Origin of the sequence: Acidovorax sp. SUPP3434 (assembly GCF_030159015.1) — a bacterium.
GTDB lineage: Bacteria > Pseudomonadota > Gammaproteobacteria > Burkholderiales > Burkholderiaceae_C > Paracidovorax.
The window spans coordinates 1-54,786 of the sequence record NZ_BQXL01000021.1; the positions used below are offsets into that span (position 1 = coordinate 1).

At 64.0% G+C, this 54,786-nt stretch carries 57 protein-coding genes (1 of these 57 only partly in view); 20 read left to right on the top strand and 37 right to left on the bottom strand.

The annotated features are described in order from the left end of the window. Positions 1–190 precede the first annotated feature (190 nt). The gene (locus AVKW3434_RS21650; RefSeq protein WP_284407472.1) at positions 191–2,080 is read left to right on the top strand and encodes an ATP-binding cassette domain-containing protein; all 1,890 of its coding nucleotides are present in this window, start codon (positions 191–193) and stop codon (positions 2,078–2,080) included. A gap of 26 nt (positions 2,081–2,106) precedes the next feature. Here the strand turns inward: AVKW3434_RS21650 and AVKW3434_RS21655 are convergent, their stop codons facing one another. The 7 genes from AVKW3434_RS21655 to AVKW3434_RS21685 all read right to left on the bottom strand — a co-directional run bounded on the left by AVKW3434_RS21655 (position 2,107) and on the right by AVKW3434_RS21685 (position 8,609). Continuing rightward, positions 2,107–3,219: a protein-glutamate methylesterase/protein-glutamine glutaminase gene (locus AVKW3434_RS21655; RefSeq protein ID WP_284407473.1), complete on the bottom strand. Its 1,113-nt coding sequence runs from the start codon at positions 3,217–3,219 to the stop codon at positions 2,107–2,109. 23 nt (positions 3,220–3,242) lie between these two features. Continuing rightward, a complete protein-coding gene (gene cheD / locus AVKW3434_RS21660) occupies positions 3,243–4,004 on the bottom strand; it encodes a chemoreceptor glutamine deamidase CheD (protein ID WP_284402665.1) in 762 nt (253 codons plus the stop codon). 25 nt (positions 4,005–4,029) lie between these two features. After that, the gene (locus AVKW3434_RS21665) at positions 4,030–4,920 is read right to left on the bottom strand and encodes a CheR family methyltransferase (protein ID WP_272569819.1); all 891 of its coding nucleotides are present in this window, start codon (positions 4,918–4,920) and stop codon (positions 4,030–4,032) included. 103 nt (positions 4,921–5,023) lie between these two features. Then, positions 5,024–5,515: a chemotaxis protein CheW gene (locus AVKW3434_RS21670; RefSeq protein WP_272550831.1), complete on the bottom strand. Its 492-nt coding sequence runs from the start codon at positions 5,513–5,515 to the stop codon at positions 5,024–5,026. Between the two features lie 31 nt (positions 5,516–5,546). After that, a complete protein-coding gene (locus AVKW3434_RS21675) occupies positions 5,547–7,709 on the bottom strand; it encodes a chemotaxis protein CheW (RefSeq protein WP_284407474.1) in 2,163 nt (720 codons plus the stop codon). A gap of 39 nt (positions 7,710–7,748) precedes the next feature. Next, a complete protein-coding gene (locus AVKW3434_RS21680) occupies positions 7,749–8,111 on the bottom strand; it encodes a response regulator (RefSeq protein WP_092745705.1) in 363 nt (120 codons plus the stop codon). Positions 8,112–8,162: 51 nt separating this feature from the next. Then, entirely contained in the window at positions 8,163–8,609 is a 447-nt protein-coding gene (locus AVKW3434_RS21685) for a hypothetical protein (protein WP_272565370.1), read from the bottom strand. Positions 8,610–8,775: 166 nt separating this feature from the next. On the opposite strand from AVKW3434_RS21685, the gene AVKW3434_RS21690 reads away from it, so the two are divergent. Beyond that, complete coding sequence (locus AVKW3434_RS21690; protein ID WP_442867335.1) at positions 8,776–9,897, top strand: hybrid sensor histidine kinase/response regulator; 1,122 nt, start codon at positions 8,776–8,778, stop codon at positions 9,895–9,897. Further along, on the top strand, positions 9,894–10,523 hold the full coding sequence (locus AVKW3434_RS21695) for a response regulator (RefSeq protein ID WP_272565372.1): 630 nt from the start codon (positions 9,894–9,896) through the stop codon (positions 10,521–10,523). The genes AVKW3434_RS21690 and AVKW3434_RS21695 overlap by 4 nt, the downstream gene beginning before the upstream one ends. A gap of 12 nt (positions 10,524–10,535) precedes the next feature. On the opposite strand, the gene fliR is transcribed toward AVKW3434_RS21695, so the two are convergent. The 13 genes from fliR to fliF all read right to left on the bottom strand — a co-directional run bounded on the left by fliR (position 10,536) and on the right by fliF (position 21,781). Continuing rightward, positions 10,536–11,306 (bottom strand): flagellar biosynthetic protein FliR, encoded by a 771-nt coding sequence (gene fliR / locus AVKW3434_RS21700; RefSeq protein WP_272565373.1) that lies wholly within the window; start codon positions 11,304–11,306, stop codon positions 10,536–10,538. Then, positions 11,303–11,572: a flagellar biosynthesis protein FliQ gene (gene fliQ / locus AVKW3434_RS21705; RefSeq protein WP_272565375.1), complete on the bottom strand. Its 270-nt coding sequence runs from the start codon at positions 11,570–11,572 to the stop codon at positions 11,303–11,305. The genes fliR and fliQ overlap by 4 nt, the downstream gene beginning before the upstream one ends. Before the next feature lie 9 nt (positions 11,573–11,581). After that, positions 11,582–12,343 carry a flagellar type III secretion system pore protein FliP gene (gene fliP, locus AVKW3434_RS21710; RefSeq protein ID WP_284407475.1) on the bottom strand — a complete coding sequence of 254 codons (762 nt, stop codon included), beginning with the start codon at positions 12,341–12,343 and terminating at the stop codon, positions 11,582–11,584. After that, positions 12,336–12,695, bottom strand: coding sequence for a FliO/MopB family protein (locus AVKW3434_RS21715; protein WP_284407476.1), 360 nt, complete (start codon positions 12,693–12,695; stop codon positions 12,336–12,338). Before AVKW3434_RS21715 ends, fliP begins: the two co-directional genes overlap by 8 nt. Before the next feature lie 13 nt (positions 12,696–12,708). Then, on the bottom strand, positions 12,709–13,146 hold the full coding sequence (gene fliN, locus AVKW3434_RS21720) for a flagellar motor switch protein FliN (RefSeq protein ID WP_284407477.1): 438 nt from the start codon (positions 13,144–13,146) through the stop codon (positions 12,709–12,711). Beyond that, entirely contained in the window at positions 13,136–14,140 is a 1,005-nt protein-coding gene (gene fliM, locus AVKW3434_RS21725) for a flagellar motor switch protein FliM (protein ID WP_272565382.1), read from the bottom strand. Before fliM ends, fliN begins: the two co-directional genes overlap by 11 nt. An 18-nt stretch (positions 14,141–14,158) precedes the next feature. Beyond that, the gene (locus AVKW3434_RS21730; protein WP_272565383.1) at positions 14,159–14,740 is read right to left on the bottom strand and encodes a flagellar basal body-associated FliL family protein; all 582 of its coding nucleotides are present in this window, start codon (positions 14,738–14,740) and stop codon (positions 14,159–14,161) included. A 254-nt stretch (positions 14,741–14,994) separates the two neighbouring features. After that, positions 14,995–16,398: a flagellar hook-length control protein FliK gene (gene fliK / locus AVKW3434_RS21735; protein WP_284407478.1), complete on the bottom strand. Its 1,404-nt coding sequence runs from the start codon at positions 16,396–16,398 to the stop codon at positions 14,995–14,997. A gap of 2 nt (positions 16,399–16,400) precedes the next feature. After that, complete coding sequence (fliJ, locus tag AVKW3434_RS21740; protein WP_284407479.1) at positions 16,401–16,874, bottom strand: flagellar export protein FliJ; 474 nt, start codon at positions 16,872–16,874, stop codon at positions 16,401–16,403. 21 nt (positions 16,875–16,895) lie between these two features. Continuing rightward, the gene (gene fliI, locus AVKW3434_RS21745) at positions 16,896–18,254 is read right to left on the bottom strand and encodes a flagellar protein export ATPase FliI (protein ID WP_284407507.1); all 1,359 of its coding nucleotides are present in this window, start codon (positions 18,252–18,254) and stop codon (positions 16,896–16,898) included. Positions 18,255–18,339: 85 nt separating this feature from the next. Beyond that, positions 18,340–19,068 (bottom strand): FliH/SctL family protein, encoded by a 729-nt coding sequence (locus AVKW3434_RS21750; RefSeq protein WP_284407480.1) that lies wholly within the window; start codon positions 19,066–19,068, stop codon positions 18,340–18,342. Then, positions 19,052–20,047, bottom strand: a complete 996-nt coding sequence (gene fliG, locus AVKW3434_RS21755) for a flagellar motor switch protein FliG (RefSeq protein WP_272565391.1) — start codon at positions 20,045–20,047, stop codon at positions 19,052–19,054. Before fliG ends, AVKW3434_RS21750 begins: the two co-directional genes overlap by 17 nt. A gap of 51 nt (positions 20,048–20,098) precedes the next feature. Continuing rightward, entirely contained in the window at positions 20,099–21,781 is a 1,683-nt protein-coding gene (gene fliF, locus AVKW3434_RS21760; RefSeq protein ID WP_284402654.1) for a flagellar basal-body MS-ring/collar protein FliF, read from the bottom strand. A 171-nt stretch (positions 21,782–21,952) separates the two neighbouring features. On the opposite strand from fliF, the gene fliE reads away from it, so the two are divergent. After that, positions 21,953–22,252 carry a flagellar hook-basal body complex protein FliE gene (gene fliE, locus AVKW3434_RS21765; RefSeq protein WP_284407481.1) on the top strand — a complete coding sequence of 100 codons (300 nt, stop codon included), beginning with the start codon at positions 21,953–21,955 and terminating at the stop codon, positions 22,250–22,252. Positions 22,253–22,570: 318 nt separating this feature from the next. On the opposite strand, the gene AVKW3434_RS21770 is transcribed toward fliE, so the two are convergent. From AVKW3434_RS21770 to AVKW3434_RS21785, 4 genes are all read right to left on the bottom strand, one after another. Continuing rightward, entirely contained in the window at positions 22,571–22,870 is a 300-nt protein-coding gene (locus AVKW3434_RS21770) for a flagellar protein FliT (RefSeq protein WP_092745692.1), read from the bottom strand. A gap of 2 nt (positions 22,871–22,872) precedes the next feature. Continuing rightward, positions 22,873–23,298, bottom strand: coding sequence for a flagellar export chaperone FliS (gene fliS / locus AVKW3434_RS21775; RefSeq protein WP_284407508.1), 426 nt, complete (start codon positions 23,296–23,298; stop codon positions 22,873–22,875). Between the two features lie 159 nt (positions 23,299–23,457). Beyond that, entirely contained in the window at positions 23,458–24,882 is a 1,425-nt protein-coding gene (gene fliD, locus AVKW3434_RS21780; protein WP_284407482.1) for a flagellar filament capping protein FliD, read from the bottom strand. Positions 24,883–25,038: 156 nt separating this feature from the next. Beyond that, entirely contained in the window at positions 25,039–26,265 is a 1,227-nt protein-coding gene (locus tag AVKW3434_RS21785; RefSeq protein ID WP_284407483.1) for a flagellin, read from the bottom strand. A 385-nt stretch (positions 26,266–26,650) separates the two neighbouring features. Between AVKW3434_RS21785 and AVKW3434_RS21790 the strand changes: the two genes are divergently transcribed. The 7 genes from AVKW3434_RS21790 (at position 26,651) to AVKW3434_RS21820 (ending at position 33,266) form a co-directional block, all read left to right on the top strand. Continuing rightward, positions 26,651–27,880 (top strand): flagellin, encoded by a 1,230-nt coding sequence (locus tag AVKW3434_RS21790; RefSeq protein WP_284402651.1) that lies wholly within the window; start codon positions 26,651–26,653, stop codon positions 27,878–27,880. Positions 27,881–27,963: 83 nt separating this feature from the next. Continuing rightward, a complete protein-coding gene (locus tag AVKW3434_RS21795; protein WP_284407484.1) occupies positions 27,964–28,194 on the top strand; it encodes an acyl carrier protein in 231 nt (76 codons plus the stop codon). Positions 28,195–28,200: 6 nt separating this feature from the next. Next, positions 28,201–29,238, top strand: coding sequence for a ketoacyl-ACP synthase III (locus tag AVKW3434_RS21800; RefSeq protein WP_284407485.1), 1,038 nt, complete (start codon positions 28,201–28,203; stop codon positions 29,236–29,238). 4 nt (positions 29,239–29,242) lie between these two features. Next, on the top strand, positions 29,243–30,010 hold the full coding sequence (locus tag AVKW3434_RS21805) for an SDR family NAD(P)-dependent oxidoreductase (protein WP_284407486.1): 768 nt from the start codon (positions 29,243–29,245) through the stop codon (positions 30,008–30,010). A 9-nt stretch (positions 30,011–30,019) separates the two neighbouring features. Next, positions 30,020–30,685: a NeuD/PglB/VioB family sugar acetyltransferase gene (locus tag AVKW3434_RS21810; protein ID WP_284402647.1), complete on the top strand. Its 666-nt coding sequence runs from the start codon at positions 30,020–30,022 to the stop codon at positions 30,683–30,685. Positions 30,686–30,731: 46 nt separating this feature from the next. Next, entirely contained in the window at positions 30,732–31,970 is a 1,239-nt protein-coding gene (locus tag AVKW3434_RS21815) for an FkbM family methyltransferase (protein WP_284407487.1), read from the top strand. Between the two features lie 48 nt (positions 31,971–32,018). Further along, on the top strand, positions 32,019–33,266 hold the full coding sequence (locus AVKW3434_RS21820; protein WP_284407488.1) for a WavE lipopolysaccharide synthesis family protein: 1,248 nt from the start codon (positions 32,019–32,021) through the stop codon (positions 33,264–33,266). A gap of 15 nt (positions 33,267–33,281) precedes the next feature. Here the strand turns inward: AVKW3434_RS21820 and AVKW3434_RS21825 are convergent, their stop codons facing one another. The 10 genes from AVKW3434_RS21825 to AVKW3434_RS21870 form a co-directional block, all read right to left on the bottom strand. Beyond that, positions 33,282–34,328: an oxidoreductase gene (locus AVKW3434_RS21825; protein WP_284407489.1), complete on the bottom strand. Its 1,047-nt coding sequence runs from the start codon at positions 34,326–34,328 to the stop codon at positions 33,282–33,284. Next, positions 34,325–35,266, bottom strand: coding sequence for an SDR family oxidoreductase (locus tag AVKW3434_RS21830; RefSeq protein WP_284407490.1), 942 nt, complete (start codon positions 35,264–35,266; stop codon positions 34,325–34,327). Before AVKW3434_RS21830 ends, AVKW3434_RS21825 begins: the two co-directional genes overlap by 4 nt. After that, positions 35,244–36,134 (bottom strand): NAD-dependent epimerase/dehydratase family protein, encoded by an 891-nt coding sequence (locus AVKW3434_RS21835; protein WP_284407491.1) that lies wholly within the window; start codon positions 36,132–36,134, stop codon positions 35,244–35,246. Before AVKW3434_RS21835 ends, AVKW3434_RS21830 begins: the two co-directional genes overlap by 23 nt. Then, entirely contained in the window at positions 36,124–36,690 is a 567-nt protein-coding gene (gene rfbC / locus AVKW3434_RS21840; RefSeq protein ID WP_284407492.1) for a dTDP-4-dehydrorhamnose 3,5-epimerase, read from the bottom strand. Before rfbC ends, AVKW3434_RS21835 begins: the two co-directional genes overlap by 11 nt. 8 nt (positions 36,691–36,698) lie before the next feature. After that, positions 36,699–38,015: a lipopolysaccharide biosynthesis protein RfbH gene (gene rfbH, locus AVKW3434_RS21845; protein ID WP_284407493.1), complete on the bottom strand. Its 1,317-nt coding sequence runs from the start codon at positions 38,013–38,015 to the stop codon at positions 36,699–36,701. 6 nt (positions 38,016–38,021) lie between these two features. Next, entirely contained in the window at positions 38,022–39,110 is a 1,089-nt protein-coding gene (rfbG, locus tag AVKW3434_RS21850) for a CDP-glucose 4,6-dehydratase (protein ID WP_284407494.1), read from the bottom strand. Beyond that, positions 39,104–39,874 (bottom strand): glucose-1-phosphate cytidylyltransferase, encoded by a 771-nt coding sequence (gene rfbF / locus AVKW3434_RS21855; protein WP_284407495.1) that lies wholly within the window; start codon positions 39,872–39,874, stop codon positions 39,104–39,106. The genes rfbG and rfbF overlap by 7 nt, the downstream gene beginning before the upstream one ends. Continuing rightward, positions 39,871–41,001 carry an aromatic ring-hydroxylating oxygenase subunit alpha gene (locus AVKW3434_RS21860; protein WP_284407496.1) on the bottom strand — a complete coding sequence of 377 codons (1,131 nt, stop codon included), beginning with the start codon at positions 40,999–41,001 and terminating at the stop codon, positions 39,871–39,873. Before AVKW3434_RS21860 ends, rfbF begins: the two co-directional genes overlap by 4 nt. Before the next feature lie 128 nt (positions 41,002–41,129). Further along, a complete protein-coding gene (locus AVKW3434_RS21865; protein WP_284407497.1) occupies positions 41,130–42,281 on the bottom strand; it encodes a DegT/DnrJ/EryC1/StrS family aminotransferase in 1,152 nt (383 codons plus the stop codon). Further along, a complete protein-coding gene (locus AVKW3434_RS21870; protein ID WP_284407498.1) occupies positions 42,278–43,954 on the bottom strand; it encodes an O-linked N-acetylglucosamine transferase, SPINDLY family protein in 1,677 nt (558 codons plus the stop codon). Before AVKW3434_RS21870 ends, AVKW3434_RS21865 begins: the two co-directional genes overlap by 4 nt. A 249-nt stretch (positions 43,955–44,203) precedes the next feature. Between AVKW3434_RS21870 and motA the strand changes: the two genes are divergently transcribed. The 9 genes from motA (at position 44,204) to AVKW3434_RS21915 (ending at position 53,634) form a co-directional block, all read left to right on the top strand. Then, positions 44,204–45,064: a flagellar motor stator protein MotA gene (motA, locus tag AVKW3434_RS21875; RefSeq protein ID WP_272565425.1), complete on the top strand. Its 861-nt coding sequence runs from the start codon at positions 44,204–44,206 to the stop codon at positions 45,062–45,064. Positions 45,065–45,079: 15 nt separating this feature from the next. Next, the gene (gene motB, locus AVKW3434_RS21880) at positions 45,080–46,018 is read left to right on the top strand and encodes a flagellar motor protein MotB (protein WP_284402630.1); all 939 of its coding nucleotides are present in this window, start codon (positions 45,080–45,082) and stop codon (positions 46,016–46,018) included. A gap of 66 nt (positions 46,019–46,084) precedes the next feature. Continuing rightward, positions 46,085–46,471: a chemotaxis response regulator CheY gene (cheY, locus tag AVKW3434_RS21885; protein WP_092745669.1), complete on the top strand. Its 387-nt coding sequence runs from the start codon at positions 46,085–46,087 to the stop codon at positions 46,469–46,471. Between the two features lie 2 nt (positions 46,472–46,473). After that, positions 46,474–47,103, top strand: a complete 630-nt coding sequence (locus AVKW3434_RS21890) for a protein phosphatase CheZ (RefSeq protein ID WP_272565428.1) — start codon at positions 46,474–46,476, stop codon at positions 47,101–47,103. Positions 47,104–47,367: 264 nt separating this feature from the next. Beyond that, positions 47,368–48,522 carry an EscU/YscU/HrcU family type III secretion system export apparatus switch protein gene (locus AVKW3434_RS21895; protein WP_284407509.1) on the top strand — a complete coding sequence of 385 codons (1,155 nt, stop codon included), beginning with the start codon at positions 47,368–47,370 and terminating at the stop codon, positions 48,520–48,522. Beyond that, complete coding sequence (flhA, locus tag AVKW3434_RS21900; RefSeq protein ID WP_272565429.1) at positions 48,519–50,600, top strand: flagellar biosynthesis protein FlhA; 2,082 nt, start codon at positions 48,519–48,521, stop codon at positions 50,598–50,600. Before AVKW3434_RS21895 ends, flhA begins: the two co-directional genes overlap by 4 nt. Then, a complete protein-coding gene (flhF, locus tag AVKW3434_RS21905; protein ID WP_284402627.1) occupies positions 50,597–52,123 on the top strand; it encodes a flagellar biosynthesis GTPase FlhF in 1,527 nt (508 codons plus the stop codon). The genes flhA and flhF overlap by 4 nt, the downstream gene beginning before the upstream one ends. Beyond that, positions 52,116–52,913, top strand: coding sequence for a hypothetical protein (locus AVKW3434_RS21910; protein ID WP_284402626.1), 798 nt, complete (start codon positions 52,116–52,118; stop codon positions 52,911–52,913). The genes flhF and AVKW3434_RS21910 overlap by 8 nt, the downstream gene beginning before the upstream one ends. A gap of 4 nt (positions 52,914–52,917) precedes the next feature. After that, complete coding sequence (locus tag AVKW3434_RS21915; RefSeq protein WP_272565434.1) at positions 52,918–53,634, top strand: RNA polymerase sigma factor FliA; 717 nt, start codon at positions 52,918–52,920, stop codon at positions 53,632–53,634. Positions 53,635–53,755: 121 nt separating this feature from the next. Here the strand turns inward: AVKW3434_RS21915 and AVKW3434_RS21920 are convergent, their stop codons facing one another. The 3 genes from AVKW3434_RS21920 to flgA all read right to left on the bottom strand — a co-directional run. Next, positions 53,756–54,118: a hypothetical protein gene (locus tag AVKW3434_RS21920; protein WP_284407499.1), complete on the bottom strand. Its 363-nt coding sequence runs from the start codon at positions 54,116–54,118 to the stop codon at positions 53,756–53,758. A 42-nt stretch (positions 54,119–54,160) separates the two neighbouring features. Then, a complete protein-coding gene (gene flgM, locus AVKW3434_RS21925; RefSeq protein ID WP_272565436.1) occupies positions 54,161–54,496 on the bottom strand; it encodes a flagellar biosynthesis anti-sigma factor FlgM in 336 nt (111 codons plus the stop codon). A gap of 91 nt (positions 54,497–54,587) precedes the next feature. Continuing rightward, positions 54,588–54,786, bottom strand: partial view of a flagellar basal body P-ring formation chaperone FlgA gene (gene flgA / locus AVKW3434_RS21930; protein ID WP_502869150.1) — the 3' end only. Its footprint extends 560 nt past the window's final position; only the last 199 of its 759 coding nucleotides appear in the window; the start codon falls outside the window, past its right edge; its stop codon occupies positions 54,588–54,590.

A 54,786-nucleotide genomic window follows, 5' to 3' on the forward strand; every position in this document is an offset into this window, starting at 1 on the left:
GACCACAACTCAAAACCAACCTTTCTTGTCAGACTCTCCGGACAACTCAGTCATCCGTCTCACCTGCCAAGCCCGCAAGTATAGACCACTTTTTCCACACCCGTAGGAGAAAGATGACAAAAAATTGCAATGTGTCTTGCCGCAGCCGCCTTGCGCCTCAGTCAGCGCTAAGCCGGATAATTCCTCGCATATGGCACTTCTCACCCTACTTAATGCTCAACTGGCTTTCGGTCATGTTGCACTGCTAGATCATGCTGGCTTTTCCCTGGAAACCAGCGAACGCGTCGGATTGATCGGGCGTAACGGTGCTGGCAAGTCATCGTTACTGAAAATCTTGGGTAGTCTTGCCAAGCCCGATGATGGCTCCCTGCAAGTCCAACAGGGAATTCGAATTGCCTACGTTGCTCAGGAGCCGGTCCTAGAGATGGATGCAAGCGTTTTCTCCGCGGCCTCAGAAGGGCTGCGCGAAGTGGCAGAAATAAGAGATCTTTACCTATCTGGCGACCCGGGACTGGACCTCAATGCATTGCAGTCGCAGATCGAGGCATACGACGCTTGGAACTGGGAACAGCGGGTCGAAGAGACCCTGCAACGACTTCGGCTAGATCCCCACTCGATCGTAGGCACCCTGTCTGGCGGTACGAAAAAACGAGTCGCTCTTGCGCAAGCGTTGGTCGCAAGACCGGATGTTCTGCTGCTGGACGAACCAACCAATCACCTCGATCTGGATTCCATCGAATGGCTGGAAGATCTATTGATTGATTTCAAAGGCAGCGTCATCACGATCACCCACGATCGCTCATTCCTGGACAGAGTAGCCACGCGGATTGTGGAACTCGATCGAGGGCAACTCCGATCGTATCTGGGAAATTTCGCCCAGTACGTGTTTCAAAAGGGTGAGCAGCTTGCCCAGGAGGCCGTTGTGTCGGCCAAGGCCGACAAGTTGCTCGCTCAAGAGGAAATTTGGGTGCGCAAGGGTGTTGAAGCCCGAAGAACCCGCAGTCAAAGCCGCATCGGGCGCCTTGAGGCCCTACGAACTGACCGCAGTGCTCGGAGAGAGGTGCTGGGCAGCGTCAAGATGGATATTGCCTCGGGTGCCCAAAATGGCTATCAAGGCAAGATCGTTGCGGAGTTGTCTGACATCAGCAAATCTTTCGGAGACAAAGTCATCGTCAAAGGTTTTTCTGGAACGATCCTCCGCGGCGACAAAGTGGGCTTGATCGGCCCCAATGGTGCGGGAAAAACCACTTTGCTCAAGCTCATCCTAGGTGAACTAGCTCAAGATGAGGGCACCGTTCGGCGAGGAAGCAATCTGCAGGTAGCGTACTTTGATCAGATGCGACATGCGATCAACCTCGACGCGACCCTTGAAGACTTCATCAGCCCTGGCAGCGAATGGATCGAGATTGGCAAGCAACGCAAGCATGTCAAAAGTTACCTCAGCGATTTCCTTTTTTCCCCTGCCAGGGCTCACTCACCAGTCCGCTCACTTTCAGGAGGGGAACGCAACCGACTGCTTCTGGCTCGCCTCTTCGCACGTCCTGCCAATGTGCTGGTGCTTGACGAGCCAACGAATGACTTAGATATCGACACGCTGGATCTTCTGGAGGAATTACTTCAGACGTATGACGGCACCGTATTCCTTGTGAGCCATGATCGGACCTTCCTTGACAATGTGGTGACCAGCACCATTGCGTATGAAGGAAACGGGCTCTGGCGGGAATACGAGGGCAGTGTTCAAGACTGGCTGACCCAGTCCCGGCGCAGTGGGCTGCTCAATCCCACGTCTTTGCCCCCCTCCAAGGCGGCAGTTGAGCGCAATGACACTGTGGACGTAGAGGAAAAGTCAGCACATCTTCCCAAGAAGAAGTTGAGCTACAAAGAGCAACGGGAGCTTGAACAGCTCCCAACTCAAATTGCCACACTAGAGACAGAGCAACAGTCAATCCAGTCAGCACTGGCTGACGGTTCCTTATATGCCAAAGATGGTGCACGTGCGGCCGCACTCCATGCAAGGGAGGGAGAGATCGAAAATCAACTGATGATTGCGCTGGAGCGCTGGACCGCTTTGTCGTCCTAACTCCCTGTCTTCTTACGCACCGATACCTAGATGCGATGGTGCAATCGATCGGTTGCGCCACGCAGCTTGGCGATCAAAGCCGGTGCAATCTGCGTCAAAGGCAAAACCTCATCTGCAGCGCCATGTGCAATGGCTTCCCGTGGCATACCGAAAACGATGCAACTTGCCTCGTCCTGCACATAGTTGTAACTGCCAGCATCCTTCATCTCGCGCATCGCGGCGGCGCCATCATTTCCCATGCCGGTCAGCATGATGCCGAAAACATTGCGCCCCGCGACCCCGGCAGCCGACTTGAACAGAACCTCCACCGAAGGCTTGTGCCGATTGACGGGAGGACCATCGTCCACCACGGCCACATAGTTGGCTCCACTGCGGGCGATATGAAACTGCTTTCCTCCCGGCGCTATGTAGGCATGACCGGGCAAGATACGCTCTCCATTGGCTGCTTCTTTCACTGTGATCTGGCACAAGCCGTTGAGTCTGGCTGCGAAGCTTGTGGTGAAACCTGGAGGCATGTGCTGTGTGATCACGATCGCGGGCGAGTCTGCAGGCATCTGCATCAGCACTTCGCGAATAGCCTCTGTTCCACCAGTGGATGCACCGATGCAAATCAGCTTTTCCGTCGACAAGCGGCCCAGCAATGTGGTCGTATGCGTCGGAGCATGTGCCCCCTCTACAGAACCAGTTGCTGGAGAGTGCGGACGGGTTGGGCTCTGCACCGGCGCTCTTCGGACCTGTGCGACAGCGGCCACCCGAATCTTCTCAACGATCTGGGTCGCCAATTCATTCAGACCACTGGAAAGGCCGACCCGGGGTTTGGCAACGAAGTCAACCGCTCCCAGTTCGAGTGCCTTCATCGTGACTTCAGCCCCCCTCTCCGTGAGCGTGGAAATCATCACCACGGGCATGGGCCGAAGGCGCATCAGGCGCCCAAGAAAATCAATCCCATCCATGCGCGGCATCTCGACGTCCAAGGTAATGACATCGGGGTTCATTTCGCGAATCATTTCGCGTGCAATCAAAGGATCGTTGGCGGTTCCAATGCACTCCATGTCCCGCTGGCGATTGATGATTTCGGCCAAAAGACTGCGCACCAACGCCGAATCATCCACAACGATCACCCGGATCTTCCTGCTCATTCCCTCATGTCCTTGTTCATTTCTCAAAAGAGGTCCACTGATCCGCCGGCAGTCGCTTTGGCAACCGTCGCAGCGTTGCCGCGAACTTCCTGCTCCACCAATGTCTCTGGATGCGCATGGGCGAGCCGCTTCACCATCGCTTTTCCTGTCACTGGAAAGAAAACGACTTTGCGTGGATAGATATCGAGCACGTCTTCCGAAACAATCGGGATACGCTCTGTCTGGAGATAGTTGAGCACAAAGTTGGTGTTGCGCTCACCCACATTCATCGTGGTGAAGTTATGCATCACCTGTGCCCCACCAAATATCTTGGCCTGCATGCTTTCCCGGCGAGCTCCAAGTTTCAGCATTTCGTTGATCAGCAACTCCATGGCATACGAGCCATAGCGGCCGGATACATCGGAGGAATCGCCATCGGGGAGCATGAAGTGATTCATACCACCGACCCGGCTACGGCTGTCCCACAGGCAAGCGGCAATGCATGAGCCGAGCACGGTCATGATCACCAGATTCTCATCCGAGACGAAATATTCCCCGGGAAGCACTTTGACCGCATTGTGCTGAAAATGATGATCAAAAAAGAAAAATGAGGCTTCTCCCGGCCGGCGCGTTTGCGCCTTGAGCTCCGGCAATGTTGATTGCTTTGCGGCAGAGGCTGGAGTGCCAGTGTAAATATCGGCACTGAGCGGCGCAATTCGCGGTGCACGACGCCGCTCTACCGTTCCACCATAGGCGGACGGCGGTGCGCCAGACGGAGGGGGAAAGCCAGGGCGGGTATTGGTCATGTGGGCTCTTGCAGAAGACTATCGGTCAACGGCGCTCATACACGGTCTTGCCGCGCAAAGTGAAAAGGTCACGGGACTCGCTGAAGTTTTCAGCATGCCCGACAAAAAGCATGCCGCCCGGTTTCAACACACGATGGATGCGCTCCAGTACCTTGCGCTGGGTGGGGGCATCGAAATAGATCATGACATTGCGGCAAAACACGACGTCGAACGGCTCCCGAAAAGGCCAGTCGTCGCGGATGAGATTCACGCTCAGGAAATCGATGCTTCGGCGCAACTCAGGTTTGGCACGTGCAAACCCGGCATTCGACGCCTTGCCCCGCAAGAAGAATCGCTGAAGGCGCTCTGCACTTAACCCCTTCACACTGTCCAGCCGATACACCCCCTCCGCTGCCGTTGCCAACACGCGGGAGTCGATATCGCTGGCCGTCAACTTGAACGAACCGTTACTGCTCAACGACTCCATGGCCGTCATCACGATGGAATATGGTTCTTCCCCGGTGGATGCAGCGTTGCACCAAACACTCCACGGACCCGCAGGCCGTGTACGCAGGAGATTGGCCAGAATCTCAAAGTGGTGCTGTTCGCGGAAGAACGCTGTCAGGTTGGTCGTGAGCGCGTTCACGAACTCCTGCCACTCCGGGCCATCATGGGTTTCCAGCCAGCTCAGATATTCATGAAAGCTCGTATGCCCGGTATCGCGCAACCGCCGCGACAAACGGCTGTAGACCATTGCATGTTTGCCATCGTGCAAACTGATACCAGCCCGCTGATAAATGAGCGCCTGGACACGTGAAAAATCTGCGTTGGTCCAGACGAATTCTCGCCCTTGGGCCAAGGGTCCCGATGAAGGCGAAACCGCTGGTGATTCCGCCACGCCTCGTGCAGGAGGGAGAGGACTGGAGGTCTGGCGCATGTTGCTTTTCACTTCGAGAGGTCGGTGGTTCACAGGCCAGCGGTTACGGATACAGCCACGTCGATTGATCTCTAAGCCGTTGCGTGGCGGCGAGGTGTCGGCCTCATTCGTTGGCAGAAACCAAACCCATGTCCATACTGGCCATGAGCTTCTCGATATCCAACAGGATGAGCATGCGCTCACCCACCGAGCCCAAGCCGACGATGCAGTTGGTGTCGATGGTGCTCTCAACCTCCGGGGCAACGCGGATCTGGTCTGAGTTCAGTTCCATGACGTCGCTCACCGAGTCCACCACGATCCCGACAACCCGGTTTCGCAGATTCAGGATGATGACCACCGTGAAGCTGTTGTATTCCGCTTTGGAACAACTGAATTTCAGCCGCATGTCAACGATGGGAACAATGGTGCCGCGCAGATTCGTCACGCCCTTGATGAAGTCTGGTGCATTGGCGATGCGTGTCGGCGGCTCATAGCCGCGGATCTCCTGCACCTTCAGGATGTCGATCCCATACTCCTCTTGATCCAGCCGGAAAGTCAAATACTCCCGGGCGCCAGAGACAGTCGCTTCATTGGTTTTTTCCATCACTCCAGCCATAGGGCTCTCCTTATATCAACGGGTCGCGGGCTCAGTGGCGAGCGCGCCGCACCAAAGCACCTGTGTCCAGGATGAGTGCCACAGTTCCGTCCCCGAGAATGGTGGCGCCGGACACATTGGGCACTTTGCGATAGTTGGTTTCCAGGTTTTTCACGACGACTTGGTGTTGGCCGAGCAACTCATCCACCAACAATGCGACCCGGCTACCGTCCGCCTCAACCACCACCATGATGTTGCTGGACTTGCTTTGATCCAGGCGAGGGACCTGGAATGTTTTCTCCAGGGCGATGACCGGCATATATTCATCCCGCACCTTGACCAGTTGAGATCCTTGCGCGACCGTATTGACATCATCGGGATTGACCTGGAACGACTCCACGACAGAAGACAGCGGAAGGATGTAGACCTCTTCCCCCACTCCCACCGACATGCCGTCCATGATCGCCAGCGTCAGCGGCAACCGCACGGACACGCGCATGCCATACCCTTCGGCAGAATCGATTTCCACCGACCCGTTGAGTGCAGCGATATTCCGTTTCACCACATCCATGCCGACCCCACGCCCGGAGACATCGGTCACTTCATCGGCAGTGGAGAAGCCTGGCGCGAAAATCAGGCCCCACACATCTGCGTCGCTCATCTGATCGGAGACATCCAGCCCACGTTCCCTGGCTTTTCGCATGATTTTTTCGCGCGAGAGTCCTCGACCATCGTCACGTACTTCAATCACGATGGAGCCGCCTTGATGCGAGGCGGACAACGTGATCGTTCCATGCTCGGACTTCCCTGCAGCAAGCCGGTCAGCAGGCATTTCAATGCCATGGTCGCAGCTGTTCCGAACCAAATGCGTCAATGGGTCGGTGATTTTTTCGACCAAGCTCTTGTCCAGTTCGGTGGCTTCACCCAAGGTGACCATCTCGACTTTCTTGCCCAGCTTGTTGGCCAAGTCTCTGAGCATCCGCGGAAAGCGGCTGAACACGATCGACATGGGAATCATGCGGATCGACATCACGGACTCTTGCAAATCCCGTGTGTTGCGATCCAGATCAGCCAACCCCGCGAGCAACTGCTGATAGGCCCCCGCGTCGAGGCCGCGGCTGTTCTGCGCCAACATGGCCTGGGTGATCACCAATTCGCCGACCAGATTGATCAACTGGTCAACCTTGTTCACTGCCACACGAATGGTGGTGGACTCCATCTGCGCTTGGCTGACCGCCTTGGGCTCCGCAGCGCGGGCTGCGGCTGCAGGCTGCTTGGCAGACGGGGCATCCGACACATTTGCAACGGCCACCTCCGTCCGATCGCTCGGCATACCAGGGGACCCATTGAAGAATCCATAGGGTGCTTCCGTGGACACCTCGCCCGCTTGCAGCAGGGCTGCTTCCGGATCAGCTTCCACACTGGCCGAACCGTCTTCTGCACCGATCCTGACCTGGTCTTTCGACACATGGAAGGCGAACAGATCCAGCAGGTCATCGTTGGTGGAAGTGGTCTCGACCGCGAACAGCCGGACACCTTGCTCGTCAGAAGGGACGTCGCGAATGGAACCGAGGCCGGGAATATCGCGGAACAATTCCTTGATGGCGTCAGCCTGTTCCAAACGCTCCAGCGGACCGATACGGATCTCGAGGGAGCGCGCGCTACCCGGTGCGGCTGCCGCAGCAGGAATGGATGGGGCAGGCGTGACCGGAGCTGGCGCAGGCACAGGAGTCGGCGCTGGCGGCGGTGGGGGGGGCGGCGCCACGGCCGCCACAGGTTCGGCAGGAACATTGCCGGCAGCCAATTCACTGATTCGGCGAACCAGTTCCGCCGTGGATACGGCTTCGCCCTGGCCTCCCGCCTGGTGCCTTGCGAGCAGACTGCGGGACGCATCGGCAGACTCCAGCAGCACATCCACCATTTGGGGAATGGGCTGCAATTCATGGCGCCGCAAGCGGTCCAGCAGCGACTCCATTTGATGGGTCAACTCTGCAACATCGGAGAACCCGAAGGTCGCAGCCCCTCCCTTGATGGAGTGCGCGCAACGGAAAATACCGTTCAATTCTTCGTCATTGGCCGCACTCAGATCCAGGTCCAGGAGCATGTGCTCCATCTGGTCCAGGTTCTCGCCCGCCTCTTCGAAGAAGATCTGATAGAACTGACTGAGATCGAAGTCCGCGCCACCGCCCGCGCCTTCTTGATAGGTATCCGCCATTAGGGGCTCCAGTACTTAGGTTATCTGCACGCGATGGCGTTAGCGAATGACTTTTTGAATCACTTCGATCAAGCGGTTCGGATCGAAAGGCTTGACGAGCCAGCCCGTGGCGCCCGCGGAACGTCCCGCCTGCTTCATCTGGTCGCTCGACTCGGTCGTGAGGATCAGAATGGGAATGGTCTTGAACCGGGGGTGCTCACGCAGCTTGCGGGTCAGGCCGATTCCATCGAGTCTCGGCATGTTCTGGTCGGCCAGCACCAGATGGATATCGTGGGTTTCGGCCTTTTCGAGCGCGTCTTGCCCGTCTACCGCCTCCACCACGTGGTACCCCGCCCCGGTCAGGGTGAAGGACACCATCTTTCGCATGGACGGTGAATCATCAACGGCAAGAATCGATTGCATGTAGGGCTCCACTCACTTGAATATATAAGGTAACCAGTTACGGGCGCGGGCTCAGAACAGGTCGATTGATCCTGCATCCATTTCGCTCTGCGTGACAGGATTGGGACGGTCGGGGGCCATTTCAGCGAAGGGCGCGGCTTCTTCGCCCTCTTCGGTACCCATGGCTTCGGAGGCAAGGCGAAAAGCGCATCCTTGAAGCACCTTCGTGGTGTGCCAGATCAGTTGGGAGGCCATGTCCTGGAATTGCAGTTCAGTGACGGCACTGCGAAGTGCCGTCCGCAGCGCGGCGAGTTCCGCCGAATCGCCGACCACATCGTCGGTCAACGCACCGTTGGCTTCGCCGAAGCGTGCCAGCAGATTGTCGGTCGCATGGCTGAGCAGGCCTTCCAGTCGGTGCAGATCATGCATGACGACCAACAAGGAGTCTTGCAATTCTGCAGCAACCATGACTGGCACTTGAACCCCTGGGCCGCCAGGGCTAGTTAGCGTAGATTGCATCGTTTCTCCAGAACTGCAAGCGGCTGCAGGGCAAACAAATTCCAATTCGGCAAGACGCTGGTGGCGGAATCCACTGGCAAAGACGTCCCATGCAAACCATTCTCTCGGCTTTCCTCGATCACCGCCGCACGGGACAAACACCCTTGTTTGTTCCAATATGTATCCTATGATAGCGTTCCCCATGCCATCAGGAGTAACGGATCGACCCTTGCGCATCCTGCATTTAGAAGATTCTGTAGCGGATCATGAGTTGGCTTGCATTACGTTGCGCCGCGCCAACGTGGTGTATGAAATCCACCACGTGGACACACTGACATCGTTCATAGAGCAACTCGATGCAGAGCCTTTCGATCTGATCCTTGCGGACTACCGCCTGCCTGGCTTCACTGCGCTGGACGCTTGGAGTGTGGTGGCGCAGCGGGAGCCCCATCCGCCCTTCGTCTTGCTTTCCGGTGCCATCGGCGAGGCGGCAGCGGTGGATGCGATGCGGCTGGGCATTGCGGACTACCTTCTCAAAGACGACATGGCGAGGCTGCCGCACGTCATTGACCGCGCCATCGAAGTGCACGAGGCTCGGCGCGCGAGGGAGAAAGCCACGGCCGATCTGGCTGCGTCCGAACGGCGACTGGCAGAACTCACCGAGCATTTGCAAAGCTCGATCGAAAAAGAACGGGCCGCCATTGCCCGCGAGATCCACGATGACATTGGCGGTGCATTGAGTGCCGTGCGCTTCGATGTGGGCTGGATCAGCCGGCATGCCAAGGACGACGGGACGCAAGCCCACGCGGCGGCCGCCACCGAGATGCTTCAGCACGCCATCGAGGCGAGTCAGCGCATCATGATGAATCTGCGCCCACCCATCCTGGACCAGGGCCTAGTGGCCGCCGTGCAATGGCTGGCGGAAAGTTTCGAGCGGCGCACCGGCATTCCCACCCGGGTGCACACGAGCAAGGACACAATCCACGTGGACGCAGCCATTCAGCTGGTGGCTTACCGCACGGCGCAGGAAGCCCTGACCAACGTCTTCAAATATGCCGAAGCGCGACAGGTTGGCGTCGACCTGTCGGACAGCGAGGGGGTACTGACACTGGAAGTCACCGACGACGGACGGGGCATGGAGCCTGCCATGCGGGAGAAGCCCAAATCATTCGGTCTCAAAGGCCTTCAAGAACGAGCGCGCACCGTGGGAGGATGGCTCGACATCAGCAGCCATCCCGGCCGCGGAACCGCCGTCATCCTGTCGGTGCCGCTGACACCCCAAAACATTTCAGAGGAGGAGGCACCATGATCCAGGTCGTGCTGTGTGATGACCATGCGGTCCTGCGAAGGGGCATCCGTGACACGCTCTCGGAGGCACCGGACATTCAGGTGACGGGCGAGGCCGGTGGCTACTCCGAGCTGAGGGAGGTATTGCGCACCGCGCCTTGCGACGTGCTGCTGCTCGATCTCAACATGCCCGGTCGCAGCGGCCTGGAAGTGCTCGCCAGCCTTCGCGAGACGGACTCCGCCGTCAAGGTACTGGTCGTCTCGATGTATCCCGAGGATCAATATGCGCTGCGGTGCCTGCGCGCGGGCGCACAGGGCTATGCCAACAAAGCAGGCGATCCGGTGGAGTTGATCGAAGCCGTGCGCACCGTGATGAAAGGCCGCAAGTACCTCACTCCGGAGGTGGCGCAGATGCTGGCGGACAGCCTGGCGCAGCCAAGTCCCGAGTTGCCCCACGAGGCGTTGTCGGAGAGGGAACTGCAAACCCTGGTGAAGATTGCGTCCGGCAAACGCCTGTCAGACATCGCGGAAGAACTGATGCTGAGCCCCAAGACGGTCAGCGTATATCGGTCCCGCGTGTTGGAAAAACTCAAGCTCACCAACAACGCGGAACTCACGGTGTACGCCATTCGCAACCAGTTGGTCTGAAGGCCTGGCCGCCTAACGCTGTGAAGCGAAAAGATCGATGGATTGCTGCATCAGCGCCATGACGGGTTGCTCGAGCATGGGCAGGGTCGCCGCAATGCCCAGAAGACCCACGGTCAGCGTCACGGGAAAACCCACCGCATAGATATTCATCTGCGGCGCCACGCGCGAGATGATGCCCATGGCCATGTTCACGAACAGCAACAGGGCAATCATGGGCAAGGCGATCCAGAGGGCGCTGGAAAAAAGCGAAGCGCCCAGATCATGCAATCGCAACTGCCCCAGGGCCTGCATGAAATGGCCATTCACAGGAAAACTGTCGAAGCTTTTTACCACCGCCATCAGCACCATCAGGTGGCCATTGATGACCACGAAGAGCAGCATGGCCATGTGCCCGAAAAACCGGGCCACGGCACTCACCTGCGTGTTGCTGGAGGGATCGAAGAACGATGCGAAGTTCAGCCCCATCTGCAGGCCGATCACCTCGCCCGCCAGTTCCACCGCCGTGAACACCAGGCGCACCGCAAAGCCAATGGCGGCCCCCACGGCCAGTTGCTGGGCCACGGCACCCAGTGCCTCGCGCCCGTTGATGTTGATGATGGGCTGATCCGGCAGGGCCGCCTGCGCGCAAACCGAAATGAGGAAGGCCAAGCCGATCTTGGCCCGCATCGGGATCACGCGCATGGAGAACACCGGCGCCACCATGAACATGGCCAGGATGCGCAGGAAGGGCCAGAGGATCGGTGACAGCCAAGCCACCAGTTGGGCCTCTGAAAACGTGATCACGACACGACCGACGGGATGGATTCGATGGTTCTGCGGATGAAGTCCACGAGCGAAGTGATCATCCAGGGGCCGGCAATGGCGAACACCACCATGGCGGCAATCAGCTTGGGCACGAAGGCGAGCGTGGCCTCATTGATCTGCGTGACTGCCTGAAAGATGCTGACGAGCAGCCCCACCACCATGACCACGCCCAGCACCGGCATCGAAATCATCAGCAGCAAAGTCAGGGCATCTCGCCCCATCGTCAAAACCATTTGCGAGGTCATGCGCGCTCCTCAGGTGGCGAAACTGGCGGCCAGGGAGCCGATCAGCAGATTCCAGCCGTCCGCCAGCACGAACAGCATGAGCTTGAACGGCAATGCGACCAGCACCGGCGACAGCATCATCATGCCCAGGGACATCAGGATGCTGGAAACCACCATGTCGATGACCAGGAACGGAATGAAGATCATGAACCCGATCTGGAACGCGGATTTGAGCTCGCTGGTCACGAATGCCGGCACCAGCACGCGCAGGGGCGCGGTTTCCGCCGTGGCCCCTGCATCGAGCTTGGCCAGGCGGGCAAACAGGGCGAAGTCGGACTGGCGCGTCTGCTTGAGCATGAAGCCGCGCATGGGGGCCTCCGCCCTCTCCAGCGCCTGCTCGAACGTGATGGTGTTCGCGGTGTAAGGCACGTAGGCGTCCTGGTACACGCGATCGAAGGTGGGCCCCATCACGAAGAACGTGAGAAACAGCGACAGCCCCACGATCACCTGGTTCGGAGGTGCCGACTGGGTGCCAATGGCCTGGCGCAGCAGTGACAGCACGATCACGATGCGGGTGAAGCCCGTCATCATGAGAAGCACTGCCGGCAAAAATGACAGGGCCGTGAAGAACAGCAGCGTCTGAATGGGCACCGAAAAGCTCGCGCCCGCGTTGCCCGAACCGACCAGCACGGGCAACGAACCCGGTGCCGCTTGTGCAAGTGCCGCCGGAGCGAAAACCGTGGCGGCAACCGCCAAAGCCCACCCGCTCCAGGCGCGCCGGCGATCAGCCATGGGGCGCCTCTTGCCCCCGCAACCTGGCTGCGGCCACCTCATCGGCAAAGGACGGCGCAGGCATCGCGCCCCGGGGCGCTCCGGCAGGCACGGAAGGGTCGATCACATGCAGGCAACGGATCTGCTGCGCCGTGACCCCCAGGACCAGCCAGGTCCGCTGGTGCTCCGGCCCCACTTCCACCGTGATCACGCGTTGCTGTGGCCCGATGCCCACGGTGGAAACCACCTTGGACGCGGCGCTCGCCGCCGCTCCCGGCCCGCCGCCCTGGCGTTGCTGCATGCGCCGGATCCACCAGGGCAGCGTGGCAATGGCCGCCACGAAGAGCACGACGATGACCAGCGTCTGCGTCATGTTGCCCCCCGCGCTATCCACGGCTGACCCTTCGCAGGCGTTCCGAAGGCGTGACCACATCGGTCAGGCGGATACCGAACTTGTCGTTCACCACCACCACCTCGCCCTGGGCGATGAGATAGCCATTGACCAGCACGTCCATGGGCTCGCCGGCCAACGCGTCCAGTTCGACCACCGAGCCTTGCGCCAGTTGGAGGATGTACTTGATCGGCACCTTGGTCCGGCCCAGCTCCACCGACAGCTGCACCGGAATGTCCAGCACCATGTTGATGTCGTTGACCGGAGAGTCCGAGTTGGCCGAAAAAGGCCGCACCGGGTCGCCAGCCAGGGGGCCGCCCTGGTCCGCCGCAGGCTCGTCCGTGCGCTTTTGCTCTTCCAGCGCCTCGGCCCAGCCGGCAAACGGATCGTCCGCGCTGGCGTCCTTGTTGTCGTTGTCGCCTTCAGTTGACATTCTTTTCTCCCAGCCAGCTCAGATCGGAATTGCGCAGGCATTCCTCGATCCGGATGGCGTATTTCGCGTTGTGCGTGCCGTACTGGCACTCAAAAATGGGCACGCCTCCGATGGAGGCACGGATGCGAGGTTCGCGGTCGAGTTCGATGAAATCGCCGGGCTTCATGGCCAGCAACTGCTCCACCGTGGCATCGGCCTTGGCCAGTTCCGCCACCAGCGTCACCTCGGCGGCCTGGATTTCCCGAGTAAGCACGCGCACCCACCGGCGGTCCACTTCGATGGAGTCGCCCTGCGTGGACGAATACAGCACATCGCGGATGGGCTCCAGCGTCGCATAGGGCATGCAGATATGAATCGCGCCGGACAGATCCCCGATTTCCAGTTGGAAAGCCGTAGAGACCACGATTTCGCTGGGGGTCGCGATGTTCGCGAACTGGGGCTGCATTTCCGAACGCTGGTACTCCAGCTCGAGCGGATAGATGCCGTGCCATGCCTTCTTGTATTCGGCGCAGATCACATCGACCAGGCGGTTGATGACCCGCTGCTCGGTCGGGGAAAAATCCCGCCCTTCGATGCGGGTCTGGAACTTGCCGACGCCGCCATACAGCGTGTCGATGATGCCGAACACCAGGGACGGCTCGCACACGATCAGCCCGCTGCCACGCAGCGGACGGATGGCGACGATGTTGAAGTTGGTCGGCACCGCCAGCTCGCGCAGGAAAGCGCTGTAACGCTGCACCGACACCGTGCCCACCGAGATTTCCGGGCTGCGCCGGATGAAATTGAACAGGCCGATGCGGAAGTTGCGCGCGAACCGCTCGTTGACGATTTCCATCGTCGGCATCCGGCCGCGCACGATGCGCTCCTGGCTGGAAATGTCGTAATTGCGGACCGCTCCGGTCTCGGCCACTTCCTCGACCGACTTCTGGCTCTCACCCGTGACACCCTCCAAAAGGGCATCGACCTCTTCCTGCGACAGAAATGAATCACTCATGGCAGTCTCCTGTCGCCGTCACTGGATGATGAAACTGGAGAAAAGGACTTGCCGCACAGGATTCGTATCGGCGGCAGGCTTGGCACGCGGTGCCTCTTCTTCGTCCTCCACCTCCTGGCTGGCGGGGCGCTTGCGGGGCTTGGGCACCGTGTATCCCAAGGGCTTGGAGACTTCGCGCCGGATGTCGGTCGCCAGTTTTTCCTTGCCTTCGCGGCCCAGCAGCTCCTCGGAGGTGCGTTGGGACACCAGCATCAGGATGGCGCTGCGGATGCTCGGCAGGTACAGCTTGACCTGCTCTGCCGTTTTCGCATCGGCCAGTTCCAGCGTGAGACCGATCTGGGCGAACCGCTCTCCACCGGTATCGGCCAGGTTCACGACCATGTTGTCGATGGGCAGGAAGGTGGGCGCCACCTTGGGCGCTGCCGGGGCGTGGGGGCGGGCCTCTGCGCCCTCCTCGTCTTCGGCATGGCTGCGGCTGCTCATGATGAACCAGGCCGCGCCTGCACCAGCGATGACCAGCAGGGCAACGACCACACCGATGATGAGCATCTTCTTGCTCTTGGCCTTGGGCGGCGCTGCGGCGGCAGGATTGGCAGACACGTTGGGATTCCTTGCGCAACAAATTCAGGACAGGGCGGCACAGCGAGGGCCGCACAGGCGGCACACCTCACTCGATGTCCCATTATTGGGCGTCCCAGCTTTCGATAATAGCCAGAATAAAAGCCCAAAACCATGGCTTTCAGCCTCCTAGGGCTGCGCCGTCCAGAACCGATGCGGGATGTCGGCCCACCCAGGCCTGCCGCCTCCGGCCCTTCTTCGGCCCGGTGCGCCAGGATGCCCAGGCCGGCTTGCGTTCAGGCAAAGACGTCCAGCGCGCGGGCGGAACCCGAAGGGCTCTTCACGGCCAAGCCCGCTCCCGAGCCCATGCCGGCGGCAGCCTGCACCTGGGCATGCCGTGCCGGTCCGTCGCGGTCCGAAGCCGGGCGACGGCCATCACTACCCGAAGCCCCGGCCCCGTTGCTGCCCGACTGCCCCACGGTGACACCGGACAACTCCAGCCCCTCGCTGCGCAACAGATCCCGCAGTTGCGCCGCGCTGGAGTCCAGCCATTCGCGGGTGTTGGCTTGGTCGCTGCGGAACGTGACATGCGCCTCGTTGCCCGACAGCGACACCATGACCTCCACCGGCTGGCCTTCCCGATCGATGGTGAGTTCGGCGTTCTGCGTTTTCTGGTGCACCCAGTACGCGACCTGCTCGGCGATCTGGTCCTCCACGCCCACCTGGGAGGGGTCGGCCAGCACCCCTGTGCCATCGGTCGCCACCGGTGAGTCGCTCAGGGAAAAGCCCATTCCGGACTCGGCCCCGGGCCCGCCACCCCGTGAGGATGGCCCATCGGAGGTCCCTGACCCCGCGCCACGCTCCGACGAGCGCAAAGCCACCGCTTCGGCCAGTGCGCCAGCGACCGGTGCAGCCGCACCGAAGGCATCCTGCGGTGCCCGTGCCAATGCCGCCCCCCCGGCGGCGCCCGCTCCATCGCGCCGATCCGGTGCCATGGCGGCGACCGCTGCGGTCAATGCGCCAGGCATCTCTGCCGAAGCCGGCTTCTTGTCTTCCTTGCCCAGCGCATTGCGCAGGGCCGCAGCGCCCGTGCCCGCCGTGGACGGATCCACGCCCAAGCCAGCAGCGGAGGAGCCCGCCGCCGCAGAGAGACGTGCCTGCAGGCTCTTGTAAGGGGTAGCGCCAGGGGCCACCGGAGCAGCCGCAGCCGTATCGGACAAATCCGTTGCGCGGTCCATCCAGGCCGTTTGACCGACCAGGCTGCCAGAGTCCATCAGGCCGCTGAACCCATTGGCCCAGGCGCCTGTGCCGGCGTTGTCGCCCAGCACCCGGCCCAGCGGTTGGCCCAGCACCCCCTGCTGCGCACCGCCCTGCGCCGGGAGCTGCCCCTGGCCCTGGATGGGCACCTGGGTGGACAGCTGAACGCTTTGCAACGCCGCCAGCGCGGCAGGGTCCAACGGCAGTGCACCGGCCTCGCCGGCCTGCAGCCAGGGGGCCTGGGCCGCGCCGGGATCGGCCTGCAGGATGTCTGCGGTGCCGTCCCCGAGTGCGGTGGTGTCCATGGCGGCCAGCAGCAGAGAGAAGCCGCCCTGCCCCGCACCCTGCTGCGTGGCATCCTGCGCCGCGCCGGCCTTGCCGGCGGCGCGCGCGCCGCGCGTTTCGTGGGTCGTGTGCGAGCTGTTGATGCGTGTCGGTTCCATGTTCACCACTCCTGCGGCCCCTGCCGGCCCTGGGTTGCATTTTCCTTGCCGAATTGCAGCGCAGCGCGCTCATCGGTTTGCTTCTGATCGCGGCGCGCCTGGAGCTTGTCCATCTCGCTCCGCCGTTTTTCGACCACTTTCTTCAGTGCCGCCAGCCGCAACTCGGCCGCCAGCACGGCACGGGTGGCATGCTCCACGCGCCCGGCCTGATCGCCCACCACCCCGGTCTGCAGGCCGACCGCATGGGCGAGCCGGTCCATGAACTGGTAGTGGTGGTACATGACTTCGGGCTTGACGGTGGTGTCGGCCTGCGCCCCCCAGCGTCCCTGGGTTTCCAGCGCGTAGCCTTCCAGTTGCTGCAGTTGCGCTTGCGACGCCTGACGCGCGCGCTGCGCGTCCTGCAGCACCTGCCGCGCCTCGTCGCGCTTGCGCTCGGCCATTTCGACGGCCACCAGAAAAGCATTCAGCGAAGACATGGTCGGTTCACCCCTGGCCCATCAATGGTTGAGCACCGCGCCCATGAAGCCCAGGCTTTCGCCCATGGGCGCCGCTTCGAACATGTTCTGCTGCAAAAAGTCCGCCATGGCGGGCTGCAGCCGGATGGCTTCGTCCAGCGCCGGGTCGGAGCCGCTCATGTAGGCGCCCACCTGGATCAGGTCACGGCTCTTCTGGTAGCGCGAATACACCGCGCGGAACCGCCGGGCCAGTTCGAAATGCTCCCGCGACACCACGTTGTGCATCACGCGCGAGGCCGACTGCTCGATGTCGATGGCCGGAAAGTGCCCTGTTTCCGCGAGTGCGCGGGACAGCACGATGTGCCCGTCCAAGATGGCGCGCGCCGCATCGGCGATCGGGTCCTGCTGGTCATCGCCTTCGGACAGCACCGTGTAGAAGGCCGTGATGGAGCCCACCCCGTGCAATCCGTTGCCGCTGCGCTCCACCAGTGCCGGCAGCTTGGCGAAGCAGCTGGGCGGATAACCCTTGGTGGCAGGAGGCTCGCCGATGGCCAGCGCGATCTCGCGCTGCGCCATGGCATAGCGGGTGAGCGAATCCATGAGCAGCAGCACGTGCTTGCCCTTGTCGCGAAAGTGCTCCGCAATCGCCGTGGCGTACGCGGCGCCTTGCATGCGCAGCAGCGGCGGCGCATCGGCCGGCGCCGCCACCACGACGGCGCGGCCCCGGTCTTCCTCGCCGAGGATGTCTTCCACGAATTCCTTGACCTCGCGGCCACGTTCGCCAATCAGGCCGACGACGATCACATCGGCCTGCGTGTAGCGCGCCATCATCCCCAGGAGCACGCTCTTGCCCACGCCGGAGCCGGCGAACAGCCCCAGGCGCTGGCCGCGCCCCACGGTGAGCAGGGCGTTGATGGCACGCACGCCCGTGTCCAGGGTCTCGCGCACGGGATCGCGGTCCATGGCGTTGATCTGGCGCCGGTCCATGGGCTCGGAGTTCACGTTGACCACGGCACCGCCATGGTCCAGCGGAATGCCCTGGGAATCGACCACGCGCCCCAGCAACCCGTCGCCCATCGGCAACCGGAGCACGCCAGCGGCCGGTGATGGCCGGGCGTCCTCGCCCAGCCTCGGCTGGGGCACATATGCCGCCGCAGGCACCACGCTGGCCCCGCTGGACAGCCCGTGGATGTCACCCGCCGGCATCAGGAAAGCGCGGTCGGCCGAGAACCCGACGACCTCCGCCAGCACCGGCTCGTGGCCGGGCATCTGCACCATGCACTGCGACCCCACGGGCACGCGGATGCCCACGGCCTCCAGCACCAGCCCCGTCAATCGGGTGAGCGTGCCGCGGGTTTCCAGGGGCGCGCCCTGCGCGACACGGGCCCGCGCATCCGCCATGAAACGGCCCCAGGCCGTGTCCGCCGGGCTCTGGACATCGGCCCCAGCGGGTGCATCCGGCAACAGCGAAGTTTCAGGGAGGGTGTCAGCCATGGGCCTTCTCCCCTTCAGCATCCCAGGCGGACGCCAGGCCCAGCGCGGCGATCGCACGCTCCCAGCGCCGGCCCAGCGAGCCATCGATCACCGTCCCGGCCGACTCCACGAAGCAATCGCCTGCGGCCACGGCCGCATCGGGCAGCCACTGCACCTTGGCCCCCGCATAGGCTTCGCCCAACGGTTTTTCAAGCACCTCCCAGTCGGCGGGGTTCATGCGCACCGTGGCCGGGCGGCCTTCGGCGATCAGCATGCCCAGGGCTTCGCGCACCACGGGCAGCAAGGCCTGCGGCTGGCTCGACAGTTCCTGGCGGATCACCTGGCGGGCGATGTCGCAGGCCAGTTGCAGCACTTCCTGCGCGACATGCTGCTGCATGTGAGCGAGGCTGGCCTGGGCCGCCTGAACCACCTGATCCATCCGCTGCGCGACCTCCTGGCCCTGGCCGGCGATGTAGTCGTCCATGCGCTGCTGCCACTCCAGTCCGGCCTTGTCCTCGCCATGGGCTTGGCCCTGCTCGAAGCCCTCCTGCCGCGCCGCTTCCAGGGCGCTCAGGTGCGTGGCCTCGTCGAAGACGACCGGCAGGGGCTCCGGTTCGGGCTCTGGCGCCGGGGGCAGCAGGTCCGATCCGTCCACGGCGCCGAACTGCCACTGGGTCACCTCCCCGACCTCTTCGCTGGGGATGAACCGCGTGTAGCTGCGCGGGTTATACGAATGCGTCATCACCGCCGCCTCCGATCACGATCTGGCCTTCATCCGACAGGCGGCGAACGGTCTTGAGGATTTCCTTTTGCTGGGCTTCGACTTCGGACAGCCGCATCGGGCCACGCGACTCCAGGTCTTCGCGCATGGCCTCGGCGGCGCGCGACGACATGTTGGCCAGGAATTTCTCGCGCAGCTCGGGCACGGCGCCCTTGAGCGCCACGATGAGCGTTTCGGACGCCACTTCCTTGAGCACGGTCTGGATCGCACGGTCGTCGAGCTTGGCCACGTCGTCGAAGACGAACATCTTGTCCATGATCTTCTGGGCCAGGTCGGGGTCGTAGCCCCGGATCGACTCCAGCACCACGCTGTCCATGTTGGAGCCCAGCAGGTTGATGATCTCGGCCGCCGCCTTGACGCCGCCCAGCGAACTCTTGCGGATCTTGTCGCCACCCGCCAGCACCTTGAACAGCACCTCGTTGAGGTCCTTGAGCGCGGTGGGCTGGATGCCCTCCAGCGTGGCCACGCGCAGCAGCACCTCGCTGCGCTGGCGGTCGGTGAGCTGCATCAGCACGGCTGCGGCCTGCTCGGAATCCAGGTGCACCAGAATGGCGGCGACGATCTGCGGGTGCTCGTTGCGCAGCAGCTCGGCCACCGACAGCGGGTCCATCCACTTCAGGCTTTCGATGCCGGAAACGTCACCGCCCTGGAGAATCCGGTCGATCAGCAACGCGGCCTTGTCGTCGCCCAGCGCGCGCTTGAGCACCGACCGCACGTAGTTGCTGGTGTCGGACACCAGCAGGCTCTGCGCCGCCGCGTCGCCGGAAAAGCGGTTGATGACCGAATCGACCTTCTCGCGCGAAACCGAGCGCATGCGGGCGATGGTTTCGCCCAGTTTCTGCACTTCCTTCGGCGACAGATGCTTGAAGACCTCGGCGGCTTCCTCTTCGCCGAGGGACATCAGCAAAATCGCAGCATCGTTCAGGCCTTGGTCATCCATGGAAAGCTCGTGGTTTCATGCGTCGGTGGGAAATCATCGCACGGCGCCGCGTCACGACTCGCCGTTGACCCACGTCTTGAGAATATTCGCTACGGCCATCGGGTTCTCCTTGGCCAGCACACGGGCCTCTTCCAGGCGCAGTTGCTCGGGCGTCTGGGCGACCTCCTCGGGCTTGGAGGGCGCGGCCAGCGCCGGGCGCTGCGGCTCTTCCGCCTCGATGGCGTCGAGCTGTCCGCCCTGGGCCACAGGAATCGCCCGGGGCTTGCCCATGCCCTTGATGGCGGGGCGCACCAGGCCGAGCAGTACCATGGCCGCGAACAGGGACATGCCCACGGGCCAGCCCAGGCTCTTGGCCAGCTCGATCATCTCGGGCTGCTTCCACAGCGGCAAGTCCACCACCGGCGTGGAATCGACCAGGAACGGCGTGTTCATGAGGTTCACCGAGTCTCCACGCTCCTTGTTGAAGCCGATGGTTTCGCGCACCAGCGCCGTCATCTGCTCCAGTTGCTCGGGCGACAAGGCCTTGTTGGTGGGCGCCTTGCCCGCGGCTTCCGCCACGGCCTGGTAATTCACCACCACCGCCGCGCTCACGCGCTTGAGGGCGCCGCTGCCGCCGCGGGTCACGCGGACGGTCTTGTCCACTTCGTAGTTGGTGATGGATTCGCGCTTGCTGCCCGTGCCCTGTGCGCCCTGCTGACCAGCGGCCGTCGGTGCGGGGTTGGCGCCGTTGATGGGCGCGGTCGAAGGCTGGGGCGGCTGGTTGCTGGTGGCACCGGGCACGCCGCTGGGCGGCTGGGCACCCTGGGTGCCGGCGCTTTCCACGACCTGCTGGCTGCGCACGGCGCTGGCGTCGGGCGTCTGGTTGGGGCGATGCTGCTCGGAGGTGGATTCGGTCTGGCTGAAATCGACCTCGGCCGTGACCTGCGCCTTGACGTTGTTCTTGCCCACCACCGGCTCCAGGATGTCCAGGATGCGGCGCGTGTACTGCTGCTCGATCTGCTGCACGTAGCTCAGCTGCTGCGCGTCCACCCCCGAACCGGCGGCCGTGTCGGGGGATTGCGACAGCAGCTTGCCGGTGTCGTCCAGCACGCTCACGGCGGAGGGCGACAGCTCCGGCACGCTGGAGGCCACCAGGTGCACGATCCCGGCCAGCTGCGTGCGGTCCAGGAAACGGCCGGGGAACAGGCTCAGCAGCACGGACGCAGAAGGCTTTTGCTGCTCGCGGAAGAACCCGTTCTGGTTGGGCAGTGCCAAGTGCACGCGTGCGCTTTGCACCGAGGACAGCGCCTGGATCGAGCGGGTCAGTTCGCCCTCCAGGCCGCGCTGGAAGTTCAGCCGCTCCTGGAACTGGGTGACGCCGAACCGGTTCGTCTCCATCAGCTCGAAGCCCGTCACCGAGCCCTTGGGCAAGCCCTGGGTGGCCAGGCGCAGGCGCACGTCGTGTACGCGCTCGGCCGGAATCAGGATGGCGCCACCGCCCTCGGCGTACTTGTAGGGCACGTTCATCGTGGAAAGCTGCGCCACGATGGCGCCGCCGTCCTTGTCGCTCAGGTTGGCGAACAGCACCCGGTAGTCCGGCTGGCGGCTGAAGACCACCGCGGCGACCACGGCAGCGATCAGCAAGACCATGCCTGCGCCCAGGCGCATCCGCTGGCCCCGTTCGAGCGCGGAAAACCGCTGCATCCAAGAGGGGTTGGCGGGACTGATGACAGGGACTTCAGCAACTGCGGACATGGTGCTTTCCAAAAGGTCCGACCCGGCAGAGGGTTGGCGTGGGCCGATTATTGGACGAGCCCCTTGCCGACGTAGCCGAGATAAGGCCGTCGTTTCACCATCTATTCCCCAGGATGGCGCGGCGCCGGCCCCCTAGGATTGCACCATCCCGCCATTCCTTCGGACACAGCCATGGACCTCCGCATATCAAGCCCTACCACGCCACTTGCAGGCGCTGGCCTTGCGCGCCGTGCCGCGGCACCGCAGGAAGTGGGGTTTTCCTCGGCGCTCAAGGGCGCGCTGCAGTCGGTCAGCGCCTCCCAGAACCGGGCGGCCGACCTGCAAAAGGAAGTGCAGATGGAAAACCCGGCCGTCAGCCTGGAAGAAACCATGGTGGCGATCCAGAAGGCCCAGATCGGCTTTCAGGCCACGCTGCACGTGCGCAACCGCATGGTTCAAGCCTACACCGACATCATGAACATGCAGGTTTGACGCCAGCGCGCAACGTCGAACCCATCGGTTGCTATTATTTTTATAGCCAAACGCCTTAGTACTTATTGCACTGGACGGCCATTTGACTGGTAATTCCTTGCACCGCTGCGGTTGACTCAGCGGCGCCGTGCATGGGCTTTCGATTCCCTGCACCGCCCGCCTCAACCCCCTCGGCGGCGGCTCCGATCCTGAAAACAACACTGCCGAAGTCGCACTGCGCGCCGGGCCTGCTGGCCGCCACCGCTCGTTGCACTGCGCGATGGCGCCGCTGGACACTGGCCGGGCAGGCAGCCTGGCGAAGGGGCGCCCCCCTCCTCCTCAGTGCATCATCTGCGGCTGGCGCTCCAGCAGATGCTCGAACTGCGACAGCCAGGGTTCCGCCAGACAGCGGATCTGGGCATCGTTGCTCAGGATGCGCTGCATGATGCGCGTCTTTTCCCGGCGGTGCTCCGGCAACAGATCGTGCTCCTGGGCCTTGAATCGCAGTTGCTCGATGAGCACCGCGCAGGCGCCTTCGTAGCGAACCACACCGTCCCAATCCTTGAGCTTGGCAGCCTCCAGCATCTTGGCGCTGCTGTCCTCGATGGCTTTGTAGTAATCGATGAGCATTTCAGACATTCTTAGTTTCTCCCACCGGGGGCCGAAGGACGGCCGCCGGCACCGATCTCGCCCCAACCCTGCGCCACCGGCACGATCAGGTTGACCACTTCTTCCACCAAGGTGACATCGTTGCGCAAATTGGCCATCGTGAGCCGGCCCACGCAGTAGTCATAAAGGGCCCGCAGATTGGCGGCCAGTTCACCACCCTGGGCGGGATTGAGCGCTCCCTTGAGGCCCTCTTCGATGATGCGCACGGCCTTCCCCAGTTGACGGCCCTTTTCTTCCACATCACCCCGCTGCATGGAGCCGCGGGCGGCGTTGAGCGACTGCACCAGACCATCGAACAACATCTGGATCAATTGATGGGGCGAGGCGCCATCCACACTGGATTGCACACCGACCTGCCGATAGACCGAGGCGGCGCGGGAACTGACTGGCGTGTACATCGAGAACTCCTTCATGCTACTTACATTCAATATCGGCAGATCAAGAAGGAACTCAAGGACATTTACGAGGTGTTTTGGCGTTCTGACAGAGTGGCGCAGCGGTGATTTATCCAGGGTTCAGGCCAGCCCGCGCGGGGGCGGGTGGCCCGGACGCCCGGCTTACTTGTTCCACTGGGCGACCTGCTGCGTGATGTAGCTGTTGAGGGCCGAAAGATTGCCCATCTGGGTATCCAGCGCCGTGTACTGTGCCCGCATGCGCTTTTCCAATACGGCCGCGCGATTGTTCACCTTGTCCTGGTCGGAGGTGTTGCGCTTGACTTCCAGGTCCAGGGCATCGGCCTTGTTATTCATGAGGCCGTCGAGCGACAGCAGTCCGGAGGTGAACGACTTCATGCGAACCGCGGCGCCGGTGCCCGTACCGCCCGAGGCTGGGTCGGATGCGAACAGCTGCTTGAGCGTGTCGGGCGTTTTCAGCGCGTTGTCCAGCTTGGTGTTGTCCACCGTCAGCTTGCCGCCACGCTGGACTTCCAGGCCGATGTCGGACAGCGTCTGCAGGGCAGCGGTGCCGCCGGCAGCGGCACCGATGGCCGCCCGCAGCGAGTTCTGCAGCCCGACCGCCGTGCTGTCGCCCTGCAGCACGCCCTTGGTCTTGCTCTCGCTGTCGTATTTGGTCGAGGAACCCAGCAGGTCATTGACGGCGTTGTAAGCATCCACGAAATCCTGGATGTTCTTCTTCATCGTCGCGGTATCGGCCTTCACCCCCATCTCCACGTCGGTCGTGGTCACTTGCGACACCGTCAGGGTCAGCCCGGGAATGGCTTCAGTGAAAGTGTTGTCCTTGGACGTCACGCTGATGCCGTTGATCTTGGCCTGCGTGTTCTGTGCGTACTGGATGGTATTGGCCGCCAGGCCCACGCCTGGGGAGTTCTGCGGATCGAAGGCGAGCTTCGAGAGGCCCGGCGCCGCCGGGTCCTCCGCCACCTGCACGCGAAACCCTGACGCTTCCCCGGTGGTCTTGGAGCGCAGCAGGAGCCGCTCGCCGGAGGCATCGCGCAACACGGTGGCCGTGACGCCAGCGTCGCCCTCGTTGATCTTGGCGGCGATGTTCGTGATCGTGTCGGTCGCGCTGACCGAGACATTGATCGGCTTGGTAGACCCCACGCCGAAGGTCGGTGGATTCGCAGTGGAGTCCCAAGTGCCCAGCTGGATGGTCATGGTACCGGCGCCAATGACGGAGTCCTTGGCGACGGCAGTGGAAGCATTCGATTGCGCGCGGGCCAGTTGCTGCACGCTCACACCGAAAGACGATGCGCTGGCAATCCCCGACACCGTGGCCGTGACGGCCGCACTGTTGGAAGAGCTGACCGCCATGCCGTTCCACGCGCTGTCCCGCGTCAGCTTGGCTGCGGCGTCCGACAGGGTCGAGAGCAGCGACTTCACCTGGGAGAACGTGGAAATCTTGGTCTGGATGGTGTCCGCTTTGGCTTGCAGCTGAACGAGGGGCTGCTTTTCCAGCGCCACCGTCTTGGTGACGATGGTTTCGACGTCGAGCCCGCTGCCAATGCCTATCGAGGTAATACCCATTTTGGTCTCCCAGGCAGCCGGGGCCGCCATCAACAATCAATACACGATTGTGGCGAGAATCGCTTCGATCTAAAAGCAGGAAAAGCGGCGACAGGAGTGGCCCTGTCGCCGCTTAAAAGGGTTCGGACCGCTCCGATCCCCCTTATAAGCCACTGATCAACCACGCAACAGAGACAGAACGCCCTGTGGCAGCTGGTTGGCCTGGGCCACCATCGCGGTGCCGGCCTGTTGCAGGATCTGCGTGCGCGACAGGTTCGCCGTTTCCTTGGCGAAGTCGGCGTCCACGATCCGGCCACGGGATGCCGACAGGTTCTCGGCCTGGATGTCGATATTGCCGACCGAGTTCTCGAAGCGGCTTTGCAGAGCGCCGAGGTCGGCACGCGCGGAGTTCACCTGGTCGATCGCGCTGTCGATCTTCTTCAGGGAAACCCATGCGTCCTTTTGCGTCGCGACGGTCACGGTGTCGATGCCCTTCTTGTCGGTGCCGGTGGCAGCCGCGAGCGTCGGGGCGGCGAAGCCCGTGTTCGCCACGGAGAAGCCGGTCGTGCCGCCGAAGGTGATGGTTTCCGGCACGGGAGGCGTTGCGCTGTTCAGCTTGGACGAAGCGAATTCCAGGTCGTACGTGCCGTCGTCCTTCTTGGTCAGGAAGGCGGTCACACCGGTGTCGGCGGACTTGTTGTTGATGGCGGAAACCACTTGGCCGAGGCGTTCCACACCAGAACCGGCGGCCTTGATTTCGCCCAGATCGATGGCGGATGCCGAGCCCACCTGGATGGTCAGGCCACCGGCGGCGATCTTGGTGCCGAAGCCCGTGACCGTCGTATCGGAAGCATTCAGGGAGGTCACGCTGCCCGTGGAGTACTCGATGTTCGACAAGCCTGCAGCCGACGAATTGGTCAGGGCGCCGACGGTGATGTTTTCACCGGAGTTGGCACCGACCTGGAACAGGGCGCCAGCGAAGCTGCCGTCCAGGATCTTCTGGCCGTTGAAGCTGGTTTGCTTGGCAACGCGATCGATTTCATCGGTGAGCTGCTTCACTTCGGACTGCAGCGCAGCGCGGTCCTTGGTGCTGTTGGTGGCATTGCTGGCCTGCACCGACAGTTCACGCATCCGCTGCAGCATGTCGCCGACCTTGCCCAGGGCGCCTTCTGCCGTCTGGGCCAGCGAGATGCCGTCGTTGGCGTTGCGGGCTGCCACGGTCAGACCCTTGATCTGGGTGTTCATGCGCTCGGCGATCGACAGGCCGGCGGCATCGTCCTTGGCGCTGTTGACGCGCAGGCCGGAAGACAGGCGCTGCATCGAGGTGGTGAGAGAGTTCGCAGACATGCCCAGATTGCGCTGTGCGTTGAGCGAAGCAATATTGGTGTTGATGGTAGAGGCCATTGAAATGCTCCTTGGTAACTTAAATTCCGGCTAGACCGCCGATCACAACGCTGACCCCCATGGCCAGCTGCCAAGACCGGGGCGGCAGTCACGTGAACCCATCCATCGCTTGCCGGTCAACAAATTCGCTTGAACCTGTTGGTTAGGTTATCGGGCAGGCCCTGGAGAACTTGAGCGTCTCCACGCAAAAAAATCGACTTTCCCCGGCACCGCCCGGGTCAGCCACCTCCCACAAGGGTGGATATGGACGGTTTTCCGCCCTTTTTTCCCCACGCCAGGAAAACCCCACCTGGGGAGAATTCTCCCAACGCTAGGGTTGCCCGCTGATGGTGGTGTCCTTGGCCACGGCAGCTGTGCCTTGTCCCTTTTGCGAAGGAGTTCCGTAATGGCCTCGACGATCAACACCAACATCGCCTCACTCAACGCCCAGCGCAATCTGGGAATGTCGGCAGCCTCGCTGACGACCACCATGCAGAGGCTGTCTTCCGGCCTGCGCGTCAACAGTGCCAAGGACGATGCGGCCGGCCTGGCCATCGCCGAGCGCATGAACACCCAGGTCAAGGGCTTGGCCGTGGCCTCCCGCAACGCCAACGACGGCATCTCGCTGGCCCAGACGGCAGAAGGCGCCCTGGGCAAGGTGGGCGACATGCTGCAGCGGATGCGCGAACTGGCCGTTCAGGCCAGCAATGCCACGAACAGCAAGGCCGACCGGGCCGCGTTGCAGTCCGAAGTCAAGCAGCTCACCGACGAAATCGACCGCGTCTCCAAGCAGACCAGCTTCAACGGCCAGAAGATCCTGGACGGCAGCTTTGCGGGCGCCCTGTTCCAGGTGGGCGCCAATTCCGGCGACAACGTCACGCTCGGCGCCCTGGCGGACACCCGCGCCTCGGGCCTGTCCAGCATCATGTACTCGAGCACGAGCACCGCGATCGCCGTGGACGCGTCGGACACGTCGATCTCCGCCTTCGGCAGCGCCATCCCTGCAGGCGGCCTGACGATTCAGGTCGGTTCGGGCTCCGCCATCGACCTGGGAAGCATCAAGGCCGCCGGCTCGGGCGTGGAACGGCTCGGCCAGGTGATCTCGGCGATCAACAACAAGACGGCCGATACGGGGGTGACCGCCTTCCTGACCAAGAACGACGACGGCAGCTACGGGCTGGAGTTCGCCTCCTCGAAACTGACGAATGCCGTTCCCCCCGTGCCAGAGACCGTCACGTTCGGCGGCACGACCGGATTCACCGTGGCCAATACGGGCTTTACCCCGCCCACGCTGACGAACGCCACGGGCACCGGCCAGAAGGGGATCGACAGCGTCGATGTCGGAACGCAGAGCCAGGCCTGGGTGGCCCTCAAGAAGATCGACAGCGCGATCGATCAGGTCAATTCGGCGCGCGCTGACCTCGGAGCCCTGCAAAGCCGCTTCGAAAATGCCATCGCCAATATCGACATCCAGGGCGAAAACATGTCGGCAGCCCGCGGCCGCATCGTGGATGCCGACTTTGCCAAGGAAACGGCGAACCTGTCGCGCACGCAGATCCTGCAGCAGGCGGGCACTGCGATGGTGGCCCAGGCGAACCAGTTGCCCCAGCAGGTGCTGAAACTCCTGCAGGGCTGAAGAAGAAGGCATCCGGGGCTAATACACTGCCGTTGGAGGCCGAAATCTTCGGTCTCCGCGACATTTTCTATTCTGGAGTACGCATGCCTTCGCCTTCCATCGAGCAATTCATCGAAAGCTTTCTGACCGCCGTCGATTTCCAGGAGCCGGTGGAGGTCACCGCGGATACCGAACTGCGTGCTCTGCCCGAGTGGGACTCCCTTGCCGCCCTGGGTGTCATCGTGATGTTCGACGTGGAGTACGGGAAAACCATCGTGGGCGACGACCTGAAGAACTGCGCCACGGTCACGGACCTCTACAAGCTGTTGGGGTAGACCACCATGGGCCTGTCCACCCTGCACAACGTGCGCTTTGCAGGCATGGCGAGCTGCGTGCCCAAGCGCGTGGTTTCCAACCTCGAGGATTGCCCTCCGAAAATCCGCTCGGAGCGGGAAAGGCTGGTTCGCAACATCGGCATCCAGCAGCGCCGCCTGTGCGCGTCGTGGCAATGCTTTTCCGATCTGGCGCAAGACGCCACGGAAAAGCTGCTGCAGGAACTGCAGTGGGCCCGCGAAGACGTGGACGCGCTGATCGTCGTGACGCAGTCGCCCGACTATCCCATTCCCTCCACCGCCATCATCTTGCAGGACAAGCTCGGGCTGTCGCAGTCCACGATCGCGTTCGACGTGAATCTCGGCTGCTCTGGCTACCCGTTCGGGTTGCACCTGCTGGGCAGCATGATCGCGTCCGGCACGGTGAAAAAGGGCCTGCTGCTGGTGGGAGACCGCTCCGCAAGCGAAAAGGACCCGCTGTTCTCCGACGCCGGCACGGCGACCGCACTGGAATTCGATCCTTCAGCCGCGCCCATGTATTTCGACCTCAACAGCGACGGCAGCGGCTACAAAGCCATCATCAAACCGGTGGGTGGGCATCGGGAGCCCTATGCCTTTCATCACAGCATCCCCACACGCGACGAGGACGGGGAACTGCAATGGCCGGACCGCCTCCTCCTCGACGGACCGGCCGTGCTCAGCTTCTCCACGCAGAAAATTCCTCCGGCCGTGGAGCGCACGCTGCAATATGCAGGCGTGTCCAAGGACGATGTGGACTACTTCGTCTTCCATCAGGCCAACCGGATGATCAATGAAACCATCCGCAAGAAGCTGGCACTCCCCCCTGAGAAAGTCCCATCGACGCTGGCCGACTATGGCAACACCAGTGGGGCGACCCTGCCGGTCACCATGACCGCGCGCCTGAACGAAACGCTGGCCAGCGGCACGCACAAGCTGCTGCTGAGCGGCTTCGGCATCGGCCTGTCCTGGGGCACGTGCATCCTGGACATTGCAGGGGCACGCTTCCCGGCCATGCTGGAGTCTTGACCCGATGGACGCAACGCCCACCCCCTTCCACCTGCAGGGACAGCGCATCCTCGTCACGGGGGCCACTTCGGGCCTGGGCCATGCCATCGCCATCGCCTGCGCACGCATGGGAGCCCAGGTCATCGGCGTGGGCCGAGACGAAGAGCGCCTCACCCGCACGTTGCAGGCACTGCAAGCCGTCGCACCGGCAGCCGAGCACCTCGTGGTGCGTGCAGACCTGACCCAGCCTACCGATCGCTCCGCGCTAGTGGAGCAGATCGCTTCCGTGCCATTGAACGGCATCGTCCACAGCGCAGGCATTTCTCGCCTGTCTCCCGTGCGAATGATCACGGAACAGCATCTGCGCGAAGTGCAGAGCATCAACGTGGACGCCCCGATGCTGCTGACGCAGGCCCTACTCAAGCGCAACCTGATCGCGCCGGGCGGATCGATGGTGTTCATCGCCTCGATCGCCGCACACATCGGTGTGCCGGGAGTGGCCGCCTACTCGGGCACCAAGGCCGCATTGATTGCGATGATGCGCTGCCTCGCGATGGAGGTCGTCAAGCGGGGCATCCGGGCCAACTGCCTCTCGCCCGCCCTGGTTGAAACGCCATTGCTCGACGCCACCGCCACGCTCGTGGGCTCGATGGAAAAGGAGCGAGGCAACTACCCGCTCGGTTTCGGCCAGCCGGAGGACGTGGCCAATGCCGCCGTGTTCCTGCTGTCCCAGGCCAGCCGATGGATCACCGGCACGACGCTGGTGATGGACGGCGGCCTCACCATCAGTTGATCCCCCCTCATGGCTACGCCCTCCACGGATACGTCCGCTCCGCATCGGAACCTGCTCATCGTGGGCGCTGGTGGCTTCGGCCGCGAAGTCCTGACGTATATCGAAGACGACAACCCGCTGTTTCGCCCCAAGGGCTTTCTGGATTCGCGCACTTCGGCGCTGAACGGCATGCAGCGCTCGATCGGCATCGTGGGCGATCCCCTGACCTACACCCCCGTGGATGGCGACGTTTTCATGGCCGCACTGGGCGATCCGATGGCGAGATACAAGTACACCGAGGTACTGCGATCGGTCCACGACGTCGACTTCGCCACGGTCGTGCATCCCCAGGCCCATGTGACGCGGCATGCCCGGCTGGGCCGTGGCTGCATCATCGCACCCCGTGTCGGCATTTCGGTGGATGTCCAGCTGGGCGATTTCGTGTGCGTCCAGGAATATACGGTCATCGGGCACGATGTCCGCGTCGGGGATTGGTGCCAGATCAACAGCCACTGCTCCATCGGCGGCGGCGCGAAGATCGGCAACTTCGTGTCGATCCATCCCAATTGCGTCATCACCAGCGGCACGGTCATCGGCGACAACGTCAAGGTCGGTGCGGGCAGCGTGGTGTATGGCCGCATTCCGCCCAACATCACCATCATGGGCAATCCGGCCCGGCGCTTTTCCTGGAGTTGAACGTCTCCGGCGCCCCGGCACCGCATGCCCCCGCGAGCGACCCACCATGGCCTCATTGCCCCCTTCCTTCCCGCCCGACGCCTTGGTCAGCCGCATCAACCTGGATCGCTTCCAGCTCGATGAAGCACTGCTCGCCATGCTGGACCTGTACCGCCGCGACCCGCATTTCTGCATACCTGAGCAGGCGCGCGAGATCTTCGCCCGGCGCGGGGACCGGGCGCGCTTCATCCTGCTGGGAACGAAGACCTTCGCGGAAGTTTTCATCCGTGCGACCCGTGACCAAGGCTGGGCCCTGGCCGTGGTGGATGATTTCAAGCACGCCAGCGGCGAGGACTACTACGGCGTGGACATCATTTCCACCGACCGCTTCCTTGCGATGCTGCGCGAGGACCCGGACATCATTGCCATCAACTGCTGCCGGACGGATTATTCAAGGCGGTTCTTCGACCGGCTTTGTTCCCGCCACGGCATCGCCCATTTGAAGCACGAGCAGGTCACCCGGCTCTTCGGCATGAATGACCGGGTGGACTACCGCACGGCCGACTGGGCCCCCGCCATCAGCAGCAGGTTCGATGAATTCCTGGCGCTGGAGCGGCGGCTTGCGGATGCACACTCCGTGAGCACATTGCGCAGCGTGCTCCTGTTCCACCTGAGCTGCAATCCCGAGTGGTACCTCACTGTGGCCAGACCCTACTCGACCCTGTACTTCCGCTCGGGCCTGCTGACGTTCTCGGACAACGAGAGGTTCGTCGATTGCGGCGCCTCCATCGGCGAATCCACGACCGGACTGCTGGGCCTCACGGGCGATCGCATCGAACACTCCTGGATGATCGAGCCCGATCGGCTGAACATCGAGGTGCTGCGCAAGCTGCAGCAGGGCTACGCAGGCACGGCGCTCGAATCCCGGATTTCGCTGCATCCCTTCGCCGTCGGGGAGAACGACTCGGAAGCCCCGTTCCACCATCTGGGAGGGCATGGCGGCAGCATCGCCGTCGATCCGAATGCGCCCTTGGAGGCGGTGCGCATCCGGCGCATCGATGACCTCATCGATGCGCCACCGACCTTCATCAAGATGGACATCGAAGGATTCGAGATCCCGGCGTTGCGGGGCGCCCAGGCGGCCATCCGCGCCGGCCTGCCCAAGATGGCGATCTCCGCCTATCACCGCGCGACCGACCTGCTGGACATCCCGGCACTGGTGGATGCCGTGGCCCCCGGCTACTCGATCGGGCTGCAACACCACACCGAAGATCGCTGGGATACCTGCCTGTATTTCTATCGCTGAAACGCCTCTCCAGAGGCACTCACTCCACTACCCAGAGGGCACCGCAGGATGGCCAAGATTCGGGGCGGCCTTGACCGCGTTCTACTGAAATATCCGGAAATCGACCCGGCCAAGGTCCGGCTGATCGGCTGGGGCGCTGGACAGGCGTTCACGGACTACTACCCGCTGCTGGGCCTGCCGGTGGAATACACCGTGTGCCCGTTCACCGCCCACCAGGACAGGCAGATCCATGGCGTTCCCGTCCGCAGCCCCGAAGCGCTCATGAAGGAACCGCATGAGGAAGTGCTCTTGGTGATCTTCGCAGCGCATTCGGCGGAAATCATGAACCAGATCCGCAACCTGTGGGGCGACTACCGCTGCGTGCCGGCGCTCACCCACAGCGGCCGGCATGGAGACATCGACCAGCTACAGGCTTTCTCCAGGGTGTTCGAAGGACTGTCCCTGCAGCGCAAACCGCCCCTGCGAACGCCTTCGCTCGGCATCTTCGTGCAGGGCCCGGTGTTTCCCTATACCCCCATGGCACTGGCCTGGCAGCGAATGGCGTGCCCCGAGGCGCATCTGTGCTTCGTCACCTGGGATCACCAGTCCGCCGCCAGCCTCGATGCCTGCCGGCCATGGGTGGACGCCGTGATCACGCTTCCCCAGCCCCAGAACATGGTGGACAGCCGCAATGCCATCATTCGCTCGGCCAAGGCGGGCGCCCGGCATCTGGCCGAAGTGGGCGTGCCGTACTCGGTGCGCATGCGAAGCGATACGGTCGTCACCGGATCGCTCTACCGGGCGGTGGAAGAACTGTTCGACGATGGCAGCAGGAACGAGGAGAAGTTCGGCTTCCTGGCGCATTCGTCCTGGAAGCAGATTCCCTTCCATTTCTCCGAGCGTTTTCTCGTGAGCCGCACCCAGGACATGTGCGAGCTGTGGGCACTGCCGGAAGACCTGCGCGGTGCGTCCGAGATCCAGCACCGGACCGACGAGCCTTACCAGCAGATCCAGAAGGCGGCCGTCGAATGCCTGCTGTGGCAGAGCCTGGCGCGCAAGTGGGGTGAGCCGGCCCGGGACCTCGCCGATGGCTACCGGTTCGCCGCGAACCATTTGCTTCCGATGGACGAGTACGCCGATGTCCTGTCGCTCAAGAGCGTCCCGCTCTTCAATCTGACCCTCAACAAGGGCTTCGTCGGCACGCCCGCCTGGTGGCGGGAGGTCTACGCCGATCTGCCCTCGGCCATGCGGCAGGCGCACGAGGAAAGCGCGCAGGACTTCACCATCGCCGAATTCTTCAGTGGCCGGGTCGGCTGACGGCCCCCGACCCGTTCAATAGAGCACGGCGCGCCGCTCGGGCGTCATGGGCTCGAGGGCTTCTCCAAGCTCCAGCCTTTGCACGAAGTCCGGGTTCGCAAGGAGCGCGCGGCCCCAGGTGACCATGTCGAGATGCCCCTCCTGGATTTCGTGCTCGGCATCCGCAGCGGACAGCGAAGCGCCCCCCATCAGGAAGTGGGGCCAGAGGGGACGCACACGGCGCACGATTTTTCCGGAAGTTTCGGCATAGGGCGCATCCGCGCAACTGATATCCAATTGCCTCAGTCCCAGGCGATCCAGCTGGGGGATGAGATGCTGCAGCATGTCGTCGAGGTCCGGCCACTCGTACAGTCCGCCCATCATCCGCGCAGGCGAGAGGCGGATCATGAGTCGCTGGGGGCCGCAAATGGGCAGCAGGCGCTCCACCAGTTCCAGCACGATGCGGCAACGGTTCTCGACCGATCCGCCATAGGCATCGGTCCGGTCATTGATGCGCGCATCCAGGAACTGGTCAATCAGGTATCCATGTCCCATATGGATCTGCACGCCGTCGAAACCTGCATTCAGGGCGCGCTGCGCGGCCTCCTCGAAAAGACGGTAGATGCCAGGCATCTCCGATGCATGCAGCGCACGGGGCTGCCCGTAGGGTTGGCCATTCTGGCGGTTGATGCCGGCCGCCGGCCGATCGGTGGAACTGACCGGCGCCACCCCGCCAGTGAAGTCCGGGTGCGAGATCCGCCCGCAATGCCACAGTTGCGCCACGATGCGCCCGCCGGCCTCCTGCACCTGCCGGACGGCCGGGATCCAGCTGTCTACCTGCTCGTCGTTCTGCAGGTGGGGCACGTTCCGGTAACCATCCGCCGAAGGATGGACCACGATGCCCTCCGTCAGGATGAGCGATACGCCAGCCGCGGCACGCCGTGCGTAGTAGGCAGCGATTTCGTCCGTGCAGCGGTGCTGCGCATCGGCAAAACCACGCGTCATGGCGGCCATGGCCACACGGTTGCGCATGGGACCGAACATGTCGTGGTGAACGAAGGGACTCAGCAGTTGCAGGCTCATGGGGCGAACATTCCAGTGAAATAAGGGTGGTCGAGATAGGCGGCCAGACTGTCCTGCCATGTGCGCTGACGATCCAGCCCGCGGGCCTGCAGCGCGGCGTTGCGCATCACCACCGCATCGGGGCGCACGGCTTTTTCCTTGCGGGCCATGCTTTCCGCAGGAACACGCGCGATCTCGATGCGGCGATCCAGCCCCAATCGGAGCACGATCTCCCGCGCCAGTTCGAAGAAAGAGGCTTGCCCATGGGAAGCCATGCAGAAACGGCCTGTCTCGCCACGCGCCAGCAGCAGCAGGCTGTTGTAGGCCAGATCGTCCGTGAGCGTGGGCTGCCAGATGCGGTCACCGATCTCCATGCGGTCCACGCCGGAGCGCAGCAGTCCCGCGAGGTGCGGAACCAGCTTGCCGACGAAATTCTTGTCGCGCGCATGCTCTCCGAAAAACCCACCCATGCGCACAGTGAGCGCCTGCGGCGATGCATCCAGCACGATCTGCTCCGCCTCCAGCTTGAGCCGTCCGTACACGCTCAAAGGACGGGGGGGCATGGCCTCGTCCACCGGCTGGCTTCCGTCGTAGATCAGGAAGGTCTGCGGGTAAAAAAAACGGGCCCCGCATTCGCGGGCCAGCTCGACCACGTGGCGGGTTCCTTCGATCTGCACCTGCGCCGCCGCGTCCGCATGGTCCTCGCACCAGTTGACGTCGGAACACACGGCGCAATGGATCACGATATCGGGCCGCCAGGCGCGCAAGGCCTGGGCCTGCTCGCGCTGGCGCACATCGAACGCGTGGCGGTCGAGGGCCGCGACCAGGGCAGTGGGTACCTGCTCAGCCAAGTGGCGGGTGAAAGCCTGCCCGAGCATTCCGCCGGCACCCGTGATCAGGATGCGCGAGCCCTCCAGGGCGGACAGTTCGTTAAATTCACGCAAATCGTCGCCCCTCATGCTCAGATCCAGACAAGAACAGGTCGGCCGCCATTTCGGGGACGCAGCGCATCACCTCGTTGGGCCGGTACGGCAGGGCGCCGACGAGCAGCCGGCCCGGCGCCTTCCAGACAGACCACCAGTGCTGCGCGAAATCCTGCATCGATACCGGCGAGCCCGATCCCACATTGCGCACCCAGGGCCTGCCCGCCTCGACGTCGCCGCGCTCGGCCGCATGCCGGAATGCCCGGGCGACCGCCTCCACGGGGACGTAGTCGCGCACCTGCGCCCCCGGGGTCATCGAAAAATCAAGGCCCTGCGACGCGGCCAGACGCAACGCTGGCCAGAAGTTCCCGGCGTACTGGCCTTCGCCGAAGACCGAGAAGATCCGCAGGTAGCACAGCTCCATGGCGTGTTCGATCGCGTGCGCATGCGCAGCCTGGAAACCTGCGGCCTTGGATGCAGCATAGCCATACGCGGGTGCCAGCGGTGCGCTGGCCGGAATGAAGTCGAAGGCATCCGCGCTGCGACCGTATTCCGCGAAAGTACCCGCCAGGACCGACCGCTTCACGCCAGCGGCACGCGCCGTATCGAGCAGTTGCAGCAAAACGGTGACGTTCCAGTAGAACAGGGCCTGCCAGTCGGCCTGCTGCGGCGGGACGCCGGGCGACGCCAGATGCATCAGCACGTCCGCCCCGGCCAGATCGGCGGGCGCCAACTGGTCCATGGCGCGGCTGAGCCACACAAGGCGAGGATGCACCGATGCAGGCGCGTCGGCCGGATGCCTCAGGACGGTGACGCGATGGCCTGCCTCCAGCAGGGATGCCAGCACGTGCCGGCCGATGAACCCCGTCCCTCCCGTCAGGAACACATGCCGCTCAGTGGTCATTCGGCAGTCCTTCCGGCATCTCGAAGGGGCTGGCGAAATCCTCCATCTGCGGGTGCTCGCGGTCACGCACCGACAGCACAGGATGGTCATCGGGCCAGGGAATGCCGGCAGAGTCCCAGCGGATGCCGGCATCGTGCCCAGGCGCGTGGGCCGAGGTGACGTGGTAGACGATGGTCGCGCCTTCGGTCAGCGCATAGCAGCCGTGGGCACACCCCGCCGGAATGTAGACCTGGTTGCCAAGCTCGGCGTCCAGCTCGAAGGTGGCAAAGCGACCCTGTGTCGGCGAGCCGCGGCGCAGATCGACCACCACATCGAAGAGGCGGCCGTGGCTGCAATGCACCAGCTTGGCATGTTGGTGCGGCGGCAACTGAAAGTGCAGCCCGCGCAGCACGCCACGCCGCGATACGCTGTAGAAACTCTCCACCCAGTCGCAGTAGAGCCCCCGGGCAAGGAACGCCTCGCGGCTGAAGGTCTTCACGAATCGCCCGCGCTCGTCGGGCCGCACTTCGGGCTGGATCAGGTAGCAGCCCGGCAGAGGGCTTTCTTCGAAGCGCATGGTGGGTGCTAGAAGTTGACGCCGAAATAGGTTTCGATGCGATCGGCCACAAAGTCGATCATGGCCTCGCTCAATCCGGGGTAGATGCCCAGCCAGAACGTGTGCTCCATGACCGTGTCCGTATTCGCCAGGCTGCTGGCCACCCGGCACGTCTGTCCCTGCATCGAAGGCTGCCGGGTCAGGTTGCCGGCGAACAGCAGCCGCGTGCCGATGCGGCTCTGCTCCAGGTACTCCAGCAGATCGACGCGGCGGGTACCGGCCGCTTCGCGCAGCGTGAGCGGGAACCCGAACCACGAAGGCTGCGAATTCTCCGTGGCCCGGGGAAGCACCAGGAACTCCTCGCAGCTTTTCAGCCGGCCGGAGAGGTGCTCGAAATTGCGCTGCCGCGCCGCGATGAAGCCGGGTAACCGGTCCATCTGCGCCAGGGCACAGGCCGCCTGCATGTCGGTGATCTTGAGGTTGTAGCCGACATGCGAATACGTGTACTTGTGGTCATAGCCTGGGGGCAGATCGCCCAGTTGCCAGCCATACCGCTTTCCGCAGGTGTTGTCCTTGCCGGGCCCGCAATAGCAGTCCCGCCCCCAGTCGCGGAATGACGTGACGATGCGTGCCAGTTCATCGTCGTTGGTGAAGACCGCGCCGCCTTCGCCCATGGTGATGTGGTGGGCCGGATAGAAGCTCAGGGTTCCGATGTCGCCGAAGGTGCCTACCAGCCGTCCGTCGTAAGTGGACCCCAGGGCGTCGCAGCAATCCTCGACGAGCCACAGTCCATGCTTGCGGCACAGCGCTTGCACCGCTTCCAGGTTATAGGGATTGCCGAGGGTGTGGGCCAGCATGATGGCCTTGGTGCGCGGCGAGATCGCAGCTTCGATCAGCGCGACATCAATGTTGTAAGTGCCGAGCTCCACATCCACGAAGACGGGCACCGCGCCATTCTGCAGGATGGGATTGACGGTGGTGGGAAACCCTGCCGCCACACCGATCACCTCGTCGCCCGGGCGGATGGCCCTCTGGCCCAATGCAGGAGACGTGAGCGCCGAGAAGGCGAGCAGATTCGCGGACGAGCCGCTGTTCGTCGTGAGCGCATGGCGCACCCCGAGGTACTCGCGCAGGCGCTTTTCGAACGCATCGTTGAAACGCCCCGTGGTCAGCCATCCGTCGAGCGATGCGGCCACCATGTTCTGCAGTTCGGCCTCCCCGATGACCTTGCCGGAGGGCGGAATGGCCGTGGCGCCCGGCAGGAATGGCTGGGCACGATACGCATGGGCCGCATATTCGCCAACGAGCGCGGCGATCTGCTCGCGGATGTGGTGCAACTTGTCCATAGAATTTCAGCGCTCGGCGGCGCAATACGATTCGATCTGACGCTCGGTCACCTGGCGCATGTCTTCGCCGCGAGCGTGTGCGGAATGCCATTGGGCAATGCTCTCCACGGCCTGCGCCAGCGACCACCGAGGCCCCCAGCCCAGCAGAGAGCAGGCCTTGCTGCTGTCGAGCCGGAGCATCTGCGCCTCGTGCACGCCCTCGGGCCCGGCCGCGAAGCGGCATTCGACAGGGCCAGGCCACGCGGCAGCCAGTTGCCGAATGACGTCGCCGACGCTTCGCACGTCCTGCTCGGCGGGCCCGAAATTCCAGGCGCCCGATACCGCCGTCCCCTTCTCGACGAGTCTCTGCGCCAATTGGAGGTACCCGGCCAGGGGCTCCAGCACATGTTGCCATGGCCGTACGGCAGCGGGATTGCGCACGTCCAGCGGATCGCCGCCGCAGGAGGCTCTCAGGAAGTCCGGAATCAGCCGGTCGCGGGACCAGTCACCGCCGCCGATCACATTGCCCGCACGCGCCGTGGCCAGCGCCACACCGTGATCCGCGTGCCTTGCCGGGGCGAAGAACGAGTCGCGGTAACAGGCGGCCACCAGCTCGGTGCATGCCTTGCTGTTGCTGTAGGGGTCGAACCCGCCCAGCGCGTCGTCCTCGCGATAGGCCCAGAGCCACTCCCGGTTCTCATAGCATTTGTCGCTCGTCACCACCACCACGGCGCGCACCGACGGCACGCGACGGACGGCGTCCAGAAGGTGCACGGTACCCATGACGTTGGTCGAATAGGTGCTGACCGGATCGGCGTAGGACTTGCGCACCAGGGGCTGTGCGGCCATGTGGATCACGATCTCCGGCGCCGCTGCTTCCAGCGCGCCTGCAAGCAACGCCGCATCCCGCACATCGCCGATGACCGACTGCATGCCTTGCGCGGCCCGGGTCAGCGCGAACATCGCGGGCATGGAATCCGCCTCCAGCGCATACCCCGTCACCTGCGCGCCCAAACGCTGCAGCCAAAGCGACAGCCAGGTGCCTTTGAAACCAGTGTGGCCCGTGACGAACACCTTGCGTCCGGACCAAAAACCGCTGTCGGGACCGCTCACCATGATTTCCAGGGCGCATGCCCCCCCTGCCAAAGCTGTTCGAGATAATTCTTGTCGCGCAGCGTATCCATGGGTTGCCAGAAACCTTCGTGACGATAGGCCCGCAACTGCCCAGACCGCGCCAACGCCTCGAGCGGAGGGCCTTCCCACACCGTCTCGTCGGAATCGATCAGATCGAACACGGCAGGAGACAGCACGAAAAACCCGCCGTTGACCATGCCACCGCCGCCATCGGGCTTTTCGCGGAACGACATCACGCGGTCGCCCTCCATGTCCAGCGCGCCGAAGCGGCCGGGCTGCCGGGTGGAGGTGAGTGTGGCCGGCTGTCCATGCGCCCGGTGGAACCGGATGAGCGCGGTGATGTCGATATCGCCCACCCCGTCGCCATAGGTGAAGCAGAAGGCCTCGTCCTCGCTCACGTAGCGCCGCACACGGCGCAGGCGGCCACCCGTCTGGGTGGCATCGCCGGTGTCCACCAGGGTCACCCGCCAGGGTTCGGCATACCGCTCGTGAACGTCCATGCGGTTGTTCACCAGATCGAACGTCACGTCGGACATGTGCAGGAAATAGTTCGCGAAGTACTCCTTGATCACGTAGCCCTTGTAGCCGCAGCACACCACGAAGTCATGGATGCCATGGTGCGAGTACATCTTCATGATGTGCCAGAGAATCGGGCGGCCGCCGATCTCCACCATGGGTTTGGGCTTTTGCTGCGTCTCCTCGCTCAGGCGGGAACCCAGCCCCCCCGCCAGGATGATGGCCTTCATGCTTTTCCGCCCATCGGTGTTTCGGAGCCCTGAAGCGCCCGGGCATAGGCCGCCTGAAAATGCGCCACCCGGTCCTCGATCCCGGCGCCCACGAGGGCCGGGCGCTCCGCCTGATCGACGCCCGCCTGGACTTTGGTGCAAATACCGCCGTCTTCCGCGAACACCTTGCGCGTGAAGGCGTGGCCGTCGGCATGGATGTGTTCCATCATCTTGGCGCCGGCAGGCGTGGTCCCGGTGAACTCCACGCCCACAGTCCTCGAGTGAACCGTGGTCTGGCGGGGCGCGGTCGGCTCGAACGACTGGACATGGAAGCTGTAACCCATGAACGACGTGACGGTCAGGTTCGGGAAGATATGGTGGTGGGTGTAATGCGCGAAGCGCCAGGGCCACTGCCCGATCTTGCTCTCCATGCGGGCGAACCGCGCTACCCACTGCGCATCGGCGGCATGTTCCAGATGGCTGTGCCGGCGATCCTCGAGGAAGAAGCGGGGTGCCGTTTCGGCCCGGTCCATGCCGTCGACCTGCATGAAGGTCCGCGAATGCACGGCAGGGACGTGATACCCCTCGAGGGCATTTTCGATCACGATTTTCCAGTTGGCGCCCACCGGCTCCCGGAACTCGTCCAGCAAGCCTTGCATCCCCTGACTGGCACGTTCGAGAAAGGCGTATTGCTCGCCCAGATACTCGCGCAGTGCCGGGCCGCCTTCTGAAATACGCACGAATACGAACTGCCCTACCGCCTCGCAGTTGAATTCCTGCAGGCGAAAGCGGGCAGGTTCGGCCACCACCTCGGGAAAGCAGTGTTTCGCCGGAATGCCGACCGGAACGCCCTCCCGGTCGTACACCCAGCCATGGTAGGGGCAGCGTGCAGGCCCGCGGTGCGCGCCCGATTCGCACAACTGGGCATGCCGGTGGGAGCAGACATTGAGAAAGGCACGCGGCCGCCCCTGGCTGTCGCACTGGAGCAACAACGACACCCCGCCCACCTGCACACCGCGATGCACGAGACCGTCGAGTTCGAAGCGCATGCAGACGAAAACCCAGCTTTCGCGGAACAGCCCCTCCATTTCGCGGGCGTGGTGATCGGGATCTCGATAGAAGTGGGGGGAAACGACACTGGTCGGCATGGATCGACTCTTCTGGATGGATGTTGCAAGGACCGCGGCCCCGTGCTCGGTACCGGTCTGGGGCCTGCCGAGCCAGCGGCGGCTCGTACAGCCCATTGTCTCTACAGTGATCTGAAATGGGCCCCTTCCTAGCTGCGCATTGCCTGCTCCATCACACGGGTGAGCCGCTGCATCTGCGCAGGATCCATCTTCGGAAAGAACGGCAGACCGATCAGGGTCTCGGCGAGCGCATCCGCTTGGGGCGTGGGCAATAGCGTACAGAAGGGCAACAGGGCTTCCATGCGGTGCATGAGAGGCTGGTACCAGCGACGCGTCGCGATGCCCTGCGCGGCACACAGTGCCTCGAGCCGTCCCCGGCAGGCAGCGTCGGGCATCCGTGCACACAACAGCGTCGGTGCTGCAATGGCGCCGGCCGGGCCCGCCAACTGCCATGCGATCCGGCCGTCCGCCGCGCGCGCAAGGGCATCCTGCATTTCCCGCTGCAACGCGCGCCGGGCCTGCGCGCCCTGCTCCCAGCAAGCGAGCGATGCCAGCGCCACGGCAGCGTGCAACTCGCTCATTTTGGCGTTCGTGCCCACTGCCGCCAGGGCGCCGACCGGCAGGTGGCTGGCCGGGTCGAGGTTGATGCCGAAATTGGCCAGTTGACGCACTCGCGCCGCCAACCCGGGACGGGACGAGACCACGAAACCGCCCTCTCCCGCCGGCAGCGACTTGGTGGCATGGAGACTGAACACGAGCGTGCCAGAAGCGCCTGCCAGCCACTGGCTGCCAAAGCCGGCTGCCGCATCGATCACCACCGGAAGGCCCGTTTCGTCCTCGAAGCGTTGCCAGGCCGCCATGTCGTGCGGCATGCCGAGGGCCGCCACGGGCAGGACGGCATCCACGGCATCGGTGGCATGGGCCCCGCGCGCGATGTCGGGCGTCAGCAGCCAGCTGTCGGCATCCACATCGCAGAGTACCGGCACGTGGCCGGCGCGCAGCACGGCCGTCGCCGTGGCAGCGAACGTGAAGGTGGGCATGAGCACCCGGGAGCCGGCACGCAGCCCCAGCGATTGCAGCACCAACTCCAGGCCCAGGGTGGCGCTTGCCACAGTCGTGACCTGTTCCGCGCCCAGGCCGAAACGCTCGGCGAAGCGGTCCTCCAGTTCGCGCACCAGTGGGCCGCCGTTGGAGTAATAGCGCGCGGCATGCATGCGCTGCAGATAGGGCAGGAGGGACAGCGGGTCCGGCACATCCGGCACCAGCAGAGGAATGGGATCGGTGGGAGCGCCGGCGGTCATACGGAGGGCGTGCCGTGCACACGCTTCTCGCCACCGTCCAGGCGTGCCAGGACCGGCTCCGGATCGGCGAACACATCCAGGAAACGGTCACGGCCTTCCAGGTAGTTGAGCCACATGAGCCGGAACGCCTTTTCCAGCTCGGCCGTGCGGGCGGCATAGTCCATGAGTGCGCAGGCGGAAACGCGTTGCCGTGTTTCGTGGCGCAGGCGGGCCAGGGTTTCCGGATCGGCCATGAACGCCAGGGCCCGCTCGACGTATTGGTCGTCGCTGCGCGCTACCCAATCGGGATAGCCCACGCCCTGCAGCGTGCGCGCGGTGCTCGCGTCCACACCGCGCTCGGCGTCCAGCGCCACGATCGGCAGCCCCATCCAGAGAGCATGCAGCGTCGTGGTGCCGCCGGAGATCGGGGCCGTGTCGAGCGCCACGTCGGCGATATGCCCCAGTTCCATGAACTGGTTGAGCGGTTGCTGGTGCATCACGAACACGCGGTCCAGCGGCAGGCCCTGCGCCTCGACCCGCATCTGCATGTTGGCCTGCGCGGCCTCGGCAGACCGCTCCTTCACCATGATGACGAGGCGCGCATCGGTGCGTGCCTGCAGGATGCGGCCCCAGACGCCCAGCATGCGGTCCGTGACCTTGGCGGAATTGTTCAGCGAGATGAGCGTGGGGTAGCCGTTACGCAGCATCGGCGGCTCTTCGCACAGCGGCGCATAGGTGGGCGGCGCGTAGCTCGCCATGCAGGCCAGGCGAAAGAGCCGCTCGCTGTAGAAGACTTCATGGCCCGGCGGGGTGATGCCAACATCCGTCAGGCGGTAGTCCATGGCCTTCATGCCCAGCGGGCTCATGAATCCGAGCCACGTCACCTGCACGGGCGCTGCGCGGCGCGCGAAGACCAGCAGGCGGTTGCCGGCGGTGTGGCCCGACAGGTCCACCAGCACGTCGATGCCGTGCGAGCGGATGAGCGTGTACAGCTCGTCGTCGGACAGATGGATCATCTCGTGCCAATGGGGCACGCATTGCTGCAGGGCATCGGTGATGCCGTCTCGCCGCCCGCCCGAGTACACATGCACCTCGACCTCCTGAGGGTCGTGGTGGCGCAGCACGGGCAGCATGAAGAATGCGATGGAGTGCTCCCGGAAGTCGGCCGTGACGTAGCCGACCTTGAGGCGCTTCTTCGGCCGCCGATCGGCCACCACGAGCGCAGCGGCCTTGCGCGTCAGCGGATCGGCGTAGCGCCGGCCCCAGTCCCGATAGACCTCCAGCGTCTTGACGGGATTGCCCTCGATCTGGTCATGCAGGAAAGCGCGCATGACCCACATGGCCGGATTGTTGCCGCGGCGACACACATCGTCGATCATTTGCAACGCTTCGGCATGCCGGCCCAGGTTGAACAGCGCGAACGACAGGCCATGCTGCGCATCCGGCATGCCGGGCTGCAGGTTCAGGGCGGTCTCCAGCGCCGGAATGGCCTGCGCCCAGTTTTCCATCTTGAGGTAGGTGCGCCCGACATGCATCCACACGTCCGCCCGCTGCGGATCGAACGCCAGGGCCGTCGCGAATTTCGTCAGGGCCCCCATCAGGTCCTGCTGCGCCAGGCACTGCTCGGCCTGGAAGAGCGCGATCAGCAGCTCGGCATGCTCTTGCACATCGGCGTCGTCGGTGGAAGTGGGCATGGAGCACATCGGCGGCAGGCAATGGGGAAGGGTTGGATCAGGGCAGTGGATCGAAACGGCTGGGGTCCATCTTAGGGGCTCGCGGAGCCTGCGGTGGCCCCAATAAACCATGGTTTGCCCGCCTGTTTTGGCGGTGGGCGGCCGGTTTCACCAACAGGGCAACGGGACTTGTCAAGGGGAACGAATTGGGGTGTATCCCGCCTGCATTTCCGTTTTTGCGCTTCAAAAAGACTCTGACAGAATGGCCCCATGTTTGTAATCATCGGTTACCTGGTCTGTCTCGGGTGCATTTTCGGCGTGTACGTGGTGCACGGCGGGAATGTGAGCGTGATCATCAAAGCGCTCCCGTTCGAGATGATCACGATCTTCGGCGGCGCGCTGGGCGCGTTCGTGGTGAATAACCAGCCGAAGGTGCTCAAGTCCACGCTGAAGGCGCTGCCCATGGCGCTCAAGGGGTCCAAGTACACCAAGGCGCGGTACATGGAACTGATGGCCATGCTCTACGACATCCTGCAAAAAGCCCGCAAGGAAGGGCTGATGGCCATCGAAAAGGATGTCGAGACGCCCCACGAGTCGGAAATCTTCAAGAAATACCCCACGGTCGGCAACGACCACCATGTGATCGAGTTCATGACCGATTACCTGCGCATGATGGTGTCCGGCAACCTGAACGCCCACGAGATCGAGGCGCTGATGGACAGCGAGATCGAAACCCACCACCAGGAAGCGCATGCCCCCGTGGCAGCGCTGGCCCGCCTGGCCGGGGCCCTGCCCGCCTTCGGGATCATCGCGGCCGTGCTCGGTGTGGTGAACACCATGGGTTCGGTGGGCCAGCCGCCTTCGGTGCTGGGCGGCATGATCGGCTCGGCGCTGGTCGGCACCTTCCTCGGGATCTTGCTGGCCTATGGCGTGGTGGAACCGCTGGGCGGCCTGGTCGAGCAGAAGCTGGAAGATGCCGCCAAGGAACTGCAGTGCATCAAGACCACGCTTTTGGCCAGCATGCAGGGTTACAACCCCGCCACCGCGATCGAATTCGGCCGCAAGGTCCTGTTCTCCACCGACCGACCGAGCTTTTCCGAGCTGGAAAGCCACGTGAAGGGCAAGAAGTAGGCTGAAGACGCCACCATGGCCGACAAGAAACTCCAGCCGATCATCATCAAGCGCGTCAAGAAGGGCGGCCACGCCGTGCATGGCGGCGCCTGGAAGATCGCCTATGCCGACTTCGTGACGGCCATGATGGCGTTCTTCCTGCTGATGTGGCTGCTGGGCTCCACCGCCAAGGGCGAACTGCAGGGCATTGCCGCCTACTTCAACTCGCCGCTGAAGGTGGCCATGCAGGGGGGCGACGGCGCGGGCAACAGCTCCAGCGTGATTCCCGGCGGCGGCAACGACCTGTCCAAGGTGCACGGACAGGTGCGGCGCTCCGACTCGGAGACGTCGACGAACCGCCGCGCCAACCTCGAAGCCGCACGCGCCGAGCGCGCCCGCCAGGACGAGATGCGCATCAAGGCGCTGCAGGCCAAAATCGACGCGCTGATCACCGAAACGCCCAAGCTGAATGAATATCGCTCGCAGATCCGCATGGATGTCACGCCCGATGGCCTGCAGATCCAGATCGTGGACGACCAGAACCGGCCCATGTTCGACAGCGGCAGTGCGTTGGTAAAACCCTACATGCGCGACATTCTTCGAGAAATCGGAACCGCGCTCGGCGGCGTGCAAAACCGCATCAGCCTGGCGGGCCACACCGACGCGACGCCCTACGGTAACGGCGACCGCGGCTACAGCAATTGGGAACTGTCGGCCGACCGGGCCAACGCCTCGCGCCGCGAACTCGTGGCCGCCGGCATGCCGGATGCCAAGCTGGGCCGCGTTGTCGGGCTGGCGGCCAGCGATTTGCTGGAACCCAAGGAGCCGCGCGCGCCCGCCAACCGGCGCATCACGATCACGGTTTTGACCCAGGAAGCCGAGGAACGGCTGCTCGGAAAGAAATCTGCCACCATCACTTCCACGGAGTTCACCGCCGAAAAGCGCGAGAATCCGGCATCCGCCCCTCGGCCGTAACGTCTTGTCACCAAACCTGCGGCCCATGACAATACACACTGCAATTTCCGACCGAAAGGGTCCCACGTGACCACTGCACTCCGCTTTTTGATCGTTGACGACTTCTCCACCATGCGACGCATCGTGCGCAACCTGCTCAAGGAAAGCGGCTTTGCCGATGCCGACGAGGCGGAAGACGGCGTGGTGGCGCTGAACAAACTGCGCAACAGCAAGTTCGATTTCGTCGTCACCGACATCAACATGCCCAACATGAACGGATTCCAGCTGCTGGCTGAAATCAAGAAGGACGACAAGCTCAAGCACCTGCCTGTGCTGATGGTGACGGCGGAAGCCCGCAAGGAAGACATCGTGGCAGCCGCCCAGAACGGGGCAGCCGGCTACATCGTCAAGCCGTTCACCAAGGCCACGCTGGAAGAGAAAGTCACCCTGATCCTCAAGAAAATGGGCCTGTGATCATGGATACCTCGGACAACAACCTTCCGGAAGCCGGCGCCGTTCACAACAAGATCGGCCAGCTGACCCGCCAGCTGCACGACTCGCTGAACGAACTCGGCTATGCCGACAAGCTGCGCGGCACGATGGGCGAGTTGCCCGATGCGCAAAGCCGACTTTCCTACATCGCGCGCCTCACGGGCGAAGCGGCAGAGAAGGTATTGAGCCGGGTGGAGCAGGCCAAGGCCCAGCACGACTTCATCGCCGAGGAAACCCGTCGCGTCGTCTCCTCGCTGGTCAAGGACCCCGTGGCGGCCGTCGCCAAGGGCGAGATCATGAACTTCCTGCACGACGTGGAACGCGTCACCAAGGAAGCCGACGGCCACCTGACCGAAATCATGATGGCGCAGGACTTCCACGACCTCACCGGCCAGGTGATCGCCCGTGTGGTCAATCTGGCGGCCACGATCGAAGAGCAGCTGGTGCAGTTGCTCATCCAGACCGCCCCCCCGGCCGCGCAGGCGCAGGTCGCCCCGGTGGTGGAAGCGCGCCGCGAACACCTGGCCGGCCCGGTGGTCGATCCCGAAGGCACGCCCGATGTGGTCACCGACCAGTCGCAAGTGGACGATCTGCTGGCCAGCCTGGGCTTCTGATGGCGCGCGCAGCGTTGGCGCTCCTGAAAGAGGAGCGCCCACTGCATACCCGCATGGGATTGCATGGCCTTTTGGCATGCAATGGCAATAAGTACTAGGGCATATTGCTATCATTTTTGATGCAACGGCGTGCGTGACGCCCCGCCCCTGCCGGCCCACCCCTCCGGCCGCCACCCTGAATAGCCGCCCGACAAGCCGTCTATTCGCGCTTTAGGTTTCCGGGGCGCTCACGACAATGGCATGACCACCAGCCGTCATGCCACCATGGACTCCAGCCAAGACAAAGACCTCCCCGCGACAGAGCACAAGCTCCAGAAAGCGCGCAAGGACGGCCAGGCTGCGCGCTCGCGGGACCTGTCCCACATCGCCGTCCTCGGCATGGGCGCCTGCAGCGTCCTCGTGCTGGCGCCCATGCTGACCGAACACCTGCAGCTGGCCGTGCGCGAACAGCTGGTGTTCAACGCCGCCACGGTGCAGGCCACGGGCAGCATGGTCACCCGGCTGCACCAGATGGCGCTGATCGGCATGGTCGCCAGTCTCGTCTTCGCCGTTCTCACCAGCGCCGCAGCCGTGGTCAGCGCCATCGGCGCCGGCGGCTGGGTGTTCAGCTTCCAGCCCATCACGCCCCAGTTCAGCCGGCTGAACCCGATCTCGGGGTTCACCAACCTGGTGTCCAAACAGCAGTTGGTCAACGTGGGCAAGATGGTGCTCATGACCGGCGTGATCACCGCCGTGGCCTGGAACTTCCTGGGCAACAGCATCCAGAAGCTGTCCATGCTGGTGCTGCAGCCCTCGCCGGTGGCTCTGCGCTGGGTGGGCGAATGGATGACCTCGGGCGTGAGCCTCATGCTGCTGGTGGTGTTTCTCGCGGCGGTCGTCGACGTGCCGCTGCAGGCGTTCTTCTTCAAGTCGCGCCAGAAGATGTCGCACGAGGAAATCAAGCAGGAGCACAAGGAATCCGAGGGCAGCCCCGAGACCAAGAGCCGCCAGCGCCAGCGCGCCCGCGAGATCGCCGACCGCGCCAGCATCGCCGCCGTGCCCAAGGCCGACTTCGTGGTGATGAACCCGACCCACTATGCCGTGGCCCTCAAGTACGAAGAAGGCACGATGAGCGCCCCGCAGGTGATCTCCAAGGGCACCGACCTGCTGGCCTTCAAGATCCGCGAAATGGCCACGCAGCATTCGGTGCCGGTGCTGCAATCGCCCATGCTGGCCCGCGCGCTCTACGCGCATGCCGAGCTGGACCAGGCCATTCCCGCCACGCTGTACGCCGCCGTGGCGCAGGTGCTGGCCTACGTTTACCGCCTCAAGGCCGCGATGCGCGGCGAAGGCCGCATGCCCGAGGCCCAGCCCGACCCGTTCGTGCCGCCCGAGCTTGATCCGCTGAACCGCACCACCGACGCAGGGACCGCCCCATGACGCCCTCCATGAAATCCGTCCGGCAGTGGGCCGGCACCAACGCCTCGGCCGTGCAGGGCATGTCCGCCCCGCTGCTGGTGGTGGCCATCCTGGCGCTGATGGTGCTGCCCATCCCTGCCTGGCTGCTGGACACCTTCTTCACGCTGAACATCGCCGTCGCGCTGATGGTGATGATGGTGGCGGCCTACATGCTGCGGCCGCTGGACTTCGCGGCGTTTCCCTCGGTGCTGCTGCTGACCACGCTGATGCGGCTGTCGCTCAACGTGGCCTCCACCCGCGTGGTGCTGCTGGAAGGCCACACCGGCCCGGGCGCCGCGGGTGCGGTGATCGAGGCCTTCGGCCACTTCCTGATCGGCGGCAACTTCGCCGTCGGCCTGATCGTGTTCGCCATCCTGGTGGTGATCAACTTCGTGGTGGTGACCAAGGGCGCCGAGCGGATCGCCGAAGTGTCGGCCCGCTTCACCCTGGATGCCATGCCCGGCAAGCAGATGGCGGTGGACGCCGACCTGAACGCCGGCCTCATCGACGAGAAGGAAGCCAAGCGCCGGCGCCTGGAAGTGGCGGAAGAAGCCAACTTCTTCGGCTCGATGGACGGCGCCTCGAAGTTCGTGCGCGGCGATGCGGTCGCCGGCATCCTGATCCTGCTGATCAACATCGTCGGCGGCTTCGCCATCGGCATGCTGCAGCACGACCTGTCGGCCGGCCAGGCGGCCAACAGCTACATCCTGCTGGCCGTCGGCGATGCGCTGGTGGCGCAGATCCCGGGCCTGCTGATCTCGGTGGCCGCGGCCATGGTGATCTCGCGCGTGGGCAAGGAAGAGGACATGGGGCACCAGATCGTGCAACAGCTCTTCATGTCGCCCCGTGTGCTGGGCGTGACGGCCGGCATCCTGATCCTGCTGGGCCTGATCCCGGGCATGCCGCACGCCGTGTTCCTCATCATGGGGTCGGCGCTGGGCTACGCCGCCTGGACGCTGATGAAGCGCGCCAACGCCCCGCAGCCGGTGGTGGAAGCGCCCCCGCCCGCGCACGACGGCGAAGCCAGCTGGGACGACCTGCAGCCCGTGGACCTGCTGGGCCTGGAGCTGGGCTACCGACTCATCACCCTGGTGGACAAGAACCGCCAGGGCGACCTGCTCACCCGCATCAAGGGCGTGCGCCGCAAGTTCGCGCAGGAAGTGGGCTTCCTGCCGCCGGCCGTGCACGTGCGCGACAACCTGGAACTCAAGCCCAGCGCCTACCGCATCACCCTGCGCGGCGTGGTGGTGGGCGAAGGCGAGGCCTTCCCCGGCATGCACCTGGCGATCAATCCCGGCGGCATCACCACGCCCCTGATCGGCACGCCCACGACCGACCCGGCATTCGGCCTGCCCGCCCACTGGATCGACGAACACCAGAAGGAAGCGGCACAAATGGCGGGTTTTACGGTCGTTGATTCAGAAACCGTGATGGCGACGCATTTGTCACACTTGATGCAAGTTCAAGCCGCCAAGCTCCTGAGTCGCACCGAAACCCAGCAACTCGTGGAACACGTGGCAAAACTGGCCCCCAAGCTCATCGAGGAAGTGGTTCCCAAAATGGTGTCGATCGCAACGTTCCAGAAAGTCCTCCAGCTGCTGCTGGAAGAGTCTGTGCACATCCGCGACATCCGCACCATCATCGAGACGCTGGCCGAACATGCCGGCGCCACCACCGACCCGGTGGAACTGGCCCGCCGTGTGCGCATCGCGCTGTCGCCCGCCATCGTGCAGCAGATCTACGGCCCGACGCGCGAGCTGAACGTGATCGCCATCGAACCCGGCCTGGAGCGCCTGCTGGTGCAGGCCCTGAGCAACAACGCCGGCCCTTCGCTGGACCCGGGCGTGGCCGACATCCTCACGCAGAAGGCCGCCGAAGTCGCCATGAAGCAGGAAGAACTGGGCATGCCCGCCTGCCTGCTGGTGCCCGACGCCATCCGCAACGCCATTTCCCGCCTGGTGCGCCGCGTCGCGCCCCGGCTGCAGGTGCTCGCCCACAGCGAGATCCCTGAAACCCACACCATCCGCATTGGCCCGATCCTCAAAGGTGCATCCGCATGAACATCAAACGCTTCACCGCCCCCACCTCGCGTGAGGCCCTGGCCAAGGCGCGCATGGCCTTCGGGGACGGCACCCTCATCCTGTCCAACCGCCCCACCGCCAATGGCGTGGAAGTCATGGCCACGGCGGAAGACACGCTGTCCAGCCTGGAAAACGCGCCCGAGCAGGCCGCGCCGAGCCGCCTGCAGGAGCGCGCCTCCGACATGGCCGCCAGCCCCGCGCGCACCCTGGCCCGCCCCGCAGCCGCCGCGGCCCGGGCCGAGCCCCAGCGCAATGCGGTGGCGCAGGACACCGAGCAGTTGGCCATGAGCACGCTGTCGTTCCAGGACTACGTGCGCGAGCGCATGCTGCGCCGCCGCCACGAAGCCCTGACCGGCACGGCCGAGGCCCCTTCGATCAACGAGCGCAGCCGCGAACGCGCGCCGGACCGCGAGCGCGAACGCATGCCCGCACCGGCCGCCGCGCCCGTGGTGCGCCACAACCCGCTGCGCTCCATTCCGATGGACGTCGCCCCCGAGCCCGTGGCCCCGCGCCGCGTGCAAGTGCCCGTGCCCTCGCTGGCCCCCGCCGCCGGCCAGCAGAACCTGATGAGCGAGCTGCAGTCCATGAAGGACCTCATCGAGGACCGCTTCAACACCCTGGCCTGGCTCGGCCAGGCCCGGCAGAACCCGATCCAGTCGAACCTGATGCTCAAGCTCATCCGCGCCGGCTACTCGCCGTCGCTGGCCCGCGCCGTGCTGGAGCGCCTGCCCGAGGAACTGGGCGCAGGCGATGCGGTGCGCTGGCTCATGGAAGTGCTGGAGCGCAACCTGAAGACCGACGCGCATGCCCGCCCCCTGTACGAAGAAGGCGGCATCTACGCCATGGTGGGCTCCACCGGCGTGGGCAAGACCACCACCACGGCCAAGCTCGCCGCCCTGTGCGCCCGCATCCATGGCCCGGGCAGCGTCGGCCTCATCACGCTGGACACGTACCGGGTCGGCGCCCACGAACAGCTGCGCACCTATGGCCGCATGCTGGGCGTCGTGGCCCACCTGGCGCACGACCGCGCCGCACTGCAGGACCTGCTCGGCCTGCTGGGCGGCAAGAAGATGGTGCTCATCGACACCACCGGCGTCGCACCGCGCGACCCGCGCAAGCGCGACATGCTGGATGTGCTGGACCTGCCCAACGTCAACCGCCTGCTGGTGCTGAACGCCGGCTGCCACGGCGACACGCTGGACGACGTGCTCAGCGCCTTCAAGACCGCCGGCTCGCAGCAGGCCATCCTGTCCAAGGTGGACGAGGCCGTGAAGCTCGGCCCTTCGATCGACGCCCTGATCCGCCACCAGATGGTGCTGCGCGGCGTGACCAACGGCCAGCGCGTGCCTGAGGACTGGGAGGCCGCCGATGCGCACAAGCTCATCAGCACCTCGATGCGCTCGCCCGCCAAGTCGGCCTTCGACCCCAAGGCGTCGGACCTGAACTTCTTCTTCTCGCACTCGCCCGAGCTGGCCTCGGAAAGGGGACTGGTCGATGCTTGATACCGGATTCCACCAGGCCACGAGCCTGCACAGCATCACGCCGCAGTCGGACCTGCGGGTCGTGTCCGTCGTGGCGCAGCCCGACGCCGCCTACGGGTTGGAAACCCTGTGGCAGGTGTGTTCCAGCCTGCAGCGGCTGGGGTATCCCGTGGCCGTGCTGGACGGCACCGCCCGCGAAACCGACGACGCGCCGGGCCTGGCCCACCTGCTGGCCGAGCCCTCCTGGCAGAACGGCGCCCCGCTTGAAACCGGCCCGGCGGCCTCGTCGCTGGCGGTGATTCCGGCCGGCTACGGCATGCAGCGCCTCGCCCGCCAGACCGCCGACGGCCCGGCCGCGATGCAGGCGCTGCAACCCTTCTTTCGCACCTATGCGCTGCTGGTGCTCTACGCCAGCGCCGAGGTGCTGGCACCGTTGGTGCGCGCGACCTCGGCCATCCCCCTGGTGATCGCCGAAGGCGGCCCCGACAGCGTGGTGCAAAGCTACCGGCAACTGAAACACATGGCGATGCACGCCGGCGTGCACTGCTCGGTGGCCTCCATCCTGCCGCCCGGCGGGCCGGCCCAGGCCGACCCGACGCATGCGGCGTTGAACACGCTGCAGCGCTGCGCCGAGCGGCACCTGGGCAGCGGCATCCTGACCAGCACGGTGCGCGCCAACCACGCCCAGGACGTGCAGCGCCTGGCCTTGCAACTGCTGGAAAACGCGTGCACCATTGGCGCCGCAACGCCGACCCCCACCCCGCCCTTCGGCATGACGGAGACGGCAGCGCATTTCGCCCGGAGACATTGACCCGATGTACACCGCCAAAGGACAGCTCGACCGTGATGCGCTGATCCGCCAGCACGTGCCGCTGGTTCGCCGGATTGCGCACCACATGATCGCCAAGCTCCCGCCCAACGTGGAGCTGGACGACCTCATCCAGGTGGGCATGATGGGCTTGAGCGAGGCCCTGTCGCGCTACGAGGTGGCGCAGGGCGTGCAGTTCGAGACCTTCGCCACCCAGCGCATCCGCGGCGCCATGCTCGACGAACTGCGCGAGGGCGACTGGATGTCCCGCAGTTCGCGCAAGAGCCAGAAGGAAATCGAACACGCCGTCCACCGGCTGGAGCAGAAACTCGGGCGCAGCCCGCTGGAATCCGAGATCGCCGCCGAGCTGGACCTGAGCCTGGGCGAATACCAGACGCTGCTGGGCAAGGTGCGCGGCACGCAGTTGGTCTACCTGGAAGACATGACGCGGGGCGACGACGGCGACGACAGCTTCCTCGACCGGCACGTGGCCGACGGCGACGCCGACCCGATGGCCATGCTGCGCGACCAGCGGCTCAAGGCCTCGCTGGTGGCCGCCATCAAGAGCCTGCCGGAGCGCGAGCAGCACATCATGGGCATGTACTACGAGCACGACATGAACCTGAAGGAAATCGCGGCCGTGCTGGGCGTGACCGAATCGCGCATCTGCCAGCTGCACAGCCAGTCCATCGCCCGCCTGCGCGCCAAGATGCGCAGCCACTAGCGGAGCGCCGCTGCCCCACCGGGCACATCCCCTGGAGCCAACGAAAAAGGCCGCATGCAGATGCGGCCTTTTTGCTTTGGGGGACTGGCTTTTGCAGGAACGAAGGGGAAGCCGGGCGGGATCAGCCCTGCGACCGGTAGATCCGAGCGGCGCCGCCCGAGCGTGCCGGCGCACCGTTTCCATAAGTCGAGGCCTCCTGGGGCGGCAGCAGGGTCGCCACCTGGCGCTCGGTCAACGCGGACAGGCGTGCCAATTGTTCACGCTGCTGGGACAACTGGCTGCGCAGGGCCTGGATGCGGCGCTGGATGTCGGCCGGCAATTCGGTGGGGCGGGGGATTTTCTGGAGCGCCTGGGACAGATCGAGAGCGGCCTGGCGCAACAGGGGGGCGGTACGCTCTACCGCGAGCGCGTCGGTTTCCAGCAGGGCGGCACCGACGTCTTTCAACCGGGATTCGACTTCAGACAGCGTGGTTTCGAGTTGCATGGGTGGATCCTGTGCCGATCAACCCCTGCAGGAAACCCGGGGTCAGTGGCTGTTGCTGGTGTGGGAGATGATTTCCTGCGCATTGGACAGCAGCTTGTCCGCGATCGCATCGGCGTCCACCGTGAACGTGCCCTTTTCGATGGCGGCGCGCACGGCCTTCACCTTGTTGGCATCGAAATCGGTGCTGGCCCGGCCGTTGGCTTCGAGTCCGCGGGCGGCGCTGGAAAACGTGACAGGCACGCCAGCGGCCGCAGCGGCAGCGGGCGCGGCGCTCTTGGCAGCCGTTTCGGCGGCAGCCGCAGGGGCCTTGGCCTGCTTGGCGGCAGTGGCGGCTTGCGACACTGCATTGGCTATTTCGGGGTTTTGACCTATCTTCATCGCTCTCTCCCACCCCGCTCGATGTGGGGCACAGTAGCAATGTTTTCGACCACTTCGACAGGGACTTTAGGCTTTTCTTGCGCCCCATCGCTTACAAAGTGATCTCTACTGTTCCATTTTCGGACACAACACCGGCGACGACACGGCCATTCTCCATACGGATGCGCACAGTCTCGCCAACGGCGCCTGCGGTGATCGCCTGGCCTGCGGATGTTACCGAATAACCCCGCCCCTGCGCCACCACCCGCACCGCCGCCCCCGCCTTGAACAGGGTCGGCGCCTTCACCATG

What these genes read in the sequence shown, in the direction of transcription:
- AVKW3434_RS21650 (WP_284407472.1), top strand. Translation starts at nt 191, where the DNA reads ATGGCACTTCTCACCCTACTTAATGCTCAACTGGCTTTCGGTCATGTT.
- AVKW3434_RS21655 (WP_284407473.1), bottom strand. Translation starts at nt 3,219, where the DNA reads ATGAGCAGGAAGATCCGGGTGATCGTTGTGGATGATTCGGCGTTGGTG.
- cheD (WP_284402665.1), bottom strand. Translation starts at nt 4,004, where the DNA reads ATGACCAATACCCGCCCTGGCTTTCCCCCTCCGTCTGGCGCACCGCCG.
- AVKW3434_RS21665 (WP_272569819.1), bottom strand. Translation starts at nt 4,920, where the DNA reads ATGCGCCAGACCTCCAGTCCTCTCCCTCCTGCACGAGGCGTGGCGGAA.
- AVKW3434_RS21670 (WP_272550831.1), bottom strand. Translation starts at nt 5,515, where the DNA reads ATGGCTGGAGTGATGGAAAAAACCAATGAAGCGACTGTCTCTGGCGCC.
- AVKW3434_RS21675 (WP_284407474.1), bottom strand. Translation starts at nt 7,709, where the DNA reads ATGGCGGATACCTATCAAGAAGGCGCGGGCGGTGGCGCGGACTTCGAT.
- AVKW3434_RS21680 (WP_092745705.1), bottom strand. Translation starts at nt 8,111, where the DNA reads ATGCAATCGATTCTTGCCGTTGATGATTCACCGTCCATGCGAAAGATG.
- AVKW3434_RS21685 (WP_272565370.1), bottom strand. Translation starts at nt 8,609, where the DNA reads ATGCAATCTACGCTAACTAGCCCTGGCGGCCCAGGGGTTCAAGTGCCA.
- AVKW3434_RS21690 (WP_442867335.1), top strand. Translation starts at nt 8,776, where the DNA reads ATGATAGCGTTCCCCATGCCATCAGGAGTAACGGATCGACCCTTGCGC.
- AVKW3434_RS21695 (WP_272565372.1), top strand. Translation starts at nt 9,894, where the DNA reads ATGATCCAGGTCGTGCTGTGTGATGACCATGCGGTCCTGCGAAGGGGC.
- fliQ (WP_272565375.1), bottom strand. Translation starts at nt 11,572, where the DNA reads ATGACCTCGCAAATGGTTTTGACGATGGGGCGAGATGCCCTGACTTTG.
- fliP (WP_284407475.1), bottom strand. Translation starts at nt 12,343, where the DNA reads ATGGCTGATCGCCGGCGCGCCTGGAGCGGGTGGGCTTTGGCGGTTGCC.
- AVKW3434_RS21715 (WP_284407476.1), bottom strand. Translation starts at nt 12,695, where the DNA reads ATGACGCAGACGCTGGTCATCGTCGTGCTCTTCGTGGCGGCCATTGCC.
- fliN (WP_284407477.1), bottom strand. Translation starts at nt 13,146, where the DNA reads ATGTCAACTGAAGGCGACAACGACAACAAGGACGCCAGCGCGGACGAT.
- fliM (WP_272565382.1), bottom strand. Translation starts at nt 14,140, where the DNA reads ATGAGTGATTCATTTCTGTCGCAGGAAGAGGTCGATGCCCTTTTGGAG.
- fliK (WP_284407478.1), bottom strand. Translation starts at nt 16,398, where the DNA reads ATGGAACCGACACGCATCAACAGCTCGCACACGACCCACGAAACGCGC.
- fliJ (WP_284407479.1), bottom strand. Translation starts at nt 16,874, where the DNA reads ATGTCTTCGCTGAATGCTTTTCTGGTGGCCGTCGAAATGGCCGAGCGC.
- fliI (WP_284407507.1), bottom strand. Translation starts at nt 18,254, where the DNA reads ATGGCGGATGCGCGGGCCCGTGTCGCGCAGGGCGCGCCCCTGGAAACC.
- AVKW3434_RS21750 (WP_284407480.1), bottom strand. Translation starts at nt 19,068, where the DNA reads ATGACGCATTCGTATAACCCGCGCAGCTACACGCGGTTCATCCCCAGC.
- fliG (WP_272565391.1), bottom strand. Translation starts at nt 20,047, where the DNA reads ATGGATGACCAAGGCCTGAACGATGCTGCGATTTTGCTGATGTCCCTC.
- fliF (WP_284402654.1), bottom strand. Translation starts at nt 21,781, where the DNA reads ATGTCCGCAGTTGCTGAAGTCCCTGTCATCAGTCCCGCCAACCCCTCT.
- fliE (WP_284407481.1), top strand. Translation starts at nt 21,953, where the DNA reads ATGGACCTCCGCATATCAAGCCCTACCACGCCACTTGCAGGCGCTGGC.
- AVKW3434_RS21770 (WP_092745692.1), bottom strand. Translation starts at nt 22,870, where the DNA reads ATGTCTGAAATGCTCATCGATTACTACAAAGCCATCGAGGACAGCAGC.
- fliS (WP_284407508.1), bottom strand. Translation starts at nt 23,298, where the DNA reads ATGTACACGCCAGTCAGTTCCCGCGCCGCCTCGGTCTATCGGCAGGTC.
- fliD (WP_284407482.1), bottom strand. Translation starts at nt 24,882, where the DNA reads ATGGGTATTACCTCGATAGGCATTGGCAGCGGGCTCGACGTCGAAACC.
- AVKW3434_RS21785 (WP_284407483.1), bottom strand. Translation starts at nt 26,265, where the DNA reads ATGGCCTCTACCATCAACACCAATATTGCTTCGCTCAACGCACAGCGC.
- AVKW3434_RS21790 (WP_284402651.1), top strand. Translation starts at nt 26,651, where the DNA reads ATGGCCTCGACGATCAACACCAACATCGCCTCACTCAACGCCCAGCGC.
- AVKW3434_RS21795 (WP_284407484.1), top strand. Translation starts at nt 27,964, where the DNA reads ATGCCTTCGCCTTCCATCGAGCAATTCATCGAAAGCTTTCTGACCGCC.
- AVKW3434_RS21800 (WP_284407485.1), top strand. Translation starts at nt 28,201, where the DNA reads ATGGGCCTGTCCACCCTGCACAACGTGCGCTTTGCAGGCATGGCGAGC.
- AVKW3434_RS21805 (WP_284407486.1), top strand. Translation starts at nt 29,243, where the DNA reads ATGGACGCAACGCCCACCCCCTTCCACCTGCAGGGACAGCGCATCCTC.
- AVKW3434_RS21810 (WP_284402647.1), top strand. Translation starts at nt 30,020, where the DNA reads ATGGCTACGCCCTCCACGGATACGTCCGCTCCGCATCGGAACCTGCTC.
- AVKW3434_RS21815 (WP_284407487.1), top strand. Translation starts at nt 30,732, where the DNA reads ATGGCCTCATTGCCCCCTTCCTTCCCGCCCGACGCCTTGGTCAGCCGC.
- AVKW3434_RS21820 (WP_284407488.1), top strand. Translation starts at nt 32,019, where the DNA reads ATGGCCAAGATTCGGGGCGGCCTTGACCGCGTTCTACTGAAATATCCG.
- AVKW3434_RS21825 (WP_284407489.1), bottom strand. Translation starts at nt 34,328, where the DNA reads ATGAGCCTGCAACTGCTGAGTCCCTTCGTTCACCACGACATGTTCGGT.
- AVKW3434_RS21830 (WP_284407490.1), bottom strand. Translation starts at nt 35,266, where the DNA reads ATGAGGGGCGACGATTTGCGTGAATTTAACGAACTGTCCGCCCTGGAG.
- AVKW3434_RS21835 (WP_284407491.1), bottom strand. Translation starts at nt 36,134, where the DNA reads ATGACCACTGAGCGGCATGTGTTCCTGACGGGAGGGACGGGGTTCATC.
- rfbC (WP_284407492.1), bottom strand. Translation starts at nt 36,690, where the DNA reads ATGCGCTTCGAAGAAAGCCCTCTGCCGGGCTGCTACCTGATCCAGCCC.
- rfbH (WP_284407493.1), bottom strand. Translation starts at nt 38,015, where the DNA reads ATGGACAAGTTGCACCACATCCGCGAGCAGATCGCCGCGCTCGTTGGC.
- rfbG (WP_284407494.1), bottom strand. Translation starts at nt 39,110, where the DNA reads ATGGTGAGCGGTCCCGACAGCGGTTTTTGGTCCGGACGCAAGGTGTTC.
- rfbF (WP_284407495.1), bottom strand. Translation starts at nt 39,874, where the DNA reads ATGAAGGCCATCATCCTGGCGGGGGGGCTGGGTTCCCGCCTGAGCGAG.
- AVKW3434_RS21860 (WP_284407496.1), bottom strand. Translation starts at nt 41,001, where the DNA reads ATGCCGACCAGTGTCGTTTCCCCCCACTTCTATCGAGATCCCGATCAC.
- AVKW3434_RS21865 (WP_284407497.1), bottom strand. Translation starts at nt 42,281, where the DNA reads ATGACCGCCGGCGCTCCCACCGATCCCATTCCTCTGCTGGTGCCGGAT.
- AVKW3434_RS21870 (WP_284407498.1), bottom strand. Translation starts at nt 43,954, where the DNA reads ATGCCCACTTCCACCGACGACGCCGATGTGCAAGAGCATGCCGAGCTG.
- motA (WP_272565425.1), top strand. Translation starts at nt 44,204, where the DNA reads ATGTTTGTAATCATCGGTTACCTGGTCTGTCTCGGGTGCATTTTCGGC.
- motB (WP_284402630.1), top strand. Translation starts at nt 45,080, where the DNA reads ATGGCCGACAAGAAACTCCAGCCGATCATCATCAAGCGCGTCAAGAAG.
- AVKW3434_RS21890 (WP_272565428.1), top strand. Translation starts at nt 46,474, where the DNA reads ATGGATACCTCGGACAACAACCTTCCGGAAGCCGGCGCCGTTCACAAC.
- AVKW3434_RS21895 (WP_284407509.1), top strand. Translation starts at nt 47,368, where the DNA reads ATGGACTCCAGCCAAGACAAAGACCTCCCCGCGACAGAGCACAAGCTC.
- flhA (WP_272565429.1), top strand. Translation starts at nt 48,519, where the DNA reads ATGACGCCCTCCATGAAATCCGTCCGGCAGTGGGCCGGCACCAACGCC.
- flhF (WP_284402627.1), top strand. Translation starts at nt 50,597, where the DNA reads ATGAACATCAAACGCTTCACCGCCCCCACCTCGCGTGAGGCCCTGGCC.
- AVKW3434_RS21910 (WP_284402626.1), top strand. Translation starts at nt 52,116, where the DNA reads ATGCTTGATACCGGATTCCACCAGGCCACGAGCCTGCACAGCATCACG.
- AVKW3434_RS21915 (WP_272565434.1), top strand. Translation starts at nt 52,918, where the DNA reads ATGTACACCGCCAAAGGACAGCTCGACCGTGATGCGCTGATCCGCCAG.
- AVKW3434_RS21920 (WP_284407499.1), bottom strand. Translation starts at nt 54,118, where the DNA reads ATGCAACTCGAAACCACGCTGTCTGAAGTCGAATCCCGGTTGAAAGAC.
- flgM (WP_272565436.1), bottom strand. Translation starts at nt 54,496, where the DNA reads ATGAAGATAGGTCAAAACCCCGAAATAGCCAATGCAGTGTCGCAAGCC.